This is a genomic window from uncultured Kluyvera sp. (assembly GCF_902485085.1).
In the GTDB taxonomy this organism is placed as follows: Bacteria; Pseudomonadota; Gammaproteobacteria; order Enterobacterales; family Enterobacteriaceae; genus Kluyvera; species Kluyvera ascorbata.
Genome location: NZ_CABTJS010000145.1, coordinates 1 through 40969 on the forward strand (window position 1 = coordinate 1; position 40969 = coordinate 40969).

General features: G+C 56.2%; 40 protein-coding genes. 27 read left to right on the forward strand and 13 right to left on the reverse strand.

The window, feature by feature from the left end; genetic code table 11:
* The 11 genes from RDN66_RS18070 to RDN66_RS18120 form a co-directional block, all read left to right on the forward strand.
* Positions 1 to 104 (forward strand): IS1 family transposase (locus RDN66_RS18070; protein ID WP_000496773.1); only part of this gene is annotated, 104 nt, incomplete at its 5' end.
* 490 nt (positions 105 to 594) lie between these two features.
* Positions 595 to 1167 (forward strand): fimbrial protein, encoded by a 573-nt coding sequence (locus RDN66_RS18075; RefSeq protein ID WP_035893543.1) that lies wholly within the window; start codon positions 595 to 597, stop codon positions 1165 to 1167.
* A 53-nt stretch (positions 1168 to 1220) separates the two neighbouring features.
* Complete coding sequence (locus RDN66_RS18080) at positions 1221 to 1766, forward strand: fimbrial protein (protein WP_202215915.1); 546 nt, start codon at positions 1221 to 1223, stop codon at positions 1764 to 1766.
* Positions 1767 to 1807: 41 nt separating this feature from the next.
* Positions 1808 to 2524, forward strand: a complete 717-nt coding sequence (locus tag RDN66_RS18085) for a fimbria/pilus periplasmic chaperone (protein ID WP_202215914.1) — start codon at positions 1808 to 1810, stop codon at positions 2522 to 2524.
* Positions 2525 to 2548: 24 nt separating this feature from the next.
* A complete protein-coding gene (locus tag RDN66_RS18090; protein WP_308538089.1) occupies positions 2549 to 5179 on the forward strand; it encodes a fimbrial biogenesis usher protein in 2631 nt (876 codons plus the stop codon).
* Between the two features lie 16 nt (positions 5180 to 5195).
* Positions 5196 to 6209, forward strand: coding sequence for a fimbrial protein (locus tag RDN66_RS18095; protein WP_308538090.1), 1014 nt, complete (start codon positions 5196 to 5198; stop codon positions 6207 to 6209).
* Between the two features lie 9 nt (positions 6210 to 6218).
* Positions 6219 to 6755: a fimbrial protein gene (locus RDN66_RS18100; protein WP_202215911.1), complete on the forward strand. Its 537-nt coding sequence runs from the start codon at positions 6219 to 6221 to the stop codon at positions 6753 to 6755.
* Positions 6756 to 6762: 7 nt separating this feature from the next.
* Positions 6763 to 7278, forward strand: coding sequence for a fimbrial protein (locus tag RDN66_RS18105; protein WP_202215910.1), 516 nt, complete (start codon positions 6763 to 6765; stop codon positions 7276 to 7278).
* Positions 7278 to 7787 carry a fimbrial protein gene (locus RDN66_RS18110; RefSeq protein ID WP_202215909.1) on the forward strand — a complete coding sequence of 170 codons (510 nt, stop codon included), beginning with the start codon at positions 7278 to 7280 and terminating at the stop codon, positions 7785 to 7787. The genes RDN66_RS18105 and RDN66_RS18110 overlap by 1 nt, the downstream gene beginning before the upstream one ends.
* Before the next feature lie 14 nt (positions 7788 to 7801).
* A complete protein-coding gene (locus RDN66_RS18115; RefSeq protein ID WP_202215908.1) occupies positions 7802 to 8473 on the forward strand; it encodes a molecular chaperone in 672 nt (223 codons plus the stop codon).
* Between the two features lie 4 nt (positions 8474 to 8477).
* A complete protein-coding gene (locus RDN66_RS18120; protein ID WP_308538091.1) occupies positions 8478 to 10127 on the forward strand; it encodes a Wzy polymerase domain-containing protein in 1650 nt (549 codons plus the stop codon).
* A 41-nt stretch (positions 10128 to 10168) separates the two neighbouring features.
* On the opposite strand, the gene RDN66_RS18125 is transcribed toward RDN66_RS18120, so the two are convergent.
* Positions 10169 to 10855: a helix-turn-helix domain-containing protein gene (locus tag RDN66_RS18125; RefSeq protein WP_035893557.1), complete on the reverse strand. Its 687-nt coding sequence runs from the start codon at positions 10853 to 10855 to the stop codon at positions 10169 to 10171.
* Between the two features lie 241 nt (positions 10856 to 11096).
* Here RDN66_RS18125 and RDN66_RS18130 point away from each other — a divergent pair, with 241 nt between their 5' ends.
* Positions 11097 to 11696 (forward strand): hypothetical protein, encoded by a 600-nt coding sequence (locus RDN66_RS18130; RefSeq protein WP_202215905.1) that lies wholly within the window; start codon positions 11097 to 11099, stop codon positions 11694 to 11696.
* Between the two features lie 187 nt (positions 11697 to 11883).
* Here the strand turns inward: RDN66_RS18130 and RDN66_RS18135 are convergent, their stop codons facing one another.
* Positions 11884 to 12840: an AraC family transcriptional regulator gene (locus RDN66_RS18135; RefSeq protein WP_202215904.1), complete on the reverse strand. Its 957-nt coding sequence runs from the start codon at positions 12838 to 12840 to the stop codon at positions 11884 to 11886.
* A gap of 115 nt (positions 12841 to 12955) precedes the next feature.
* Between RDN66_RS18135 and RDN66_RS18140 the strand changes: the two genes are divergently transcribed.
* Positions 12956 to 14152: an MFS transporter gene (locus RDN66_RS18140; RefSeq protein ID WP_202215903.1), complete on the forward strand. Its 1197-nt coding sequence runs from the start codon at positions 12956 to 12958 to the stop codon at positions 14150 to 14152.
* Between the two features lie 661 nt (positions 14153 to 14813).
* Here the strand turns inward: RDN66_RS18140 and RDN66_RS18145 are convergent.
* Positions 14814 to 16817, reverse strand: coding sequence for a heparinase II/III family protein (locus RDN66_RS18145; protein ID WP_202215902.1), 2004 nt, complete (start codon positions 16815 to 16817; stop codon positions 14814 to 14816).
* Entirely contained in the window at positions 16814 to 18055 is a 1242-nt protein-coding gene (locus RDN66_RS18150) for an alginate lyase family protein (protein WP_202215901.1), read from the reverse strand. Before RDN66_RS18150 ends, RDN66_RS18145 begins: the two co-directional genes overlap by 4 nt.
* 526 nt (positions 18056 to 18581) lie before the next feature.
* On the opposite strand from RDN66_RS18150, the gene RDN66_RS18155 reads away from it, so the two are divergent.
* From RDN66_RS18155 to RDN66_RS18175, 5 genes are read left to right on the forward strand one after another with little or no spacing between them, the layout of a single operon-like run.
* Positions 18582 to 19871, forward strand: a complete 1290-nt coding sequence (locus RDN66_RS18155; protein WP_035895399.1) for a sugar ABC transporter substrate-binding protein — start codon at positions 18582 to 18584, stop codon at positions 19869 to 19871.
* Between the two features lie 13 nt (positions 19872 to 19884).
* Positions 19885 to 20826 (forward strand): carbohydrate ABC transporter permease, encoded by a 942-nt coding sequence (locus RDN66_RS18160; RefSeq protein WP_081918560.1) that lies wholly within the window; start codon positions 19885 to 19887, stop codon positions 20824 to 20826.
* 9 nt (positions 20827 to 20835) lie between these two features.
* Positions 20836 to 21675 (forward strand): carbohydrate ABC transporter permease, encoded by an 840-nt coding sequence (locus tag RDN66_RS18165; protein WP_115074719.1) that lies wholly within the window; start codon positions 20836 to 20838, stop codon positions 21673 to 21675.
* 10 nt (positions 21676 to 21685) lie between these two features.
* Positions 21686 to 22780 (forward strand): ABC transporter ATP-binding protein, encoded by a 1095-nt coding sequence (locus RDN66_RS18170; RefSeq protein ID WP_123651451.1) that lies wholly within the window; start codon positions 21686 to 21688, stop codon positions 22778 to 22780.
* 7 nt (positions 22781 to 22787) lie between these two features.
* On the forward strand, positions 22788 to 23930 hold the full coding sequence (locus RDN66_RS18175; RefSeq protein WP_202218126.1) for an alginate lyase family protein: 1143 nt from the start codon (positions 22788 to 22790) through the stop codon (positions 23928 to 23930).
* A 99-nt stretch (positions 23931 to 24029) separates the two neighbouring features.
* Here the strand turns inward: RDN66_RS18175 and RDN66_RS18180 are convergent, their stop codons facing one another.
* Entirely contained in the window at positions 24030 to 24374 is a 345-nt protein-coding gene (locus tag RDN66_RS18180; RefSeq protein WP_035895394.1) for a RidA family protein, read from the reverse strand.
* Between the two features lie 127 nt (positions 24375 to 24501).
* Between RDN66_RS18180 and RDN66_RS18185 the strand changes: the two genes are divergently transcribed.
* The 5 genes from RDN66_RS18185 (at position 24502) to rnd (ending at position 30878) form a co-directional block, all read left to right on the forward strand.
* Positions 24502 to 26412, forward strand: coding sequence for an ATP-dependent DNA helicase (locus RDN66_RS18185; protein ID WP_035895392.1), 1911 nt, complete (start codon positions 24502 to 24504; stop codon positions 26410 to 26412).
* 58 nt (positions 26413 to 26470) lie between these two features.
* Positions 26471 to 27166, forward strand: a complete 696-nt coding sequence (gene tsaB, locus RDN66_RS18190; protein WP_202215900.1) for a tRNA (adenosine(37)-N6)-threonylcarbamoyltransferase complex dimerization subunit type 1 TsaB — start codon at positions 26471 to 26473, stop codon at positions 27164 to 27166.
* Positions 27167 to 27206: 40 nt separating this feature from the next.
* A complete protein-coding gene (locus RDN66_RS18195; RefSeq protein ID WP_308538092.1) occupies positions 27207 to 27788 on the forward strand; it encodes a Slp family lipoprotein in 582 nt (193 codons plus the stop codon).
* Between the two features lie 207 nt (positions 27789 to 27995).
* Positions 27996 to 29681 carry a long-chain-fatty-acid--CoA ligase FadD gene (gene fadD, locus RDN66_RS18200; protein ID WP_308538093.1) on the forward strand — a complete coding sequence of 562 codons (1686 nt, stop codon included), beginning with the start codon at positions 27996 to 27998 and terminating at the stop codon, positions 29679 to 29681.
* Between the two features lie 81 nt (positions 29682 to 29762).
* A complete protein-coding gene (gene rnd, locus RDN66_RS18205; protein WP_035895405.1) occupies positions 29763 to 30878 on the forward strand; it encodes a ribonuclease D in 1116 nt (371 codons plus the stop codon).
* A 103-nt stretch (positions 30879 to 30981) separates the two neighbouring features.
* Here rnd and gdhA read toward each other — a convergent pair whose 3' ends face one another.
* On the reverse strand, positions 30982 to 32325 hold the full coding sequence (gene gdhA / locus RDN66_RS18210; protein ID WP_035895378.1) for an NADP-specific glutamate dehydrogenase: 1344 nt from the start codon (positions 32323 to 32325) through the stop codon (positions 30982 to 30984).
* A 235-nt stretch (positions 32326 to 32560) separates the two neighbouring features.
* On the opposite strand from gdhA, the gene RDN66_RS18215 reads away from it, so the two are divergent.
* Complete coding sequence (locus tag RDN66_RS18215; protein ID WP_035895376.1) at positions 32561 to 32830, forward strand: YnjH family protein; 270 nt, start codon at positions 32561 to 32563, stop codon at positions 32828 to 32830.
* Here RDN66_RS18215 and RDN66_RS18220 read toward each other — a convergent pair.
* Positions 32790 to 33206: a pyrimidine (deoxy)nucleoside triphosphate diphosphatase gene (locus tag RDN66_RS18220; protein ID WP_202215898.1), complete on the reverse strand. Its 417-nt coding sequence runs from the start codon at positions 33204 to 33206 to the stop codon at positions 32790 to 32792. The genes RDN66_RS18215 and RDN66_RS18220 overlap by 41 nt on opposite strands.
* Before the next feature lie 78 nt (positions 33207 to 33284).
* Here RDN66_RS18220 and RDN66_RS18225 point away from each other — a divergent pair, with 78 nt between their 5' ends.
* Complete coding sequence (locus RDN66_RS18225) at positions 33285 to 33854, forward strand: carboxymuconolactone decarboxylase family protein (RefSeq protein WP_035895372.1); 570 nt, start codon at positions 33285 to 33287, stop codon at positions 33852 to 33854.
* Positions 33844 to 34476, forward strand: coding sequence for a CDP-alcohol phosphatidyltransferase family protein (locus tag RDN66_RS18230; protein ID WP_202215897.1), 633 nt, complete (start codon positions 33844 to 33846; stop codon positions 34474 to 34476). Before RDN66_RS18225 ends, RDN66_RS18230 begins: the two co-directional genes overlap by 11 nt.
* Here RDN66_RS18230 and RDN66_RS18235 read toward each other — a convergent pair.
* The 6 genes from RDN66_RS18235 to RDN66_RS18260 all read right to left on the reverse strand — a co-directional run bounded on the left by RDN66_RS18235 (position 34473) and on the right by RDN66_RS18260 (position 40548).
* The gene (locus RDN66_RS18235) at positions 34473 to 35777 is read right to left on the reverse strand and encodes a rhodanese-like domain-containing protein (RefSeq protein WP_308538094.1); all 1305 of its coding nucleotides are present in this window, start codon (positions 35775 to 35777) and stop codon (positions 34473 to 34475) included. The two genes, RDN66_RS18230 and RDN66_RS18235, sit on opposite strands and share 4 nt — an antisense overlap.
* Positions 35778 to 35861: 84 nt before the next feature.
* Complete coding sequence (locus RDN66_RS18240; protein ID WP_202215895.1) at positions 35862 to 36494, reverse strand: ATP-binding cassette domain-containing protein; 633 nt, start codon at positions 36492 to 36494, stop codon at positions 35862 to 35864.
* Entirely contained in the window at positions 36494 to 38029 is a 1536-nt protein-coding gene (locus tag RDN66_RS18245) for a thiamine ABC transporter permease (RefSeq protein ID WP_308538095.1), read from the reverse strand. The genes RDN66_RS18240 and RDN66_RS18245 overlap by 1 nt, the downstream gene beginning before the upstream one ends.
* A complete protein-coding gene (locus tag RDN66_RS18250; RefSeq protein ID WP_227675184.1) occupies positions 38002 to 39141 on the reverse strand; it encodes an ABC transporter substrate-binding protein in 1140 nt (379 codons plus the stop codon). Before RDN66_RS18250 ends, RDN66_RS18245 begins: the two co-directional genes overlap by 28 nt.
* Before the next feature lie 52 nt (positions 39142 to 39193).
* A complete protein-coding gene (locus tag RDN66_RS18255) occupies positions 39194 to 39895 on the reverse strand; it encodes a TVP38/TMEM64 family protein (protein WP_202215892.1) in 702 nt (233 codons plus the stop codon).
* The gene (locus RDN66_RS18260; protein WP_227675183.1) at positions 39895 to 40548 is read right to left on the reverse strand and encodes a TVP38/TMEM64 family protein; all 654 of its coding nucleotides are present in this window, start codon (positions 40546 to 40548) and stop codon (positions 39895 to 39897) included. The genes RDN66_RS18255 and RDN66_RS18260 overlap by 1 nt, the downstream gene beginning before the upstream one ends.
* Here RDN66_RS18260 and RDN66_RS18265 point away from each other — a divergent pair.
* Positions 40471 to 40638, forward strand: a complete 168-nt coding sequence (locus RDN66_RS18265; RefSeq protein ID WP_202215891.1) for a hypothetical protein — start codon at positions 40471 to 40473, stop codon at positions 40636 to 40638. The two genes, RDN66_RS18260 and RDN66_RS18265, sit on opposite strands and share 78 nt — an antisense overlap.
* Positions 40639 to 40969: the final 331 nt, after the last annotated feature.

Here is a 40969-nt window from a genome sequence, read left to right on the forward strand (position 1 = left end):
AGCACCTGGCACGGCTGGGACGGAAGTCGCTGTCGTTCTCAAAATCGGTGGAGCTGCATGACAAGGTCATCGGGCATTATCTGAACATAAAACACTATCAGTAAGTTGGAGTCATTACCGACATTTTTATAAATAAAAAGTGCATTTTTATTTACTGTTATTTTGTACCCTTGAGGTTTATTTTGGGGGCATAAAAAATAAATATTATCTACCGCTGAAACGCTATTCCATTTCATTGCATCAATACCACCAAGGTGGTAATGACACGTAAATTTAACAATTTTTGTTTTGTTATTTTCATTTAAAACAAATGGTTATGTTGCATGCTTCGAATGAAGCACCAACGAAGGAAAAAGTAACTGTCCACTATCGGATAAAAACGGCGTTGTAAAACATTAATCGTATTGTGGATAATCTGCGCCGTCGGATGAGGATTATCTGATGACAGAATATTATTTGTAGCGATTGCTGCGAGAAAAATTATCCAACTCAATAATTACTTTGCGGACTATTTAATTTATTAAATGGGAACGTTCCCGTATTTTGTCTTAAACATCAGGGAAATATTAATTTTACAACCCAAAGGCAATGAGAATGAAAAATTTTACGGTTAAAGGACTGACGCTGGCATTAATGATGGTAGGGACGTCTGCAATGGCAATGGGCGGTTCTAGCGATGCAACGGGGCCAACGACCGTGACCGGGGGCTCCGTTCACTTTACCGGCTCGGTGGTTAACGCAGCCTGTGCCGTTTCGCAAGACTCCGTCAACAAAACCGTTGATATGGGTCAGGTTCGTCTGGCGGCTTTCGGTGATCAACCGGTGGCGGGCACGGCGGCAAACCAGAAAACCCCGTTCAGCATCACGCTGACCGACTGCGACACCAGTGTATCTACCGAGGCAACGGTGACCTTTAACGGCGCGGCGGCAGAAGGTAGCGCCGGTGTACTGGACAACATGGCCGGTGCGGGCGGGGCGCAGGGGGTTGGCGTGCAGATTTATGACACCGACGGTACGGCGCTGGATCTGGGCAAGGAGTCTAAAGCCGCCACGCTTATCGACGGTGATAACGTCATGAGCTTCTCTGCGGACTACGTCAGCACCTCCAGTACGCTGACCGCTGGTAACGTCGACGCGACGGCGACCTTTAACGTTACCTACCAGTAACTTTTCAGGAATGGCTTAAGCCACGGACGGCAATTTTGTGAAGAGGAGTAGGGATGAAGCTATCGCAACCGGGTCTGGCGCTGTTGCTGAATGCCCTGATACCGCTCGCCTGGGCGGGTAATCACCATGTGGTGACCGTACCCGGCGGCGACGTGCATTTTACCGGCGCGGTGGTGGAAGCCGCCTGTGCGGTGGATACCAATAGCGAAGCCCAGACGGTGGACATGGGGCAGGTGCGATCCAGCCTGTTTAGCGGCACCGGTACCTGGGGAAACCCGCAGCCGTTCACCATCGTGCTAAAGGACTGTGACATCACCATTAGCCAGCAGGTCGGCGTGGCGTTTAACGGTGTGACCGACGAGAACGATCCAACCGTACTGGCGGTGACCAGCGGCGCAGGCAGCGCGGCTCATGTGGGTATCGGCATCTTTGATAGTAGCGGGAGTGTGATTGTCCCTAATACATCGCCGCAGCTTTTTACCACGCTGAAAGATGACACCAACGTGCTGAACTTTGTCGCCAAATATCGGGCTACTGCGGAAAACGTCTCTCCGGGTGAAGCGGATGCACAAACCTGGTTCACGCTGACTTACATGTAATTATTCCGCCGCGGCGGGCGTATTTTATTAAAAGGTAACTCATGTCTATTTTTTCCAGAACCGGCTTATGGGCGACGGCGCTGACGTTAGCCAGCCTGCCGTTATTCTCGCCGCTTGCCCAGGCTGCCGACTACGGCGGTATTGCGCTGGGTGCCACGCGGGTTATTTATCCTCAGGGCAGCGAGCAAATTTCATTGTCGGTTAATAATACCGACGGCCAGGGCGTCTTTTTAATTCAGTCGTGGGTGGAAAACGCCGATAGCAAAAAGAGCAGCGATTTTGTGGTGACGCCGCCGCTGTTTGTGATTAAACCGAAAAAAGAAAATACCCTGCGGGTGATGTATATCGGCCAGGATGCGTCATTGCCCAAAGACCGCGAAAGCCTGTACTGGATGAACGTCAAAGCCATTCCGGCAGCCACGAAGGAATCGCAAAATAAAAATACGCTGCAAATTGCCGTCCTGAACCGCATCAAGCTGTTTGTCCGCCCGAAAGGCTTAAATATGCCGCCTGCCGACGCGCCTGCGAAGCTGCGTTTTCATCAGACCGGTTCACAGCTGACGATAAAAAATCCCACGCCATATTACGTGACGCTCGTCGAGCTTACCGAAGGCAGCGCAGCGCTTCCCGCCACGATGGTTCCGCCATTAGGGCAGAGCAGCCTCGTTGTGCCGTCAACGGCGCACGGTGATATCAGCTTCCAGACGGTGAATGATTACGGCGCGAATACGCCTAAACAGCATGCGGTGATGGACTAATTCGTGGGACAGGTCGGCGAAATAATGACACATCGCATTCGTTATGCCACGCGGTCCATTGCGCGAATTTTGCGCAGCCGACAGTATGGCTACACCTTTATTTTGCCGGCGGCGCTAGGCGCTATTCCCTATACGGCGTGTGCGGATAGCTATTTTAACCCCGCGTTTCTTTCCGGTGATAATTCAGCGGTGGCGGACCTGTCGCGTTTTGAAAATAGCAATGGACAGGCCCCGGGGAAATATCGGGTTGATATTTATATCAACCAGCAGTTTATTTCCAGCGAAGATGTCGACTTTAAAGCGGATAAAAAAAGCCAGGACGATACCGGGCTGTCGCCGTGTTTTACCCTTACGCGTCTCGAAGCGATGGGGCTTAACCAGAACGCCTTCCCGGCGCTAAAAACGCTTGCGGCGGACCAGTGCGTGCCATTTGACGCCATTCCGGACGGCAGCACGCGTTTTGATTTTGAACACCAGAAGCTGGATGTCAGCATCCCGCAGGCCGGGATGAAGCAGAGCGCGCGCGGTTATATTCCGCCTGAACAGTGGGATCAGGGAATCAACGCGATGACCCTGAACTATGACTTTTCCGGCAGTAACAGCGGCGGGACCAGCAGCCAGGACAGTTACTACCTGAACCTGCAAAGTGGTCTGAACCTTGGCGCCTGGCGTTTGCGCGACTATTCGACCTGGAACTACAGCCACGGCGAGGGGGATTCGCAGAATGAATGGGAGCATATCAGCACCTACGCCGAGCGAACCATTATTCCTTTAAAAGCCGAGTTGACGCTCGGCGAAAGCTATACGCCGTCAGACGTGTTTGATTCGCTCGGCTTTCGCGGCGCGCAGATAGTCTCTGACGACAATATGCTGCCCGACAGCCTGAAAGGCTTTGCGCCGACCGTGCGCGGTATTGCCCGTAGCAACGCCAAAGTGACCATTAAGCAGAACGGCTACGTCATTTACCAGACCTACGTGTCACCGGGGGCGTTTGCCATTAACGATCTTTATCCCACTTCATCAAGCGGTGATTTACAGGTGACGGTTCAGGAGACAGACGGTAGCGAAAACAGCTACACGGTGCCGTATTCGGCGGTGCCGTTGCTCCAGCGTGAAGGGCGCGTGAAATATGCGCTGACCGCCGGGAAATACCGCAGCAGCAACGATCAGCAGGATGAGGTCAACTTTACCCAGGGGACAATCATCTGGGGGTTGCCAAAGGGCTTCACCGCCTATGGCGGCAGCCAGGTATCGTCTGACTACCGGGCGTTTGCCTTGGGTGTCGGGCTCAATATGGGCGATTTTGGCGCGGTCTCGACGGATATCACACAGGCCAACAGTACGCTGGTGGACGGCAGCCAGCACGAAGGGCAATCCGTACGTTTTCTGTACGCCAAGGCGTTGAACTCGCTCGGCACCAACTTCCAACTGCTGGGCTATCGCTATTCGACGCAGGGCTTTTATACCCTTGATGAAACCACCTATCAGCATATGGACGGCTATACCGGTGACGACGGTTTTCAGGATGATGACCATGACGGCAAGCAGGATAAGCCCGACTGGACCGATTTTTACAATCTCTACTACACCAGGAAAGGCAAGGTACAGATCAACATTTCGCAGTCGGTAGGCGATAACGGATCGCTTTTTGTCACCGGCTCGGAACAAAGCTACTGGCATACCGATGACACCGACCGGCTTATCCAGGTGGGTTACAACGGTAGCTGGAATGACATTTCCTACGGCTTGAGCTGGAACTATGACCGAACGCCTGGGGAGAGCGAGGCCGACCAGGTTTATGCCTTTAACGTGTCGCTACCTATTGGCGAATGGCTATCCGGGCGCGGAAACGCCGATGTGTACCACGCGGCAAATACCCTGAATGCGTCGTACAACATGAGTACCGACCGTCACGGTAAAACCTCACAGACGGCGGGCGTCAACGGCACGCTGCTTGCTGAAAACAACCTGAGCTACAACGTGCAGGAGAGCTACGGCAACCATGGAACCGGCGACAGCGGTAACGCCAGCCTTAGCTATCAGGGCACCTACGGCAACCTGAAGGCCGGCTACAACTACAGCGACGGGTATCACCAACGTAACTACGGTATGAGCGGCGGCGTGGTGGTGCATCGCAACGGCGTCACCCTCAGCCAACCGCTGGGCGATACCAATATTCTGGTGAAAGCGCCGGGTGCCGCGGGTATTGCTCTGGAAAACACCACCGGCATTAAAACCGACTGGCGAGGTTATGCGGTAGTGCCTTACGCCACCACCTATCGGCAGAACCGCGTGGCGTTGGACACGAATTCAATGGGGCAAAACGTCGACATCGATGACGCGGTGGTGAACGTGGTACCCACGCAGGGCGCGATGGTGCGTGCAGAGTTTAATGCCCACATCGGCGCGCGCGTGCTAATGACGCTTAACCACAGCCATAAACCGGTGCCGTTTGGTTCGACGGTCACGGTGAACGATAGCCAGCAGAGCAGCCTGGTGGGGGATGACGGGCAGGTCTATCTCTCCGGTTTACCGCAGTCTGGCACCCTGACGGTGCAGTGGGGGCAGGGTGATGATAAGCGCTGCTCCGTGGCCTGGCAGCTCTCAGCCGAGCAGATGGACACCTTTAATCGACTTGCTGAAACCTGCCATTAACGATGTGGAAACGGTCATGAAAACGATAAAAAATATTCTGTTCTTTTTTCTGTTGATGGGTGCGGCCAGTACGGCATTTGCCGACTCATCTGACAGCTGTACCAATGCCTCTGGGTCTACGCAAAACGAAAATTTCGACGTCACCACGTCGCTGACGGCGGATACCAACGTGGCGGGGAAAACCACTCAGGTGGTTCGTTCTGGCGATATTAATATGCACGCGATCTGCCCGAAGGTGAGTTCTAACAAGAACAACTATACCTACCGCTCCTACGTTTCGAATTACCCCGTGGTCGAAACCTCTGGCAACTGGAAATACCTGTCACTCAACGATTATCTCGAAGGGGCGCTGCGGGTGACTGACGCGGTTGCCGGGGATATTTACGCACCGGCGAACTACGCCAAAATGGGCCAGGACAGCTGCGTTTCCAAGGGCTGCAATTTCCCCGTCTCGGATTCGGACATCACGTTGCAGATAAAAATCGCCAAGCCTTTTGTTGGTAACGTGACGATTCCCCAGACGCGGCTGTTTAACGTCTATATCAACCGTAACAATACATCGTCGTTCGGCACGCCGGTTTATACCATCTCGTTTAGTGGCTCGATTACCGTACCGCAAAGCTGCGAGGTAAATAGCAATCAGGTTATCACCATCGACTTTGGCACGATCTCCTCCGGCAACTTTAAAACCAAAGGGCAAAAGCCCTCAGGTTTCACCCCGGTCAGCAAACAGGTGCCGGTGAAGTGTTCGGGGGGCGTGAGCGAAATGGCGAGCCTGAGTTTCCGTTTCCAGGGGCAGGCTGACGTCAACGAACCAACGGCGATTGCCAGCGACAACAGCGATATCGCCGTGCAGTTCACCGATATTCTCGGCAACGTGATTACCCCTAACACCGGCACTATCCCGTTCCAGCTTGAAAACTACACCGCGACGGTGCCGTTTACCGTCTTTCCTATCAGCGCTACCGGTAAAAAGCCGCAGCAGGGGGTATTCCATGCTCAGGCCTACATCGTGGTCGACTTTAACTGAGGCACAAGGATGAGCGGAAAACAGATATACTGGCTGGCGGCAGGATGGGCGCTTTGCATGACAACCTGCCATGCCTCGGATAACGGCGTGGAAATTGATATGAGCGGCACCGTCGTGGCGGCAACCTGTGATGTTGATACGGCGGACACGGCACAAACCATTTTTATCGGCAATTTCAGCAGCAACGCGTTTCATGCGGTGGGGGATGTCTCATCAACGGCGGACCTGCTGATTCGGCTGAATAACTGCAGCAGCGGTATCGCCGGAGCCTCGGTGATGTTTAGCGGTTCGCCGGATAATGACAACAGCAAGCTGCTTGCGCTATCCGACACCGCGGGTAAAGGCGGAATGGCCTCCGGCGTCGGCGTGGAGATCCTAGACGGCAATAAAAAAAGCGTGCCCATCAACACCGCAAGCGACAGCCAGACGCTACAGGAAGGTGACGACAACGTGCTGACCTTCTTCCTGCGCTATCAGGCAACGAAGATCCCGGTCACCGCCGGTAACGCCTCGTCGGTGATGTATTTCGATGTGACCTACCAGTGAGTGGACGATGAAAGCCTTTGTCTTTTTTTTGATGAGTACGCTGAGCCTGGCGGCAATGGCCCATGACGGCACGGTCAACATTACCGGGTCAATTTATGCCAGCAGCTGCGACGTGGACAGTAACAGCCAGACTAAAAATATCCGCATCGGTGATTTTGCTGCCAACAGCTTTAGCAGCGTAGGTGACGTTCAGGGTAAAGCGTTGTTAAGCATTACCCTGAATAACTGCACGGCGGAAATCGCCGGTGGGGCCATTACCTTCAGCGGCGATGCCGACACCGATAACACCACGCTATTGGCGCTGAGCGATACCAGCGGCGGCGGCAATATGGCGAGCGGCGTGGGGGTAGAGGTGCTGGATAAAGATGGCGGGCAGATTCCGCTCAATAGCCAGAGCAAGCCTTTTGCGCTGAGTGAAGGGGATAATACGTTGACCTTTTACCTGCGCTATATGGCGACGAAAATCCCGGTGACCGCCGGTAACGCGTCGTCGGTCATGTACTTTGACCTGAGTTATCAGTAATGAAAGCTAACCTCATGTTTCTCCTGCTGGCCTGTGCTGGCGCGCAGGCTCACGACGGCACCGTTAACGTCAGCGGCACGATTCAGGACAATACCTGCATCGTGGCGCCTTCTTCCCAGGCGCAAACCGTGCCGCTGGGCGACATTTCCGCGAAACAGTTTGCCACTCAGGGTAGCGGCTCGCAGCCGGTGGTCTTTGTCATCGACCTGCAAAAGTGCGGTGCGGCCGCTACGGGCGTGGATTTTACCTTTAGCGGCACGGCGGATAGCGAAGATAAAACTCTACTGGCTGTCGACAGCGGCAGCGACGCGGCACAGGGGATTGGTATCGAACTGCAAAATGCGGATCACACTCGTCTGCCGCTGAATCAGGCCTCCGCGCGCTATGCGCTGGACCCGACGCTCACCGACAATCAGTTTACTTTTTACGCCCGCTATATTGCGACGGCGAACAGCGTGACCAGCGGTACGGCGAAGGCGACCGCGACGTTTACGCTGACCTGGCAATAGCGAGGGACTCTGTGATGAAAAAGGCCGTTTTTGCGCTGCTGGCTTGCTGCTTTGCGGCCCATGCGGGCGTCACCGTTGACGGTACCCGTTTTATTTTTGATGCCGACAAACCGAGTATTACGTTTACGGTGAATAACACTGCGCAACAACGTTATCTGGTTCTATCAAAAGTGCTGAATGCGCAGGGCCAGGCCGGTAATGACGTACCGTTTATGACTACGCCGCCCCTGTTTCCACTGCTGCCAGGCCATAGCAATATTGTGCGCATTATGCGCATCGGCGGCGACCTGCCAGCCGACCGGGAAAGTCTGTTCTGGCTGAGCGTGGCCAGCATTCCAGAAACGCAGGGAAAGCAACCACCAAACTCGTTGCAGGTGGCTATTCGTAGCCGGATGAAGCTTTTCTATCGCCCGGCAGGTCTGAAAGGGCGCGAAGAGGAAGCCTATCGCCAGCTGGTCTGGAAAAAGCAGGGGCGTCAGATTCAGATAAATAATCCAACGCCTTATTACGTCACGCTGTTTAATCTGCGGGTGAACGGCAGCGCGGTTGAAAATGCCGGGATGGTTGCGCCGTTCGCGACCGCCGCTAAAAGCGAATGTCCGGCGTCGGGCGCCTGCGTAGTGAAGTGGCAAACTATCAATGATTATGGGCGCGTCATGCCCGAACTGACGCAGACCTTGAGGTAAGGCGATGGAGAACCAAAACAGGGACGTTACCGATTCGATTTCCACCATGTTAGTGGTCATGCTGGCCGTGATTTACCTCGGCGTGATGCATCTGGTGATACCCAATATGGGTGGTACCGGCAGCGAACTGCCGACCTCGCTGTGGGTCTGGTTTTGCCTACTGGTTATGCTCGGCTGCGGTTGGTCATCGTTGATTCGCACTACGGTAATTCTGGCACCGGGTACCCGGTGGATAATGTTCGGGGCGCTGTTGATGACCGTACCGATGGCCTGGAGTCCAGGTGCTGATTGGCGGCTTGAGGCACTGCCGCGCTTCGCCGGGCTGTGGGGAGGCGTGCTTCTACTGTTACTGATGACAAACTGCCGCTTTAGCCTTCGTCAGCGGCAGATAGTGCTATATCTGGTGGCGCTAGCCGGGCTGATACAAGCGGTCTACAGCCTGCTGGGGCTGCATCTTCCCGTCATACTTCCGCAGTTTGAACAACAGGTACTGGCGGCGTCACCGGGAAATATCAGCGTGTTTCAGCAGCGAAACGTGGCGGGTTCTTTTCTGGCCTGTGGCGCAGCGGTGTGGCTATACAACATGGGCTCCCCATTTTTTCGCTGTCAGAATCCGCGCCTGGAGGCCTGGCATATGGCGCTGGCCAGCGCGGCGATTGTGGTGATGTTCTGCGCATTAACCGAGATCCAATCCCGCATTGGTTGGCTTAGCGCGCTTGGCGTATATGGCGGAATGGCCTGTCTCTATTGGCGTAGAAATCCAGGCTGGCGACGGGTTGCGCTGCTGGGGCTGCCGCTGGTCGGGGTCTATGTCGGCGCGCTGATGATGCCCATCTCCCTTGCCGATGCGCTGGCGCGGCATCAAGGCTCCACGCTGCAGCGGCTGATGATTTTGCACGAAACCGTTCGCATGATTGCACAGCATCCGCTGTCCGGTTGGGGATATGGTAGCTATGTCTGGCACTTTAGCCACTTTATTGCCGACCGCGCGGTGCCGATTGACAACGGCATACGCGTCATCCCCCATCCGCATAATGAAATCCTCTACTGGTGGGTGGAAGGGGGGATTATCGCGCTGCTGGGGCTGGTGATGATGGCGTGGGCAGGCGGGGTGATATTTCTACGGCGAGCCACCCGCTCAAGGCTGTCGCTGCTGTGCTGCTTGCTCCCTTTATTGCTCCATACCCAAGTGGAATACCCGTTTTATCAATCGACCGCGCACTGGCTGACCTTTATTTTATTGCTGAGTTTTGCCAGCTCGGAGCACAACGCTGCGCGTGCACTGACGTTTTCCCGGCTCCCCTGGTTTTCTGCGCTGATATTGGGCGGAGTTTGTCTGTGGGCGTTTGCGGTTTTAGCGGCGCTGCGCCAGCAGGACGTTTTAACCCATTTTGAGCAGCAGCCCGACAGCTATTACCGCGAGGTGTTAGCGCTACATGAGACAGGGTTAGGTATCGAGCGGTTAAAGAAAGATCGTGCACAGGCATTGATTGTGGAATATCAACATTCCGGCAACCAGCAGACGTTATTGGCATTCACCGCCCAGGCGGGAAATTGGCTAAATATCTGGGTTGATGACGACATGTACGATAATCTGATCAATATTAATTTATTTTTGGGTAACACGTTTGCCGGCCAAACGTTAAAATCTTAAGCGCAACGGATATTTAGCGAAGAACGTCGTTTCCAATAATATCAGAACGCGACAGGTAATTTATCCATAGCAATCAGTACGCCTGATTTCATTTCGATATAATTTCCTTTTTTTAACTCAGCAAGAACATCCATGATTCGGCTGCGCGAAATTCGGGTGCGGCGTTGAATAAATGACGAAACCTTGATTTGCAGGCGTATATCCTCAGGATACAGCCATAATTCCATGAGCAGTGAACGAATTTTACTGTAGGCATCGTTGCCCACCAGTTCGCTGTCACGGGCGCTCATTACCATCACGCGCTGTGCCAGAATCCGGGCAATATCATGCCATAAATTAAATTCATCACACTTCTCAACAAAGAGATCCAGCGGAATAATCCATCCGGTACATTCTGTTTCTGCACGAATATAGTGTTGTGGGCGCGCCTGAACATCGTAATATAGGCTGTAACCGTCGATGAGTCCCACGACGGTAGGCGCGAACACGGTCGCCATATGCAAATCAACCTGTGCGTGACTCACGGAAAAGCATCCGGTGGTCACCAATAGAATAAACGCTGTTTCCCTGTCGTTACTGAGCAACATTTTAGTGCCGGCATTCAGGGTAAATGCCGTGCCGAAAGGTGCCAGTACTTTATGTAAATCCATTATTGCCTTGAGCGGCTTAGTTTGTTGGCTAAACTCGAAGGCGTGCAATGGACGAGGTAAATCATCTGATTGCGACATGCATTATTTCTCTGTGAGTAATATGAAAGGAGTATAGCATGCCGAAATTGGATTATATAGCTGATGTTAATGATTGTTTTTGATTTGTTTTATCGAATAAGACTAATCCTTTAATAGAGTCCGAAATCGTTATTTTTAGATGCAGGGGAACAGTCCAATAATGGACGGTAACAGCTGTTGTAATAATATTTCGTGCTGGTTAGTATTTTGCAGTGAAAAAGACCAGTGAGAGTGGTGTGAAATGGAGGTTATCAGTTATAGTGATAATATATTTCTTAATTATGGTGTTAAGGAAATATTAAGGTTTTCTTCTTCAGAACCGCATCAGTATAAAATCAACAATGCGCCGATAGATTCTATTATCATCCTCAATGACCTGGATATTCGTCAGACGATTGATGCCCTGAAAGCGGAAAGCGCTCGGTTTTTGTACCAGCACGTTATGGTACTCACGGAGACCGTTTCACCGCTGATTGTTGGCTATTTATTGCGCAAGTGCCGCGGGCTGGTGGTTTATAGTATTAAAAACAACGTGAGCCACGTGCTGATAGATGTGCAGAGTCGGGAACCTCGCAAGGAAATAGAACAGGCGCACTATTTTTCGTTGTCAGATAATGAACTCTTTATTCTGCTGTCGCTCAGCATGGGAATGAGGCCAGAGCTATTAACCCGTATTACAGGGCGCTCGGAAAAAAGAGTCAGCGCCATCAAGCGCGATGCAATGAATCAACTCAATATCAAAAATAGCCATATTTTTTACGATGTGATTAAGGCGATTTTCATTCCGCAGGGGGGCGCTGCCCCGTGTAAAAAGCGCCAAATGAGGTGTGAAAAAGCCTGACTGCACCGACATTCGCTGTGAAGTGCAACCAGCACAGCCAGAAAAAGAGTACGCCATTCACGGTAGATTCTTTCTGGCTTATGGTGCGGTTATGTTGTTCATGTCCTTGCGGGCCATAACCTGGTCATAGGCAAAGTATGGCGCTTGTCCTGCCTGCATCACCATGACCTACCTGTAGGCGAGAAGACTATACCTCCTCGGGGACAGGCAGCGCTTCGCGTAATGTCCCAGGCGAGTGGCCAACCACCCGCTTGAACGCCCGGCTAAAGGCGGCGACTGAACCGTATCCCAGACGAAGGGCAACGGTTTCAATCGTTTGCTGTTCCTGACCGATATACTGGATAGCAAGCCGCATCCGCAGCTCGCCGAGGTATTTCGCCGGAGTGGTGCCGGTTGCGGAAAGAAAACGTTCGGCAAATACGGATCGCGACGTTCCCGCCTCTTTGGCAAGATCGGCGACGCTCCAGTTAGCGCCCGGCTGCTGGTGCATGGCGTAAATCGCCCGGCTCAGACGCGGGTCGCGCAGTACCTGAATCCAGCCGGTTGCTTTCCCACAGCCGCTCTCGACCCAGCCACGCACAATCAGCGCGGCCACTACGTCCGCCAGACGCGCTAAAATCCCGGCAAAACCGACCTGACGGCCCAATGATTCGCGTTCCATCGCGGAAAGCAGCGCCTGTATTTCAGGTCGCGATGACATCAGGCTGCTCACCATCATCACTTCCGGCATCGCTTTGATAAGCGGCTGCATCCCGCCCAGTTCAAAATTCATACAGCCGGTAAAGATAATCACGTTTTCGCCGTCCGGGCAGGTCTGACAGTGAATATCGTAGACCTCACTGCAGATAGGCTCGCTGGGAAAATCGGTAATGGGCGTGACCGCGGCGGCGTCATCAGAGAGCAGGGCATGGCCCTCACCGTTGGGAATAAACACCGCGTCACCGCTGTTCAGGGTAAAGCGCTCGCCGCTCTGCATGCGTAAAATCGCCGGCCCACGGCTGACAAAATGAAACTGCGCTTTTCCAGGTACATCACCGAACGACACGCCAAATGGTGCACTGGCTTCAAAGCGGCGATAGTTGACGCCGGAGAGACGCATGCCGCGCAGCAGTTCGCTAATCATATCAGGGGCATTCAGGGCCATTTTCGCAACTCCGGACGAATTATCAAAAAATGAAGATTATCCATCATAGATCGTCCTGACGTAACTTTCTATGCTTTGCGACACACATCACAATTTTATAACCGGAGATTAACCGATGAATTCATACGTCGCAGAAAGCGAGTCGTCCGCCCCTGCCAAACCTGCCTGGCGCGCCGTGTGGTCACTGGGCCTTGGGGTATTTGGGCTGATTACCGCCGAGTTTTTACCTGCCAGCCTGCTCACGCCGATGGCCTCAAGCCTGGGTGTTACCGAGGGGGTTGCCGGGCAGACGGTGACCGCCACGGCGCTGGTCGCGCTGGTGACCGGCTTGCTGATTACCTCGGCGACCAAAAGCATCGACCGCCGTTGGGTGCTGATGTTCTTCACGTTCTTGCAGATTATCTCCAGCCTGTTGGTGGCCTTTGCGCCGTCGTTGCAGGTGCTATTGATGGGACGATTGCTGCTTGGGGTGGCGATCGGTGGTTTCTGGGCGATGTCGACGGCGACCGCCATGCGCCTGGTACCCGCGCGCGATGTGCCGAAGGCGCTGTCGATAATCTTTGCCGGTGTCTCTATCGCCACCGTTGTTGCCGCGCCGCTGGGGAGTTTTCTCGGCAGCCTGATTGGCTGGCGTAACGTGTTTATCCTCTGCGTGGTGCCGGGTGTGCTGGCATTGCTGTGGCAACTGTGGGTGCTGCCGTCGATGCGTCCGGAAAACGGCGGTAGCCTGCGTACGTTGCTGCACGTGCTGCGTCGTCCGGGAATGATTGGCGGGCTGCTGGCCACCATCTTTATCTTCAGCGGCCACTTTGCGTTCTTCACCTACCTGCGTCCATTCCTGGAAACGGTAGGCCGCGCCAGCGTAGAGACGATTTCGCTTATCCTGCTGGGCTTTGGTCTGGCTAACTTTGTCGGCACCTCGATTGCCGGGCATCTGCTGGCACGTAACCTGCGTCTGACGTTGGCGCTGGTACCATTTGGCATGGGCGTGCTGGCGCTGCTGATGGTGGCGTTTGGGCATCTGGCACTGCTGGATGGGCTGCTGGTGACGCTGTGGGGCTTTGCCTTTGGGCTGGTGCCGGTCGGTTGGTCAACCTGGCTTGCGACGACCGTACCCGACGAAGCGGAGAGTGCTGGTGGGCTGATGGTGGCCTCTATCCAGTTGGCTATTAGTGCAGGGGCCGCGGGTGGCGGGCTGGTGTTCGATCTTAATGGTGCTAGCGGTGTGTTTACCGTGAGCGGGGTGCTGTTGGTGGCGGCGATGGTGATGGTGTTTGCGGGGGTGAGGGTGAAGCCGGCGGCTGCTGAGTAGGGCTTTTCTTTGAGCTGATTGCTGTGCGTACGATTGTGGGCGGTTATCAGGTAAGGGGGGATCTATTTGGGTTTATCACTCCGTTGCGCTCTCTTTCAGTGCTAGCCATATAAATGGTTCCGGCGCAGAGAGCGCGCAGGGGGAGGCCAATCGCCGCCGCCCCCTGCACCCCCGGGCTCTGGCGGCAAAATCGCCACTTCGTGGTTCCCTCAGCTTATTCCCTCCGGCTTCGGGTCGGGCGTGAGTTCACATCCATGTGAACCGCGCCCTCAGCCCACATCCCTGTGGGCTGACCCGGCCTACGGGAAACGCTTCGGCGATTTAGACGCCACCAAAAACCGTGCGGTCTTTTAGTTAACAGCAAAAACCAATGTGACTGGAACGGCGTAGTCCCCGCTGGAAATCGGCGAGCCGTAGCACGAAAGACAAGGTCAATCCGCCAGGGATGGCGGATTGAGGCGAACCGAGACAGGATGTCGAGTTTCGCCGTGCCGCAGGCTGGAGTCGTAGGCGAGCGTAGTGCGAAGCACCGATTTCCCTGCGGGGCCGCGGGGATTGCGAAGGGGTGCGCGGCCGCACCCCTTGGCCCGTTCACCGGTGAAGGAACTTCATATTCCACCCAACGTAAAGTGAACGGAACATTTCACTCAACTGACATATATCAGTCTCGCCCCACGAACTCAGGCCGCAGCGCAGGATCGTCATACAGCGTCACATGCGCCACCCGCTCCCCCCGCCAGACAGTCAATTGAGTCCCAACAGCAGTATGATGCACGCACACCTCCGTCAACGGCGACTGCTTCGCCAAATCCCACACGCAGACAAAACGCGCCTGCGGCAGATGATTACGCAGCACCAGATAACTCAAATCACCGATCGCCGGATTATCGGCCTCCAGCCCCTGCCAAAGCTCACCGTCGCCAGACAGCCACAGCGCAAAGGTCTCGCCCTGATGGGAAAAGTGGCGCGGCTGACAGCCATGCAGCGGCGTGACGGTCGCGTTGCGCATCGCTTGCAGCGGGCCGCTGAGCGAGAAGGGCTGCGGTTCCCCGCTCTGGTCCAGCGCATCGGCCGCCAGATGCAGCGTCCAATCAAGCTGCTGGCGGTGCGGGTTTTCCACCGTCGACAAATCAATCAGCACATCATCCAGCCACAGCAAACGGCGGCGAAAACGCACATCGCGCCAGGACTCGACGTCCCACTCCACGCGGGTGTGGCTGTTTAGCTGCGGTGGTGGTTTCCCCCAATCGGTTTCGGTATCCAACCACAAATACTCCTCGCCCATATGCCAGCCGAGCACGTCGGAGTTGGCCGGGGGCTGGTTGGTCTGGTTGACCGTCAGCGTATTATGGGTGGCGCTGTTTTTGTAATAGTCATAGTGCATTCTGGCCCCGTAACCGGTGGTGCCGAGGTCCGGCAGCAGCCAGCCGTCGCGCTGCCACAGCATCAGGCTCTGGCGGTCATAATGATCGTGCTCGCCGCCCCACGGACTGTGCTTAATCAGCACCGCCTGCTGCTGATGCGGCCGCCGCCACAGCGTGAGCCCGGCACCGGGCGCGTACAGCGACTGCTGCGGAATCAGATTCAGATGAGTTTCCGGCAGCGGTTGGTGACGCCAGAGCAGCGTCTCGCGCTCGTCAGGCTCTCCGGCGGTAAATTGCAGCACCGCTGCGTAGCGCGGGTCGCGCCAGATAAACCACGCGAACTCGTACAGATCCCGATGATGCAACTTCTCCTGCCCGGCGAGGCAATCGTTGAGCCGGGGAAAGGTGCCGTCCGGCAGCAGTAGCTCGAGCGGGAAGTGCAGCATCTGCGGGTACCACGGGCCGTCAATCAGGCTCCAGCGGGTGCCGTGCGCCAGCTTCTCAAAGGCAAAGAACCCCTGAAGCGCGTAATAGTGATAGTGAACCGAACCCTCAAACCACAGACCCTCAGCTAACAGGCCGTGCTCAAGCTGCCAGCGCAGGCCGTAAGGCGCATTGACCGCGAATTCCAGCAGGCTGTCGTCCCCCAGTACAAAGCCGAGCACCCCCAGCGCCGCGCCAATTTTGACCTCGTGGTTGTGGATTTGCGGGCTGCGGTGCTCGCACAAAAACGTCGCCGCGCAGCGCAGCAGGTTTTCGCTGATATGCTGACGTTCGTCCGCCGTCAGGCTCTCGGCAATAAAGTCATAGCCCAGCGCCATATCCAGAATGCAGTTGGCTTCACACAGCGTCTGGGCGTTCATTTTACCGGGACCATTGTGCGGAATATCACCGTGTACCGCGTAGTCCGGGTAGACATCCGCATAGCCCATCAGCAGGGTACGCACTTTATCGCGGTAGGTGGCGTTGCCGGTCAGGCGCCAGAGCAGGCCTAACTGCTGGCAGGCGCTGGCGTTACGGCCGTTCATTTCCCGCCACCAGGCACCGTCCCACGGTTCGCCGCTGAACACCTCACCGTCTACCGGACAGGCGTGGTGGTGCGGTGAGTCTGGCTGCCAGGTCAGCCGTACCCCGTGGTGCGGGCAGAAGTAGTAGAGATTCCAACTGGCGATCCCGGTTTGCGGAATGCACACAGCGGCGTCAAGCATCGGTTGTGCATCCTTCACGAGCTGTTCAATCAGGCCCTGTTCGCCGACGGCACGCGCGGCGATCTCTGGCCATAGCCCAGAAAATTGTCTCATTTTTGGTTTTCCCTGACCTCTGAAGACACGGTAAGCGGTACAGTGAGCGTGGTAATATCGTCGGGATATTTCGCCCGCAGCCAGTGCGCTTTCTCGCGGAACAGCGCATCGTCAGGCCAGGCGTGGGCGGCTGTGGCGATGTTGCGCAGCGCCTTCTTGTCATCCATTTTGTCGAGGTCTTTCCACGGCCACGGCGTATCGCTATTAATAAACCCGGCGATGTACTGATAGCCCTTACGCAGGCTGTGGTCGTCGAGGGTAAAGTTCCAGATATCTACTCCGGCTTTTTCGCCCAGACGACCCAGACGGCTGTATGCGTCGAGGTTAAAGTTGCTGTAGTGCCACGGGCGAGTACGCTCCAGTTCGGCCATCTGACGGCCTTCAACGTCAAACTGCCCGGCAATACGGCGCAGTTGGGTGACATACAGGCGCTTTTTGGCCTCTTCCGGCTTGCCGCTGAACAGCGCAAAGGTCGCCGCCTGCATATCGAAGTAGGTGCCGTGATTGTTGTGCCAGTTCTCTTCTTCAAATCCGTTCTGACTGGTGGTCATCCAGTGATAGAAATCACCAAACCACTGTTTCAGCTCGGTCACGTCGGCATCGCTCAGCGTGCCGGAGGCTTGCAGCAGGGCAATGGCATCCACCACGTCAACCAGCGCGCGGCTGTCGATAATGCCAATGCCACGGCCTGTGTTAATGCCAGGAATGGCCTGTGCATGCTGTAAGTTTGGTGTCATACGGGTTTCAGGCGCGAGGAACCAGCTTTTCAACTGTGCCGCGGCTTTCTGCGCATAGCGCTCGTCATGCGAGAAATACCAGGCCAGCGCCAGCGTGGAGACGTCGTTGCTCATCTTCACCAGGCGGTTTTTATCGGTGGCGTCGCTGTTGGCATCCGGGTTGGTTTGACCATCTTTGCGGATGTACGGCAGGCCGTCTTTGGTATCCGGGTTTGGCCACCAGTAGGGCGGGAAGCTGTAGTAGTCGTGCTTGTTGCCGCTGGCGGCTACCAGCGTTTTGTCCATCACCGAATAGAGCGGGTGCTTCAACGCACCGTCCGCTTTTTTCAGCAATGCGCTTTCTGCCTGTAAAAACAGCGGGTCTTTGGCGGCAATTTGCTCACGGCTGAACGCCAGATCTTTGCCATCGAGTGTATAGGGCTCTGCCGCATACAGTGAAGCGCTGAACCCAGAGCAGAGTAGCGCAATGCCTAATATTCCACGGCGATGTATTGAACTCATAGTGATAACCCTTCTGCAAATAGAGAAAAGATAACAAGAGAATTTTGCCTTTAGCGTATTTTAACAACACTAAAAGCAGGCGATTTAATTAAAAGGTAACGTATTCATAAATAGGTTGGCGTGCAGTGTAAAAGACAAAGTGATTTTTTTTGTGATGTTCATCATGGTTATCGAGTTGAATAAAAAATGACGCATTTAATGCAGTATAGCTCACGTTTTTAGCTGTTTTTCTTATTTTTTTTAGATTATCAAAAAAACAAACAAAATGTTAATTTATTGAATTTAATGAATAAAATATTTTAGTCACTTTTTATGTCACTTTCTGGTGTGATCCGGTTCAACTTTTCTGTTTATGAAATACGATTTCTTTTTTGTGTGGTTGTATTGGAAAATATATTTCTATTTAATGTTCGAAATAATTTTTATGCATGTTGTATTCAACGCCAAATGTTAATCCAGATCACGGAAATGCGTTTGGTGAGAATTTAATTATCTTTGTGCCCTACACAATAAAGGATATGCAATCATGTCTGCGAATAAATTACGTTCATTATTACTTCTTTCCGCTCTGGGACTGGGTATCGGGCAAAGTTACGCCGCCACGACCCTTAACGTTTGGATCCGCGCGAGCAACGATTCCAAAAATATCTACAAGCAAGAAGCCGAGAAGTTTGAAGAGAAGACCGGCATTAAGATTGAGTATTTCAATGCCACCACTGACTTTGAACAGCGGCTGGCGCGCGCAACGGCGGGCAATGCCTTACCGGATCTGATCTTCAACGATGCCGCTTCGCTCGGTCAGTTTATTCAGCTCGGCATTGCCGATGAGATAGACCCGAAAGCCATCAGCGGCGGCGACCAGCTTTACCAGACAGCCTGGAACAGTACCCGCTACATTGACGGAAAATACTACGGTGTGCCAACGTCTGCGCAAACCTTCGCGCTGTTTGTACGCAAAGACTGGCGCGAGAAGCTGGGCCTGCCGCAGCCTAAAAGCTGGGACGATATCCAGAAACTGGCTAAAGCCTTCACCACCCAGGACCCGGACGGCAACGGTAAAAACGACACCTACGGCTTTATCGTTCCGGCCTCTACCACGCGCGGCTACGCCAGCTGGTTTATGAGCAGCTTTATCTGGCAGGCGGGCGGGGATTTCGTCAAAGAGAACAACGGCAAATTCAGCGCGTCGCTCGATACCCCAGAAGTGGCCCAGGCGATGACCTTTATGCGCACCATGATGTGCGAAAAAGTGACCCAGCCGGGGGCGATCAACGCCACCACCGCCGACGTTATCCCATCGTTCCGCTCTGGACAAAGCGGCATGTTCTTTAGCGGCCCGTACCACATTGCGCTCTTTGATAAAGACCCGGGCAAAGACAACTTTGAAGTCGTACCGGTCATTGGGCCAAAAGGCGAAGCCACGCTCGCCGAAGGGACCACCGTCTTTATGATGAAGAGCAGCAAGCAGAAGGAGGCGGCGCGCAAATTCATCGAATTTATTATCTCAGCGGAAGGTCAGGAGATAGGCATGGGTAAAGGCAGCCAGCATATTCCGGTGGTACGTCTGCCGGTGAATAAGAACGTTGATGTGCAAGCCGTCTATCAGGATGCCCGCTGGGAAACCTTCGCCAAACTCTACAACGAGCAGGGCCGCTACGTGCCGCAGATTCCTAACTGGACGCCGGTACGCCAGGTGGCGGCCGATGGCTTTAACCGTATCTTCGCCGACTGTAATAGCAATATCAGCGCTGAGCTGAAGGCGGTCGACGTGAAGGTGAACGCCGAGCTGGAAAAACAAAACGTGCTGGCTAAGTGAGAAGGAGTAAGTAATGACGCTGCATGAGACGAAGTCCGCGCCGCTAAAGCAAGCCGCTTCGCCTGACGCGACCGGCTGGCTGACGGCAAAACGCAAGCGGGCGCTGATTCCGTGGCTGTTCCTGGCCCCGGCGCTGATTATCTTTAGCTGGTTTAAGTTCATCCCGATGATTCAGGGTCTGGTGATGAGCTTTTACAAGGTCAACTTTAATCAGCCGGATGAGTGGGTCGGGTTCGACAACTTTACCCGCGCCTTTGCCGACGTGGAGCTGCACGCGGCGGTGGTGAACACGCTGCTTTACGTGGTCGTGACCATGTTTGCGGCCGCCATTCTGGCTTTCTTCCTTGCGATGTTGCTGGAAGGCCCCGCACGCCACCTGCGCTTTATTCGTACCGCTATCTTCTTACCGGCGGTGACCAGTGCGGCGATCGTCGCGGAGATGTGGCGCATTCTGTTCAACCCAACGCCAAACGGCGTGGTGAACCACATCCTCAGCTGGTTTGGCGTGGCTGACCAGGGGTTCCTTGCCAGTTCTGATCAGGCGCTCGGTGTCATCATGCTGCTGCATATCTGGAAAGCGGTGCCCTACAACATGGTGATTTTTATCGCCGGTCTGGCGGGTATCAGTCGTGACCTGTACGACGCCTCGAACGTCGACGGCGCGAACTGGTGGAACCGTCTGCGCTACGTGACGCTGCCTGGGATGATCCCAGCGCTGTCGGTGGTGCTGATGCTCTCCTTTATTCGTGGCTTCCGTGTGTTTGCCGAGGTGTATGCCACCACCGGCGGTGGGCCATCTAACGCCACGGAAATGGTCATGACCCATATCTATAAGCTGGGCTTTGAGCAGTTTGACTATGGCTATGCCTCGGCGGTGTCGTTCCTGCTGTTTACCTTCACCGTAATCTTAACCATTTGTCATTTGACGCTGAAAAAACGTATCGCACGTTACTAAGGAGCCGTGATGTTGAGTAAACGTTGGGATACCGCAGGGCGCTGGTGCATCTACGCGCTGCTGCTGATTGTCTTCGTTGGACCGTTCTGGGGCATTGTTGCTACCGCCTTTAGCGGAGCGCCGGTGAAGCCGGGTGAACTGCTGGCCTGGCCGAATCAGTTCTCGTTTGAAAACTTCATCTTTGCGTGGATGGATATCGGCGTCTGGCAGTATCTGCTGAACTCCATTCTGGTGGTGTTCTTCGGCACCATTTTACAGGTGTCGGTCAGTGCGCTGGCGGCCTACGCCCTGGCCCGTAAGAAGTTTCGCGGCGTGGCGCTGGTCAGCCTGGTGATTTTATCCACCATGATGCTACCGGAAGAGGTTATTGCCATTCCGCTATACATGATTATCAACTGGCGGCTGCCGTTTATCGATGCGTCGCTCTACAACAGCTATCTCGGCATGATTCTGCCGGTGGTGGGTTGGGCCTTCTCCATCTTCGTGCTGACCGAATTTATGTCGGCTATCCCGAAAGAGCTGGAAGAGGCGGCACGTATCGACGGCGCGAACGAGTGGCAGATTTTCTTCCACGTCATTCTGCCGCTGGTGAAACCGGCGCTCGGTACTGTGGTGACCTTCGGCTTCATTATGATTTGGGACCAGTACCTGCTGCCGCTGATTGTGGTGAACCAGGACAGCCTGAACACCATTCCGGTCATTCTCGGCACGCTGCGTACCGATGAGAGCATCACGCCGAACATTTTTATCGCCATTACGCTACTGGCGATGCTGCCAAGCATCATCGTCTATCTGGGTCTGCAAAAACATTTCAACCGCGGGATCATGTCCGGCGCGGTCAAAGGATAAGGGGTTACCGATGGGATCTGTTGTATTAAATAGCGTGCGCAAATCATACGGTGATGCTCACGTCATTAAAGATGTGTCGCTGACTATTCCTGACGGCGAGTTCTGCGTGCTGGTGGGGCCGAGCGGCTGCGGGAAATCGACGCTGCTGCGCATGATAGCCGGTCTGGAAGAAATTTCCGCCGGGGAAGTGCACATCAACGAACGTGATGTCACCGAAGTGGAGCCGAAGCTGCGCGATATCGCGATGGTATTCCAGAGCTATGCGCTCTACCCGCAGATGACGGTGCGCGAAAACATGGGCTTTGCGCTGAAGATGGCGCGACTGCCGAAAACGGAAATCAAACAGAAAGTTGATGAAGCGGCGGCGCTGCTGGGGCTGGAACCGCTGCTGGAGCGTCTGCCAAAAGATCTCTCCGGCGGTCAGCGTCAGCGCGTAGCGATGGGGCGCGCCATTGTGCGTAAGCCGCAGGTGTTCCTGTTTGATGAACCGCTGTCGAACCTCGACGCCAAGCTGCGTACCCAGGTGCGCGGTGAAATTCGCGAGCTGCATCGTCGCCTGAAAACGACCTCTGTGTACGTCACCCACGATCAGATTGAAGCGATGACCATGGGGCAGATGATCGTGGTGCTGCGCGACGGGCGCATTGAACAGGCGGGTACGCCGCTGGAGCTGTACGACCAGCCGGCCAACCTGTTCGTCGCCGGGTTTATCGGCTCACCGGAGATTAACCAGCTACGAGGAGAGGTGGTGCTCACCGGCAATACGACCAACCTACGCCTGAAAGATGGATCGCTGCTGGCGTTGCCGGTAGGACTCCAGGTGACCGACGGTCAACAGGTGGTGTACGCCATTCGTCCGGAGCAGGTCAACGTGGTACACGAAGCCCGCGACGATGCGCTGGCGGCGAAGGTGACGGCGGTGGAAAATACCGGTTCGGATATGCAGCTGTTCTGCGATACCGGCGGCGGGGCGTTTACCTCGGTGTTTAAGCAGCGTCTGGCGGTGAAAGAGGGTGACACTATCTGGCTTCAGCCGAAGCTCTCCGGCGTGCATTTGTTTGATGCGCAAAGCGGCCTGCGCATAGCGTGCCAGGAGGGCCAATAAGGTGGCGATGAAGCTGTACACCCTTGATGAAACCTGTCTGGAAAATGCCCGTGCGGGCCTGAAGCAGCCGTTTTCGCCGCTGCAGCTGGCCCTCAGCAAGCTGGTAGCTGAAGCGGATTTGCTTAAGCGCGAGCCACCGGAAAGCGTGGTGCATAAAAAGCTGCGCCCGGCGAGCGGTGATGCGCACGATTACTACAGTCTGGGCACCTACTGGTGGCCAAACCCACGGCGGCCCAACGGGCTGCCCTACATTCGCCGCGACGGGCATATCAACCCGCAGTGTGAGAATAACGATACCGATACCTCGCGCATCATCCGCATGTGCGAGCGCTGCCTGACGCTGGGGCTGGCGTGGTACTTTACCGGCCAGCGTCAGTACGCGCAGGCCGCTGCCACGCAGATCCGCTGCTGGTTCCTCGACGGCGACACACGCATGAACCCGCATCTGAACTACGGACAGGCGATCCCTGGCATAGTGTCCGGGCGCGGAACCGGGCTTATCGACACCCGTCTGCTGTGGATGGTGGTCGATACTATCGGGCTGATCAACGCGGCTAGCGTGCTGGATACCGATGATATCATCGGTCTGCACCAGTGGTTCCGCGACTTTAACCACTGGATGTACTACAGCGACATCGGCCACTCTGAATACGTCTGGCACAATAACCACGGTACCTGGTACGACGCCCAGCGTGCGGTCAATGCGTTGTTTTACGGTGATAAAGGGCTGGCCGCGCGGATTATTGAGCAGGGGATCACCCAGCGTATGGCGGCGCAGATTGATCAGGACGGCAAGCAGACGATGGAGCTGGAGCGTACTATTCCGTTCCACTATTCGCTGTTTAACCTCGAAGCACATCTGTTGCTTAACCGCTATGCCGAGCACGTCGAGTTCGATCGCTGGAACCACATTCGTGACGGACGTGGGGTGAAGCAGGGGATCGATTACCTGGTGCCGTTTATTCGCGAGCCGGATCTGTGGCCGTACAGTGATTTGCAGGGGATTGTCTGGGATAGCGCGCTGCGGGTGTTGTTACAGACGGTGCGCGGGTATCCGAAGCAGTCGGCGAGCTATCGTGACGTGCTGAAGTGCTTGCCGCAGGAGACGCTACAGTTGAAAGAGCAGTTGATGTGGTGTCCGGGATTGTAGAAGAGAGCCACCCCGGCGGTGCTGCGCTGGGCCGCGCTACATATAAGGTAGCCCGGGCGAGGCGCTCGCGCCGACCCCGGGGAGGCACGGTATACCGAATTACACTGCGGCGATAATCTTAATCTCAACCTTATATTTCGGGTTCATCAGCTTTGCCTGCACGGTGCAACGCACCGGCGCGTGACCGGCAACCACCCAGGCATCCCACGCTTTGTTCATGGCGGCGAAATCATCGCCGTCAGGCAGAAAAATGGTGGCGTCAAGAATACGCGACTTATCGCTGCCCTGTTTTTCCAGCACCGCATCAATCTGCGCCAGCGTATTTGCCGTTTGCTCAAACGCATCGGCGTCCAGGTTTGCCGGTACGCCGGTGTAGTACAGCGTATTGTTATGGATGACGACATCAGACCAACGAGCTTCGGCATCAATACGTACAATTGTCATTTCATTTTCCTTTTAACATCACGTAAACGCGGTAAGACTGCCACAATGTCGACGCCGCGTCACGACTTCGGCTGGCATAAGCGGGGTTCGCCTGACATAATCACTGGGAATTTTTCCAGGGGGTAACGTGACGGACGATTTTGCAGAAGATGGCCAGCTAGCGCAGGCGATAACCGGCTTTAAACCGCGTGAACCGCAGCGTCAGATGGCGCACGCCGTCGCGAAGGCGATTGATAACGGCCAGCCGCTGGTGGTAGAAGCGGGGACCGGGACCGGGAAAACCTACGCTTATCTTGCCCCTGCGCTGCGCTCGGGGAAAAAAGCCATTATCTCAACCGGCTCGAAGGCATTGCAGGATCAGCTCTACAGCCGCGACCTGCCGACCGTCGCCACCGCGCTTAGCTTTAGCGGCAAGCTGGCGCTGCTGAAAGGGCGCTCAAACTACCTCTGTCTCGAACGTCTAGAACAGCAGGCGATGGCGGGCGGCGACCTGCCGGTACAAACCCTCAGCGACGTTATTTTGCTGCGCAGCTGGGCTAACCAGACCGTGGATGGCGACATCAGTACCTGCGTCAGCGTGGCGGAAGATTCTCAGGCCTGGCCGCTGGTCACCAGCACCAACGATAACTGCCTGGGTAGCGACTGCCCGCAGTATCAGGACTGTTTCGTGGTGAAGGCGCGTAAAAAGGCGATGGATGCCGACGTGGTGGTGGTCAACCATCACCTGTTCCTCGCTGACATGGTGGTAAAAGAGAGCGGCTTCGGCGAGCTTATCCCCGAAGCCGACGTGATGATCTTCGATGAAGCACACCAACTTCCGGATATCGCCAGCCAGTATTTCGGTCAATCGCTCTCCAGCCGCCAGTTGCTGGACCTCGCCAAAGACGTGGTCATTGCCTACCGTACCGAACTAAAAGATACCCAGCAGTTGCAAAAATGCGCCGACCGTCTGGCGCAGGCCACCCAGGATTTCCGTTTGCAGGTGGGTGACCCAGGCTACCGCGGCAACCTGCGTGAACTGTTGGCAGAAACCGCCGTGCAACGCTCGCTGCTGCTGCTCGATGATGCGCTCGAACTGTGCTACGACGTGGCGAAGCTGTCGCTTGGCCGCTCCGCCTTGCTCGATGCCGCTTTCGAACGTGCGACCCTGTATCGCGCCCGCTTAAAGCGCCTCAAAGAGATCAATAAGCCCGGCTACAGCTACTGGTACGAATGCAACTCGCGTCACTTTACGCTGGCGCTGACGCCGCTCACCGTGGCGGACAAATTCAAAGAGGTGATGGCGGCCAAACCGGGCAGTTGGATCTTTACCTCGGCGACGTTGTCGGTAAACGACGACCTGCACCACTTTACCGAACGCCTCGGTATTGAAGCGGCGGAGTCCATGCTGCTGCCGAGCCCGTTTGACTACGCCACCCAGGCGCTCCTGTGCGTGCCGCGCAACCTGCCGCTGCCGAACCAACCGGGGGCCGCACGTCATCTGGCGGCGATGCTGAAACCGCTGATTGAGGCCAACGACGGGCGCTGCTTTATGCTCTGCACCTCGCACGCCATGATGCGCGACCTCGCCGAACAGTTCCGCGCGACCATGACGCTGCCGGTGCTGTTGCAGGGGGAAACCAGCAAAGGCCAACTGCTTCAGCAGTTTGTTAGCGCCGGTAACGCCCTGCTGGTGGCGACCAGCAGCTTCTGGGAAGGGGTCGACGTGCGCGGCGACGCGCTGTCGCTGGTTATCATCGATAAGCTGCCGTTCACTTCACCGGACGACCCGCTGCTGAAAGCGCGCATGGAAGACTGTCGTCTGCGCGGCGGTGACCCGTTTGAAGAGGTACAGCTACCGGACGCGGTGATTACCCTCAAGCAGGGCGTAGGGCGACTGATTCGCGATGTCGACGATCGCGGCGTGCTGGTCATTTGCGACAACCGCCTGGTGATGCGTCCGTACGGCGCAACCTTCCTCGCCAGCCTGCCGCCCGCACCGCGCACCCGTGATATTCGACGGGCGACACGATTCCTGGCGCTGTCATCGACGCGGTAATGCGGAGCAAAGTGTGGTAAGATGCGCGCCATTTTGTTGATCGAGAGCGCGACTAACCATGCGAATTCTGGCTATCGATACCGCCACGGAAGCCTGCTCGGCTGCTCTGTGGAATGATGGCAACACCTGTGCCCACTTCGAGCTTTGCCCACGGGAACACACCCAACGTATCCTGCCTATCGTGCAGGATATCCTCACTCAAGGCGGCGTCAGCCTGACCGACCTCGACGCGCTGGCGTTCGGCCGTGGGCCGGGCAGCTTTACCGGCGTGCGTATCGGCATTGGTATTGCACAAGGTCTGGCGCTGGGCGCAGAGCTGCCGATGATCGGCGTATCGACCCTCGCCACCATGGCGCAGGGGGCCTGGCGTAAGCAGGGCGCGACCCGCGTGCTGGCAGCTATCGACGCGCGTATGGGCGAAGTCTACTGGGCCGAATACCAGCGTGATGAAAATGGCGTCTGGCACGGCGAAGAGAGCGAAGCGGTGCTGAAGCCGGAAGTGGTGCAACAACGTCTGTCTGAACTCAGCGGCGAATGGGCAACCGTCGGCACCGGTTGGGCGGCCTGGCCTGATATGGCGCAGAGCGCGAACGCGACGCTGGTAGACGGCAACGTCACGTTACCCGAAGCCGAAGATATGCTGCCTATTGCCTGTGCGATGCTGGAGCAGGGCAAAACCGTCGCCGTGGATAAAGCGGAACCGGTTTATTTACGTAACAACGTTGCGTGGAAGAAACTTCCTGGCCGTGAATGAATCTCAGTAGATAGAGAGCGTAAAAATCAGGAGCAGCATCATGGCAGGTAAAAGTTTTGTGATTCGTGGAGCCGCAGTGGGGCTTATCGCTTTCGCGTTAAGCGGCTGCGTCAGCGTGCCGGATGCCATTCAGGGCAGAAGCCCAACGCCGCAGCAGGATCTGGTGCGGGTTATGGCTGCACCGCAGCTGTACGTCGGGCAGGAGTCGCGTTTTGGCGGCACCGTCGTGGGTATTGAAAACCAGCAGGGCAACACCCGTCTGGAAATCGCTACCGTACCGCTCGATAGCGGCGCGCGTCCGATTCTGGGCGAAGCCTCGCGCGGGCGTATCTATGCTGACGTGAACGGCTTCCTCGACCCGGTAGATTTCCGTGGTCAATTGGTCACGGTAGTGGGGCCGATTGTTGGCACCGTTGAAGGTAAAGTCGGTACCACCAAATACACCTTCCTGCAGATGAAAGCGACGGGTTACAAGCGCTGGCATGTGGCCCAGCAGGTCGTGATGCCGCCGCAGCCTATCGACCCGTGGATGTTTGGTCCACGCCCCTGGAACTACGGTTACGGCGGTTGGGGATGGTATAACAGCGGCCCCACTGAAGTCCGGAACGTCGTAACTGAATAAGATCTGATGTAAAGCAGACAAAAAAGAAACAGCGGCTAGCCCGCTGTTTCTTCGTTGTAATGGATATAAAAAAAATAAAGAGTGACGCGCTTCGCAACCTTAATTCTGATTAATTCTTAAACTGGTACGCTGAGTTAATATAATGTTAATGAAAGTTTATCATTTGGGGTTGCGATGACGACGAATACGTATTTTAGAGGTGATGCTTTGAAAAAGGTTTGGCTCAACCGTTATCCTGCTGACGTCCCGGCAGAGATCAATCCTGACCGTTATCAATCCCTGGTGGAACTGTTCGAACACTCGGCAACGCGCTTTGCCGACCAGCCTGGCTTCGTCAACATGGGCGAAGTCATGACCTTCCGTAAGCTCGAAGAGCGCAGCCGCGCCTTTGCTGCTTATCTCCAGCACGGGCTGGGGTTGAAGCAGGGCGACCGCGTCGCGCTGATGATGCCTAACCTGCTGCAATACCCGGTCGCGCTGTTTGGTATTTTGCGTGCCGGGATGATCGTGGTGAACGTTAACCCGCTGTACACGCCCCGCGAGCTGGAACACCAGCTGAACGACAGCGGCGCGCAGGCTATCGTGATTGTCTCCAACTTTGCCCATACCCTGGAAAAAGTGGTCGACAAAACCTCGGTGAAGCACGTGATCCTTACCCGGATGGGCGACCAGCTCTCCACGGCGAAAGGCACGCTGGTGAACTTCGTGGTCAAATACATCAAACGTCTGGTGCCGAAATACAATCTGCCGGACGCGATTTCGTTCCGCAGCGCGCTGCATAACGGCTACCGCCTGCAGTACGTGAAGCCGGTAGTGAAGGCTGACGACATCGCTTTCCTGCAATATACCGGCGGGACGACGGGCGTGGCGAAAGGGGCGATGCTGACCCACCGCAACATGCTGGCGAACCTCGAGCAGGTGAAAGCGACCTACGGACCGCTGCTGCACGAGGGTAAAGAAGTCGTCATCACCGCGCTGCCGCTGTACCACATTTTCGCGCTGACCATGAACTGCCTGCTGTTTATTGAACTGGGCGGTAAAAATATTCTCATCACCAACCCGCGTGATATTCCGGGGTTGGTGAAAGAGCTCGGCAAATACCCGTTCACCGCGATGACCGGGGTGAACACCCTGTTTAACGCGCTGCTGAACAATAAAGAGTTCCAGCAGCTGGATTTCTCAACCCTGCACCTCTCCGCAGGCGGCGGGATGCCGGTGAATCACGCGGTAGCTGAACGCTGGGTGAAGCTGACCGGGCAGTATCTGCTGGAAGGCTACGGCTTGACCGAATGCGCGCCGCTGGTGAGCGTGAACCCGCACGATATCGACTACCACAGCGGCAGCATTGGCCTGCCGGTGCCGTCTACCGACGTGAAGCTGGTGGATGACGACGATAATGAAGTGCCCGCGGGTCAGCCGGGCGAGCTGTGTGTGAAAGGGCCGCAGGTGATGGAAGGCTACTGGCAGCGTCCTGACGCTACCGCCGAAATCATCAAAGATGGCTGGCTGCATACCGGCGATATCGCGGTGATGGACGATGAAGGCTTCCTGCGCATCGTTGACCGTAAAAAAGATATGATTCTGGTCTCCGGCTTCAACGTCTATCCAAATGAAATTGAAGACGTGCTGATGCAGCACACCGGCGTGCTGGAAGTGGCCGCCGTGGGCGTGCCGTCCGGCAATAGCGGTGAAGCGGTGAAGATTTTCGTAGTCAAGAAGGATGAAAGCCTGACTGAAGAGGCGCTGATTACCTTCTGTCGTCGCCAGCTTACCGGCTACAAGGTCCCGAAACTGGTTGAATTTCGTCAGGAATTGCCGAAGTCGAACGTCGGTAAAATTTTGAGACGAGAATTACGTGACGAAGCCCGCGCCAAAGTGGACAATAAGGGATAAGTCACGAGTCATGATGCCAAACGCCAGCTCAGCTGGCGTTTTTTTTGGCGCAATCTAAGAGAGTACGAATTGAACTATCAGATGATCACTACCAACGACGAACTCAGCACCCTGTGCGATGCGGTTCGTCAGACCACCGCCGTGGCGCTGGACACCGAGTTTGTCCGCACCCGCACCTATTATCCGCAGTTGGGGCTGATTCAGCTTTTTGACGGCGAACGTACGGCGCTGATTGATCCTCTGAACATTACCGACTGGTCGCCGCTGCAGGCGATTTTGCAAGACCGTAACATCACCAAATTCCTGCATGCGGGCAGTGAAGACCTGGAAGTGTTTATGAACACCTTCGGTTCCATGCCGCAGCCGCTTATTGATACCCAGGTGCTGGCAGCCTTCTGTGGCCGCCCTATGTCCTGGGGCTTCGCGCCGATGGTCGCGGAGTATTCCGGCGTTGAGCTGGATAAAAGTGAATCACGCACCGATTGGCTTGCTCGCCCCTTGACGACGCGCCAGTGCGACTATGCCGCTGCGGACGTCTGGTATCTGCTGCCTATCGCTCACAAGCTGATGGCGGAAACCGAACAGGCCGGGCGACTGGACTGGGCGCTTAATGAATGCCATTTGATGCAGCAGCGCCGTCAGGAAGTGACCGACCCCGCTGATGCATGGCGTGACATAACCAACGCCTGGCAGCTGCGTACGCGTCAACTGGCGTGCCTGCAACTGCTGGCGGACTGGCGTCTGCGTAAAGCGCGCGAGCGCGACCTGGCGGTAAACTTTGTGGTCCGTGAAGAGCACCTGTGGAGCGTGGCGCGCTATATGCCGGGCAGCTTGGGTGAACTGGACAGCCTGGGGCTGTCGGGTAGTGAGATTCGCTTCCACGGTAAAACGCTGATTAGCCTCGTGGAGAAAGCACAAGCGCTGCCGGATGACGCGCTGCCAGAACCGCTGTTGAACCTGATGGATATGCCGGGCTATCGCAAGGTATTTAAAGAAATTAAGGCGCTGGTGCAGGAAGTGGGGCAGGCGAATGACGTCAGTCCTGAAATGCTGGCATCCCGTCGTCAGATTAACCAGTTGCTGAACTGGCACTGGCAGTTGAAGCCACGTAACACGGCTCCGGAGATGATTTCCGGCTGGCGCGGTGAGCTGCTCTGTGGCGGGCTGGATAAGCTGTTGGCGGCGTACCCGCGTTAAGTCTTGTGTTAAAAATCCCGGGGTCGCATTCTGTACGACCGGGCTACATGTCGTTGCATTGGTAGCCCGGACGAGTGAAACGACGCCGGGAAAACTCGCGAGATTAAATCACACCCTGAGCCAGCATTGCATCGGCGACTTTCACGAAGCCAGCGATGTTCGCGCCGCGAACATAGTTGGTTTGCGCTGCTTCACCGCCGTGCTCAACGCAGGCGTGGTGGATATCCAGCATGATGTGGTGCAGACGCGCATCCACTTTTTCCGCTTTCCAGCTCATACGTGCCGCGTTCTGCGCCATTTCCAGACCAGACGTTGCCACGCCACCGGCATTCGCTGCTTTACCCGGTGCGAACAGTACGCCCGCTTCGAGGAACAGGTCGGTTGCTTCGATGGTGGTTGGCATGTTGGCGCCTTCCGCCACGGCTTTCACACCGTTAGCAATCAGCACGCGGGCGGCGTCAACGTCCAGTTCGTTCTGGGTCGCACATGGCAGAGCGATATCTACCGGAACGCTCCACGGCTGCTGGCCTTCCAGATACACCAGACCAAACTCGCGCGCGTAATCGGCCACGCGACCGTCGCGGCTGGCTTTGATTTCGCACAGGCGCGCCAGCTTCTCGGTGGTGAAGCCTGCTTCATCTACCACGGTGCCGCTGGAATCAGAAGCGGTCACGACGCGCGCGCCCAGCTCCATTGCTTTTTCGATAGCATACTGCGCCACGTTACCGGAACCGGAAACGGCGACACGCATACCTTCAAAGCCCAGACCATGACGCTTAAGCATCGCTTCAGTAAAGTACACCAGACCATAGCCGGTGGCTTCTGGGCGAATCAGGCTGCCGCCGAAGGAGAGACCTTTACCGGTAAACACGCAGGCGGTGTCGTTAGAGAGTTTTTTCATCATCCCGGCCATAAAGCCGACTTCACGGCCACCCACGCCGATATCGCCTGCCGGTACGTCGGTGTCGGAGCCCAGATGACGATAGAGTTCGGTCATCAGCGATTGGCAGAAGCGCATCACTTCGCCTTCGCTTTTGCCTTTCGGATCGAAGTCAGAACCGCCTTTACCGCCGCCCATAGGCAGGGTGGTCAAGGCGTTTTTGAAGGTCTGTTCGAAGCCGAGGAATTTGAGAATAGAGAGGTTTACCGACGGGTGGAAGCGCATTCCCCCTTTGTACGGCCCAATCGCCGAACTGAACTGCACGCGCCATGCGCGGTTAACCTGTACCTGATTACGGTCGTCTACCCACACGACGCGGAATTGAATAACACGCTCAGGCTCAACTAATCGCTCCAGCAGGGAAAGCTGGCGATAGCGCGGGTTCTGTTCCAGGAACGGCCAGAGGGTTGTCATGACTTCGCGGACAGCCTGAGCAAACTCGGTCTGGTGTGGGTCGCGTTGTTGAACATGAGCCAGGAAGTTATTGAGGGAGCAAACCTGATCCATAAATATAAGCACCTCTTATGGTTGTGATCGTATGTAGTTGTTATGGTTGTGTTTAGTAAAGTGGCATTTTTCGACTATATCATTACCTGGCTAACGGATGACAAGTAAATTCCGGGAGCGAAATAAAATTAATATTTGGGGTGGGGTCATAACTAAAAGCGATGATGTAAAAAATTTAAGTTAGCCCCGATTTTGGTCGATAGTATTAAGAGATGATTTTTCAGGAGATTAAGGGATGAAAACGTTCTGGATTGCGGGCGCACTGGCGCTGTTATGTCATGCGGCGCAGGCCCGGCCTCAGCTGGAAGTCAACGTTCCGCCGGAGGTGTTCAGCAACAGCAACACCACCCAGCGGGCGCAGCCGTGCGCTCAATGCTGTATTTATGAAAATCAGAACTACTCTGAAGGGGCGGTTATCAAAGCGGAAGGCGTGCTGTTACAGTGCCAGCGCGATGAAAAAACCATCAGCACGAATCCGCTCGTGTGGCGGCGGGTAAAGCCATAAACGCGTGAAGCAACGGTATGTCGGCGGGAGCTAATGCGTAGCTTAACGCCTCCTGCGGCGTACACCACGCCAGCGCGCTGTGTTCACGGGCGATGATTTCACCGTCAAAGTGCGGAACGTACCAGGCGTGGAGATGGATAATTCGCCCGGATACCTCGCGCTGGTGGCTGGCAACGTAGCAGGCAGGCCAGGCGTGAATAGCTAACTCTTCGCGCAGTTCGCGTACCAGCGCTTCTGGCTGCGTTTCTCCTGTTTCCACTTTTCCGCCCGCAAACTCCCACAGCCCCGGCTGATCGGCATGAGGTGGGCGCTGGGCAAGCAGAATTTTGCCGTTTTGTTCAATAATGGCGGCAACAACATCAATGGTTTTCAGCATAGCGGTCAAAGACGTGATAAAGGGAATGCCATATTATCGCTGCTTTGTTGTCAGCTAAAGCCTTGCAGGAGTCTCCGGGTGAAAAATAAACAACCCTGGGTGCAGCCGCTCAGTCAGTTACCCCTCAGTTTAAAACCCATCGTTGCCATGCAGCAGAAACATTACGGTAGCGTATTGAACCCAACCCGCTGGTGGGGACGAATGCCGCGGTTGTTCTGGTTAGTGGCGCTGTTCGTCGGCTATCTGGAGCGTAAAAAAGCGCGCCTGGACCCTACGCTTCGGGCGCTGTTGATGACTCGCGTTTCCCAACAGTGTGATTGCGCCTTCTGTATTGATGCCAACAGCTTGCGTCTGGCGCAGCGTAGCGGGGCGATGGATAAAGTGCTAGCGCTGGCTGACTGGCACACCTCGACGCTGTTTTCTCCTGCCGAGCGTGCAGCGCTGGGCTATGCGGATGCGGTAACGGCTACGCCGCCGCGCGTATCCGATGAGCAAAAAATATCGTTACACTGTCACTTTTCAGATGAGCAGATAACCGAGATGACCGCGCTGGTAGCGTTCCAGAATTTGTCCGCGCGCTTTAACGCCGCGCTGGAGATCCCGTCACAGGGGCTGTGCAGCACGGATGGAGATTCACATGCTAGATAAGCACCTGCATCCTCGCCTGAAGCCGCTGCTCAATCGTGCCGCCCAAGCGTTAGATAGGCCGGGCATCTCCGCCGACGGCATCACGTTAATGGGCTTTGCCATCGGCGTGTTGGCGCTGCCGTTTCTGGCGCTGGGTTGGTACGGTGCGGCGCTGGTGGCGATTGTGGCTAACCGACTGCTCGACGGCCTTGATGGTGCGCTGGCGCGCCGACGCGGGCTGACGGATGCCGGAGGATTCCTCGATATCGCCCTCGATTTTCTGTTTTACGCGCTGGTGCCGTTCGGCTTTATGCTGGCAGACCCCGCGGCGAATGCCCTCGCGGGCGGCTGGCTGCTCTTCGCCTTTATGGGCACCGGCAGCAGCTTTCTGGCGTTTGCGGCGCTGGCAGCAAAGCATCAGATTGATAATCCGGGCTACGCGCACAAATCGTTGTATTACCTTGGCGGTTTAACCGAAGGCACCGAGACGATTCTGCTGTTTGTGCTGGGCTGTTTGTTTCCGGCGTGGTTCGCGTGGATGGCGTGGGTGTTTGGCGCGCTGTGCTGGATGACGACGTTTAATCGGGTGTGGGGAGGGTACATGACGCTGAAGCACCTCCAGCGCCATGAAATGACGGATTAGCGAGCGCTGTCCGGGCCGCGGTCGCCGGTGGAAACCGGGTTTTTCGGGTTGCTGCTCCACTCGTACCAGCCGCCGTCGTAGACGCTGACGTTCTGCCAGCCCATTGCACGGGCGTACATAAAGGTCTCAGACGCGCGCCAGCCGGTGCCGCAGTAGAAGGAGACCTGCTGGGTTGGCAGGATATTCCAGGACTTCCACATCGCGGCAATATCATCTGCGCTGCGCATGGTACCGTCTGGGTTATGGAAGTCTTCCATGTGGGTAGAGTCGCTGCCCGCATGGCCCCAACGTGCGCCCGCAATCTCACCTTTTGGCTTAATGTAGCTGTAGCCGCTGGTGGTGCCGATGAATTCCGGCCACGAACGAATGCTGACCAGCGACGCATCCTGGCGATGCAACAGGCCGCGCGCCTGTTCCATATTCAGCATCAGCTGCGGCTGGCCTGGGATGGTTGCGCCGAAGTCCGGTGTCGGGGCCACGTCTTTTGGCAGACCGCGTTCTACCGGCAGCCCCGCGTCGGACCAGTTTTTCCAGCCGCCATCCAGTAAACGCACATCTTTCACGCCCGCATACAGCATAATCTGCGCGACGCGCGCTGCGGCATAGACATCGCGACCGTAAAGGATAACGGTGGTGTCATGGCGGATACCGTGTTTTGCCAGCATCGCTTTAAGCTTATCGTCAGAGACTTTATTCCACAGCGGCTCGCTTTCCACTTCGTTAGTGTCGATATAGCCCGCGTTCGGAATATGGCTGACCAGATAGAGCTTCGGCGCGCCCCACGCGGCTTCAATGACCTTGTAGTCGCCCGCGGGTTTCGCCGGAACGTTTTTCCCCTGCTGTAAATCATGCAGCCACTGAGGGTAGACCAGCTGCTCAAAGTGCGGCAGCTTTTGCAGACGGTCAGGCTGCTGCAGCGCATCGCTCAGCGTGGAAATATTGCTGAAACCGGCCTGTTTCAGGCGTTTGGCCACTGCTTCATTGTCTTTGCTGTCGCCATAAAGTGCGATGTCGGTCGTTTTACTCAACTGATGCTGCTGTGCCCACGCGCTAAGTTGCTCGTTGTTCATCGAAGAGAGCCAGCTTGCGGAGAGGTTTAACGCGCCCGGTTCGTGGCCCTGCGTGCCGTTAACCTGCTGTGGCCAGCCGTTATAGAAGGCGCTCAGGCGCGTATCAATGGCGGTCCCTTTTTGCTGCAGCAGGTGGGTGAAAGTTAAGGTTTTTGCCGTTTCAGCAGCAAAGACAGACGAGGCGAGGCCAAGGGCAACGGCCAGCGCAGTCAGTTGAGAAACACGTTTCATCAAATCATCCGACGAGGAAAAAAGGAGCATTATTCTGAACCTCCAGGTGGGTAAATACCTTGCGTTAACGCAATTTTTCCCGCGTCAGCGGAACTCGCTAAGCTGTAAACAGGCGGCATGGGGAGGAACATCGTCCGGGTCGTGGGTCACCTGGACGACCGGGATCTGCTGCTGGCTCAGTTCATCAAAAACCCATTGGCGAAAATTTGCGCGTAATGTTTTATCGAGACGGCTAAACGGTTCATCCAGCAGCAGCGCGTCGGGCTCGGCCAGCAGGGCACGAAGCAGCGCCACGCGGGCACGCTGACCGCCGGAGAGCGTTGCCGGGTCACGGTGATAAAACCCGCCGAGTTCGACATGCTCCAATGCTTGCTCAACGCGGTCGCGGCGCGCTTTCCGTGCGACGGTTGCCGGCAGCGCCAGACTGAGGTTCTGTCCAACGCTCATGTTGTCAAACAGCAGCGCATCCTGGAATAACACGCCGATACGGCGTTTCTCGGTTGGCTGCGTGTCGCAGCGCTGTCCGTTAAGCCACAGTTCTCCCTGGGCGCGAAAGGCACCGTCCAGCGCGCCAACCATCCATGAAAATAGCGTCGATTTTCCACAGCCCGACGGTCCCATGAGCGTCACTATCTCGCTGGGTTGAGCGGTGAAATGGATATCGCGCAGCAATGGCTGCCCATTGAGCGAAAGCGTGAGGTGTTTGACCTGCAACATTAACGTAATCCTCGACGGTAATGGCCAATGCGACGCGCCAGCAGCGCGGTGAATAAAAAGAAACCCATCGGCAGGAGGAGTTGCCACAGCGCCTGCGCCGCGAGTGACCCGGTCACGCCGCCGCTGCTGAGCGCGACCGCTTCGGTGGTGAGTGTGGGCACGCGCCCCCCGCCGAGCCACTGCGTTGGCAGGTACTGGGCGATGCTGACGGAGAAGCCTACGGCCAGCGCGGAGAGGATCGGCAGGATAATCAACGGGCATTTCAGGCGCAGGAATATCCGTCCGCGCCCCCAGCCCAGCGTTTTTGCTAGCAGTATCTGGCGGGTATCTATCTGTTGCCAGGCAGGGTGCAGCACGAAAAGCATCCACGGTACCACCCACAGCAGATGCCCCCACATGACCGTGACGAATTGCCCGTCCAGCCAGCCATAAAGTGCCAATTGATATTGCCCTGCTGCCAGCGGCAGCGCGGGGAGCAGCAACGGCAGGGTCAGCCAAATCGGCATAGATGAAGGCCCCCATTCGAGCCACAGTAGGCAGACCCCTGCGCCGATTAACGCCGAGAATAGCGCCAGCACAAGGCTGTTATTGAACGTATCAGTATCGGGAAACGTCGTATGTGCGAACCAGACCAGACATAGGGTGCAGAAAAGTCCGCTGAACGGCAGCATGATGCCGATAACCCGTCCAGGCAGCAATGGAAAATCAGGGTGTCGAATACCTGTTGGAAGCGGCTCGCGCGCTTGCCATCTTGACCCGAACAGCCTGCAGATTCCGGTTATGGCGGCCAGCAGCGCCAGTAACAGCAGGCAGACCAGACCGCCTTTAGCCCGATCGCCCGGGTCGGCTGAGTTCAACCATTGCCAGGCGAGGACGGCCAGCGTCGGCGGATTGCCGGGGCCGATAATGACTGCCACGTCCACCACGGAGAGTGTCCACGCCGTCGTCGCCAGTAGCGCGACTTTTAACGCTGGGGCCAGCGCGGGCAAGATGACATGAGTAAGACACTGCCCGCGTCCATAGCCCAGGCTCTTAAATACCACGACCTGTTCCGCCAGCCGTCGTTCACCCAGCAGCCCCCAGCATACCCACAGCAAAAACCCGCTCTCTTTTACCGCCAGGACTAACCCCAGCCCGATGCCATAGCGATCCTGAACCGGTTGGATAATCGGCAATAGGCGATAAAGTGCGCCGCCTTCAGCAAACAGTATCAGGGCGCAGGTGGCAAAAGCGACGTGTGGTAAGGCCAGCAGCAAGGGAAGGCGAGAAGCCAGCCGCTGCCAGCCGGCCGAGGGCCAAAGGGTGGCGATAACGAACAGCGCCAGAAATAGCGCACCGCCCACGCCGAGCAGGGTGGAAACCAGCGTAGCGGCGAGCGCTTGCGCCAGCTGCGGGTCATTGAGCAGGTACTGCCAGTGGGCGAACGAAAATGCAGGCATCGTCATGATGCCTGCGGCAGGGAGCAGGGGCAGATAGATAGTCAGCATCATGCCCCAGCAGAGCAGCGTTAGTGCGTACCGTAACGGCGCAGCCATTCCTGCTCCAGCGCATTTACCCAGGCCGCGTGTGGCTCAGCCAGCACCTTTGGGGTATTTTCCAGAATGAGCGATTGCAGCGTTTTTTGCTGTGCTCCACTGAGCTTTTGCGGGTCGAGTACGCTGGGGTCGCCCCATATTGCCGGGTCCGCTTTACGAAGCTGAGCTTCAGGCGACAGCAGGAAGTTCGCCACCACCTGTGCTCCCGCGCTCGCGGAGGCATTCGCGGGAATCGTCACAAAGTGAACGTTGCCGAGCATGCCGCTCAGGAAGCCAAAACTGTAGCTATCCTTCGGCAGCTCACCTTTTGCCACCTTCTGTTTCGCGTGCATCGGGTTAAAGGTCAGAGAAAGGCGCAGCGTACCGTTGCTCAACATGGTGTCCATTCGCGCAGGTGAAGGCGGGAAATCTTTGCCGTTACGCCACAGGTAAGGGTGCAGTTTATCAAGATAGGCCCATAGCGGTGCGGTTACGGTCGCGAACGTTTTCGCGTCAGGCGGCTGCTTTAGTGCATCGGGCTGTGCGGTGAGGTCAATTAACAGCTGTTCCAATAGCGCGGTGCCGGTAAAGTCCGGCGGGCGCGGGTAGGTCACCGTGCCGGGATGGGCTTTGGCAAATTCTAGCAGCGCCTGTGCCGAGTCTGGCGGCTGCGGTGTTTGCTGCTGGCGGGCGATAAAAGTCAGCTGCGCGCTGCCCCACGGAGACTCCGCGCCTTCCACGGGCACCGAAAAATCTTCCTGAACGGGTTTGCTGACATCAACATAGCGCCAGTTCGGCAACTGTTCCGCCCAGCCGGTGCGCAGCAGATTAGCTTCTTTCAGCGCGCGGAAGTTTTCGCCGTTGACCCACAGCAAATCGACCGAACCGTTGGTTTTACGCCCGGCCTGCGCCTCGGTCTGAATGCGCTTTACGGTGTCTGCGGCATCGGCAATGTGGACGATGCGCAGGTTAATGGCGTAATCGCGTTTTACCTCTGCGCTGACCCAATCAAGATAGTGGTTTACCGCTTCATCGCCACCCCAGGCGTTAAACCAGACGGTCTGGCCTTTGGCTTCGCTTTCAACCTGTTGCCAGCTCTGCGCGTGAGCCATCAATGGGCTCAGCGCCAGCATACTAAGACCGAGCAGGCTGTTGCGCAGGCGATGTGTTTTCCGTGGTAAGGCATCATGAATTCCTCTTTTGTCGTTCATGGTAGACCGTCTTAGCGACAACGATAACGATAGTCAGTGCAAACAAAATAAACAGCCCTGTGATAAACCAGTAGGTACCTCCGGTTAGCAGACTGCCCACCCACGAATAGACGATGGTGGCGGGAAGCTGGCCGATACCGGTGGCGATAAAAAAGTGGCGAAAGCGCAGTGACGTTAGTCCGGCGGCGTAGCTCACCGGGTCGAACGGGACGAAGGGCAGCAGGCGACAGATCAAAATGGTGTGCTTGCCATAGCGCTCAAAAAAGCCGTCGATACTTTTGAGCACCATTTTTCCCGTCAGCTTCTCGACCACGCCGCGCCCCATCAATCGAGCGATGTAGAAGCACAGTGCGGCGCCAGCCATCGAACTCGTCCACGAGAGCACCGCGCCCCAGAACGCGCCGAACAGCGACGCGTTGGCGAAGGTGATAAGAAAAGCGGGCAGCGGGGCAGCGACGGCCTGAAAAATCATCAATACAAACGAGACGGCGGCAGCCAGTGAGCCGTAGGAGTGAATAAACCGCTCAATGCCCTGCTGGTCGACGCTAAGAAACGCGGTTAGGCTCTGATCGATAAAAGCCTTCACGCTCGGAATACACCACCAGGCGAGCAGAAGTGCGATACCTGCCGCGAGCAGCAGCAGGCGGAAAAACAGCGTGGCGCGGCGCGAAGGCATCAGCGCTCTTCCCCGGAGAGATCCACGCGTTTATGTCGGGCATAACGTCTGGCGGCCTGTACCAGCGCAAACAGCGCGAGCCCGGCAAGGCTCAGTTTGAGGATGAATGCCAGCGTCAGGCCGTGTGTTGCCAGTTCGCTCGCCATCAGCGTGTAGATAAAAATTCCCGGTAGCGTGGTGAGCGCGGAAATCAGGGTGTAGGGCCAGAACGGGATTGCGGTCAGACCGTAGGCGTAGTTTTGAATGTTGTAGGGAAAGAGCGGGATGAGTCGGGTAAGAATCAAAAAGTCGATGCCGCTGCGGGCGATACCGCGTTCTATAGCCTGAAAGGTGGTCGTATGCCCGACGTATTTCACGAGTAGTGAACGTCCAAGCCAGCGAGCCAGCAGGAAAGAGATTGCGGAGGCAAGGGTGGCGGCAATGAGCGAGAGCAGGGTGCCGAGCCAGGGGCCAAAGACGATGCCTCCGACGAGCACCAGTGCGCTGCCGGGCAGCAGGCAGACCGTGGCGAGAATGAACAGGGCGATGTAAATAGCGTAGCCAGGCGTGCCGCTCTCGCGTACGAGCGTTTGCAGGTGACGGAGGTTAGTGACCAGGTCAGTCAGGCCGAAAGTGTGGGTCAGGATAACCAGGAGGGTGATGACAGCGACGATGAGCAGGAGCTTAGCGGCTGTGGGGTAGTGACTTCTTTTGCATGGGGGTCCTCCTGGTGGGAAGAAAAAGTGCGCGCGACGGTATTATAGATTAGGGGGCACTGCAAGATTTTAGCGTTGGTTTATTGATTTTGCTCAGAATTTTTGGGGGTGGTTTGCAGGTTGGGTGCGGGGTTCCGTTCACTTTACGTTGGGTGGAATATGAAGTCCCTTCACCGGTGAACGGGCCAAGGGGGGCGGCCGCGCACCCCTTGGCAATCCCCGCGGCCCCGCAGGGAAATCGGTGCTTCGCACTGCGCTCACCTACGAATTCCAGCCTGCGGCACGGCGAAACTCGACATCCCTGTCTCGGTTCGCCTCAGTCCGCCATCCATGGCGTCCTGACCTTGTCTTCCATTCTTCGGCTCGCCGATTTCCAGCG

Bases quoted from the DNA above. Each gene is read 5' to 3' on its own strand.
- RDN66_RS18125 (WP_035893557.1), bottom strand. From the start codon at position 10,855: ATGTCGCAATCAGATGATTTACCTCGTCCATTGCACGCCTTCGAGTTT.
- RDN66_RS18180 (WP_035895394.1), bottom strand. From the start codon at position 24,374: ATGACAATTGTACGTATTGATGCCGAAGCTCGTTGGTCTGATGTCGTC.
- RDN66_RS18255 (WP_202215892.1), bottom strand. From the start codon at position 39,895: ATGCCTTCGCGCCGCGCCACGCTGTTTTTCCGCCTGCTGCTGCTCGCG.
- RDN66_RS18115 (WP_202215908.1), top strand. From the start codon at position 7,802: ATGAAAAAGGCCGTTTTTGCGCTGCTGGCTTGCTGCTTTGCGGCCCAT.
- RDN66_RS18170 (WP_123651451.1), top strand. From the start codon at position 21,686: ATGGGATCTGTTGTATTAAATAGCGTGCGCAAATCATACGGTGATGCT.
- RDN66_RS18150 (WP_202215901.1), bottom strand. From the start codon at position 18,055: ATGAGTTCAATACATCGCCGTGGAATATTAGGCATTGCGCTACTCTGC.
- RDN66_RS18080 (WP_202215915.1), top strand. From the start codon at position 1,221: ATGAAGCTATCGCAACCGGGTCTGGCGCTGTTGCTGAATGCCCTGATA.
- RDN66_RS18085 (WP_202215914.1), top strand. From the start codon at position 1,808: ATGTCTATTTTTTCCAGAACCGGCTTATGGGCGACGGCGCTGACGTTA.
- RDN66_RS18215 (WP_035895376.1), top strand. From the start codon at position 32,561: ATGAAAACGTTCTGGATTGCGGGCGCACTGGCGCTGTTATGTCATGCG.
- RDN66_RS18145 (WP_202215902.1), bottom strand. From the start codon at position 16,817: ATGAGACAATTTTCTGGGCTATGGCCAGAGATCGCCGCGCGTGCCGTC.
- RDN66_RS18230 (WP_202215897.1), top strand. From the start codon at position 33,844: ATGCTAGATAAGCACCTGCATCCTCGCCTGAAGCCGCTGCTCAATCGT.
- RDN66_RS18155 (WP_035895399.1), top strand. From the start codon at position 18,582: ATGTCTGCGAATAAATTACGTTCATTATTACTTCTTTCCGCTCTGGGA.
- RDN66_RS18245 (WP_308538095.1), bottom strand. From the start codon at position 38,029: ATGGCTGCGCCGTTACGGTACGCACTAACGCTGCTCTGCTGGGGCATG.
- rnd (WP_035895405.1), top strand. From the start codon at position 29,763: ATGATCACTACCAACGACGAACTCAGCACCCTGTGCGATGCGGTTCGT.
- gdhA (WP_035895378.1), bottom strand. From the start codon at position 32,325: ATGGATCAGGTTTGCTCCCTCAATAACTTCCTGGCTCATGTTCAACAA.
- RDN66_RS18110 (WP_202215909.1), top strand. From the start codon at position 7,278: ATGAAAGCTAACCTCATGTTTCTCCTGCTGGCCTGTGCTGGCGCGCAG.
- RDN66_RS18100 (WP_202215911.1), top strand. From the start codon at position 6,219: ATGAGCGGAAAACAGATATACTGGCTGGCGGCAGGATGGGCGCTTTGC.
- RDN66_RS18195 (WP_308538092.1), top strand. From the start codon at position 27,207: ATGGCAGGTAAAAGTTTTGTGATTCGTGGAGCCGCAGTGGGGCTTATC.
- RDN66_RS18165 (WP_115074719.1), top strand. From the start codon at position 20,836: ATGTTGAGTAAACGTTGGGATACCGCAGGGCGCTGGTGCATCTACGCG.
- RDN66_RS18075 (WP_035893543.1), top strand. From the start codon at position 595: ATGAAAAATTTTACGGTTAAAGGACTGACGCTGGCATTAATGATGGTA.
- RDN66_RS18095 (WP_308538090.1), top strand. From the start codon at position 5,196: ATGAAAACGATAAAAAATATTCTGTTCTTTTTTCTGTTGATGGGTGCG.
- RDN66_RS18120 (WP_308538091.1), top strand. From the start codon at position 8,478: ATGGAGAACCAAAACAGGGACGTTACCGATTCGATTTCCACCATGTTA.
- RDN66_RS18160 (WP_081918560.1), top strand. From the start codon at position 19,885: ATGACGCTGCATGAGACGAAGTCCGCGCCGCTAAAGCAAGCCGCTTCG.
- RDN66_RS18130 (WP_202215905.1), top strand. From the start codon at position 11,097: ATGGAGGTTATCAGTTATAGTGATAATATATTTCTTAATTATGGTGTT.
- RDN66_RS18250 (WP_227675184.1), bottom strand. From the start codon at position 39,141: ATGCTGGCGCTGAGCCCATTGATGGCTCACGCGCAGAGCTGGCAACAG.
- RDN66_RS18140 (WP_202215903.1), top strand. From the start codon at position 12,956: ATGAATTCATACGTCGCAGAAAGCGAGTCGTCCGCCCCTGCCAAACCT.
- RDN66_RS18240 (WP_202215895.1), bottom strand. From the start codon at position 36,494: ATGTTGCAGGTCAAACACCTCACGCTTTCGCTCAATGGGCAGCCATTG.
- RDN66_RS18090 (WP_308538089.1), top strand. From the start codon at position 2,549: ATGACACATCGCATTCGTTATGCCACGCGGTCCATTGCGCGAATTTTG.
- RDN66_RS18175 (WP_202218126.1), top strand. From the start codon at position 22,788: ATGAAGCTGTACACCCTTGATGAAACCTGTCTGGAAAATGCCCGTGCG.
- tsaB (WP_202215900.1), top strand. From the start codon at position 26,471: ATGCGAATTCTGGCTATCGATACCGCCACGGAAGCCTGCTCGGCTGCT.
- RDN66_RS18235 (WP_308538094.1), bottom strand. From the start codon at position 35,777: ATGAAACGTGTTTCTCAACTGACTGCGCTGGCCGTTGCCCTTGGCCTC.
- RDN66_RS18135 (WP_202215904.1), bottom strand. From the start codon at position 12,840: ATGGCCCTGAATGCCCCTGATATGATTAGCGAACTGCTGCGCGGCATG.
- RDN66_RS18105 (WP_202215910.1), top strand. From the start codon at position 6,763: ATGAAAGCCTTTGTCTTTTTTTTGATGAGTACGCTGAGCCTGGCGGCA.
- RDN66_RS18220 (WP_202215898.1), bottom strand. From the start codon at position 33,206: ATGCTGAAAACCATTGATGTTGTTGCCGCCATTATTGAACAAAACGGC.